The organism is Nocardioides maradonensis (genome assembly GCF_054777115.1).
The window spans coordinates 113,396-165,665 of sequence record NZ_BAAHAZ010000011.1 but is presented as its reverse complement, the minus strand read 5'-3'; the positions used below and the strand labels follow the sequence as shown (position 1 = coordinate 165,665).

Below are 52,270 nucleotides of genomic sequence, written 5' to 3'. Positions count from 1 at the left end.
AGGAACTAAAGCGCCGCATCCGACAGACTGCTGCCTGACCAACCGCGGTCAAGCAGTCAGAGACGTCGACCTGTCACCCCGACCCGTGATTCGGAAGGGCTAGGGCGCCGCCACTCCTGGTTTGTGGTGGGCGTGTCCGCTGCATGGATCGGTGACATCTCGACGTGCCCCATTGTGGGCGGAATGCTGCGCTGGTGTCCGCCATGCGCACCCTCTCGCTTTGGGCGCCGCCCAGTCCCGTGGGCCGCACTGGGCCGCAGAGCAACGAGAAACGGCCCCTGACACTGGAAGACGTTGGAAGGTGTCTTGGCAGGTCAGGGGCCGTCTTCAGGCACTCATCCGGTGGGCATCGCCCACGCGGGACTAGATGTCGTAGTAGAGCTCGAACTCGTGCGGGTGGGGCCGCAGCTGGACCGGGGCGATCTCGTGGGTGCGCTTGTAGTCGACCCAGGTCTCGATCAGGTCCGGGGTGAACACGTCGCCCTTGGTGAGGAAGTCGTGGTCGGCCTCGAGGGCCTCCAGGACGGCACCGAGGGACGTGGGCACCTGGGCGATCTCGGCCATCTCGTCCGGCGGGAGCTCGTAGATGTCCTTGTCGATCGGGGCAGCCGGCTCGATCTTGTTCTGTACGCCGTCGAGGCCGGCCAGCATGAGCGCGGAGAACGCCAGGTACGGGTTGGCCGACGGGTCGGGGAAGCGGGTCTCGATGCGCTTCGCCTTCGGGTTGGTGCCCGTGATCGGGATGCGGACCGAGGCCGAGCGGTTGCGCGAGGAGTAGACCAGCGAGATCGGGGCCTCGTAGCCCGGCACCAGGCGGTGGAAGGAGTTCACCGTCGGGTTGGTGAAGGCGAGGACCGCGGGCGCGTGGCGCAGGATGCCGCCGATGTACCAGCGGGCGGTGTCGGAGAGGCCGGCGTACCCGGTCTCGTCGTAGAACAGGGGAGCCCCGTCCTTCCACAGCGACTGGTGCACGTGCATGCCCGAGCCGTTGTCGCCGAAGATCGGCTTCGGCATGAAGGTGACCGACTTGCCCTGCTCCCACGCGGTGTTCTTGATGATGTACTTGAACTTCATGACATCGTCGGCGGCCTTGAGCAGCGTGTCGAAGCGGTAGTTGATCTCCGCCTGGCCGGCCGTGCCGACCTCGTGGTGGGCCCGCTCGACCTGCAGGCCGACGGCCTCGAGGTTGGCGCTCATGTCGGCGCGCAGGTCCGAGTAGTGGTCGTACGGCTCGACCGGGAAGTACCCGCCCTTGAACCGGGTCTTGTAGCCGAGGTTGTCGCCCTCGGCGCCCGAGTTCCACCAGCCCTCGATCGAGTCGATGTGGTAGTAGCCCTCGTTCGCGCCGGTCGAGTAGCGGACCTGGTCGAAGATGTAGAACTCCGCCTCGGGGGCGAAGAACGCGGTGTCCGCGATGCCGGTCGAGGCGAGGTAGGCCAGCGCCTTCTTGGCGATGTTGCGCGGGTCGCGCGAGTAGGCCTCACCGGTGATCGGGTCGTGGATGAAGAAGTTCATGTTCAGCGTCTTGCGCTTGCGGAACGGATCGACGTACGCCGTCGTCGGGTCCGGGAAGAGCGCCATGTCGGACTCGTTGATGGCCTGGAAGCCGCGGATCGAGGACCCGTCGAAGCCGAGGCCGTCGTCGAAGACGGACTGGTCGAAGGACGAGACCGGCACCGTGAAGTGCTGCATGATGCCGGGCAGGTCGCAGAAACGGACGTCGACCATCTCGACGCCCTCGTCCTTGATGAACTTCAGAAGTTCGTCGCTGTTGTTGAACATGGTGGGCACCCTACTCCCGCCCCGAACGGCCTCCGAGGGCGCCGTGAGACGCGTAACACACCTTTAACCTCGCGACGCGGACGAGGAAATCTGGCCGCCCTGGAATAGACGTGACCCGCCAACCCGGCGGGGCGCCCCTAGGGTTCCGCTGCTCCGGCAGGCCTGGTCCGAGAGGGGAGACGGGGAAGCACCTCGTTCCACGGCGGGACAAAAGCCCGGGAGGCCGAAGGGGCCCGCCGTGCGCTGCACCCGGGTCCTCCTCCGAGGAGGTACCACTCGTGAACGACCACTCCGCCCGGGCCACCACGGCCACCGCCGACCGCGTCAGCGACGCCGACCTCACCGCCCTGGGCTACCGCCCCGAGCTGGTACGCCGGGTCGGCTCGTACGCCTCCTTCGCCGCCGGCTTCTCCTTCGTCTCGATCATGACCACCGTCTTCCAGCTCTTCGGGCTCGGCTACTCCTTCGGCGGTACGGCGTTCTTCTGGACCTGGCCCGCCGTCTTCGCCGGCCAGCTGCTGGTCGCCCTCTGCTTCGCCGAGCTCGCAGCCCGCTACCCGCTGTCCGGCGCCATCTTCCAGTGGTCCCGCCGCTTGGGAGGTACGACGGTCGGCTGGTTCGCCGGCTGGACGATGGTGATCGCGCAGATCATCACCCTGGCCGCTGCCGCGATCGCGCTGCAGGTCGTGCTCCCCAGCGTGTGGAGCGGCTTCCAGCTCGTCGGCACCCAGACCTCGGTGGCGAGCAGCGACGGCGCCGCCAACGCGGTCGTCCTCGGCGTCGCGCTCCTGGTCGTCACGACCCTGCTCAACGCGCTGTCCGTCCGCGTCACCGCGATCGTCAACAGCGTCGGCGTCACCTGCGAGCTTGTCGGCATCGTGCTGCTCGTCGTGCTCCTGCTCGTCCACCACGAGCGCGGTCCGGGCGTCGTCCTGCACCACGTCGGCCTCGACCACTCGACCGGGTACGTCGTCCCGCTGCTCGTCTCCGCGCTGATGGCCGCCTACGTGCTGGTCGGCTTCGACTCCGCGGGCGAGCTGGCCGAGGAGACCCACAAGCCGCGCGCCACCACGCCTCGGACGATCATCCGCGCCGTGGTCCTGTCCGGCGTGGGCGGTGCGTTCGTCATCGTCGCCGCGCTGATGGCCGCACCGAGCCTGACCGACGGCAACCTCGGCGTTGGCGGCCTGCCCTACGTGATCACCAGCCAGCTCGGCACCTTCTGGGGCAAGCTGCTGCTGCTCGACGTCGCCGTCGCCGTGACCGTGTGCACCCTCGCGATCCAGACCGCCGCCGCTCGGATGATCTTCTCGATGGCCCGCGACCACGTGCTGCCGGCCTCGGACCAGCTGGCCAAGGTCTCGCCGCGCTTCGGCACCCCGCTGCTCGCGACGGTCGTCCCCGGCGTCGGGGCGGCGCTGTGCCTGGTGGTGAACATCGGCAACGCCGGCCTCTTCCTCGCGCTGACCAGCGTCTGCATCATGCTGCTCTACATCGCCTACCTGCTGGTGACGGTCCCGCTGCTGATCGCACGGATCGCCGGCCGTCTGCCCACCGGCGGCGCTGACGAGGACGGCAAGCCGCTGTTCAGCCTCGGCCGAGCCGGTCTCGCCGTGAACGCCGCCGCGGTGATCTTCCAGGTCCTGATGGCGGTCAACCTGGGCCTGCCGCGCGCCGAGGTCTACGACCCGTTCGGCGAGGGCTGGTTCGTCCACTACCTCCCGGTCATCGTCCTGGCGCTCACCTACGGCCTGGGCTACCTGGCCTACCGGTCGAAGCGCTCGGCGTACCGCACCGCGGTGGGGTTCGGCGCCATGGCGGGGGAGGCGGCATGACGCTGTTCTCCCACGAGGTCCCCGGGGGAGCGGCGTGGTCCACGCCGGTCCGCGCCCACCGCACAGTGACCCTGACCGCCCTCGGCGACGACGCCTGCTGCTCGGTGCTGATCTTCGCGGCCGACCGGATCGACCGGCTCAACGTCCCGGACACGCTCAAGGCCCAGATGTCCGCTCGCATCACGCCGCCGATGGTCCTGATGTCGGACCGCGGCCTCGCGCTCGCATCCGTCACCGGCTCCACCCTCGACTGGCACGACGCCCTCGGCGGCTTCGGCCACGACGCCCACCTCGCCCGCTTCGGCGGATCCACCTACCAGGACGACCGCAACGACTGGCGCCGCTCGGCACGCACCGGCCTGGTCAGCGAGCTCACCAAGCACGGCATGGACGAGCGCGATCTGCACGGACCGGTCAGCTTCTTCAGCCGGGTCGACGTCGCCGACGACAGCCGCGCCAGCCTCACGTACGCCGGCGGCCACTCGCGCGCCGGTGACACGGTCACCCTGCGCACCGAGGTCGACGTGCTGCTCGTACTCTCCACGGCGCCGCACCCGCTCGACCCGGGGGAGTACGCCCCGGCCGGCGTACGCATCGACGTGGCGCTCGCCGATCCACCCGACCCCGACGACGATCCGTCGTGGTCCTGGCGCGACGAGAGCGCCCGGGCGCTCGAGATGAGCCGGAGGGTCCTGGCATGAGCGCGACCCCCACCCCGACGTACGAGCTCGTCGTCGGGGCCGGCGATGGTGCCCTCGTGCGGGTCCCGGCCGGCGGCCGCCTGCGCATCGTCGACCTCGAGGGCAACCAGGCGGCGGACTCGCTGCTCTTCGACGCGGCCGACGTCCGCAACCGCTACTCCGCCTTCGACACCGTCCGCGAGCAGGGCGCGGTCTACTTGACCACCGGCTCGCGGCTGCTCTCCACGCGGCTCGACGAGCTGGCCGTCATCACCGATGACACGGTGGGCCGTCACGACACCATCGGTGGCGCGTGCGCGCAGGAGTCCAACGTCATCCGGTACGGCGAGCACACCCGCCACCAGCACGCCTGCCGCCAGACCTTCCTCGCGTACGGCGCCCAGGTCGGCATCGGGCCCCGCGAGCTCGGGCACAACATCAACTTCTTCATGAACGTGCCGGTCAGCCCGGACGGCGACCTGCACTTCGACGACGGGCTCTCCGCCCCGGGCCGGTACGTCGAGCTGACCGCCTCGCGCGACATCTGGTACCTGCTGTCCAACTGCCCGCAGCTCAACAACCCCTGCAACGGCTGGAACCCCACCCCGGTCAAGCTCGAGGGGTGGTGGGCATGACCGCGCTCGCCAGCGTCCCGATCGCGCCGCAGCTGAGGGCGACCGCCGCCATCACCGTCGTCGACCCGGGCGTCCAGACCACCGTCCAGGACGCCGAGGGCCGGCCCGGCTACTGGGGTGTGGGCGTCCCGCCCTCCGGTGCGTACGACGAGCTGACGTTCACCCTCGTCAGCGCGGCTGTCGGCAACCCGCACCTCGCCGCCGGGCTGGAGTGCGTGGTCCGCGGGCCGGTGCTGCGCTTCGACGCCGACCGCCTCGTCTGTCTCGGCGGCGGCATCACGTCGGCGACCGTCGACGGCCGTCCCCTCCCGGTCGGTGAGGTACGCCGGGTGCGGGCCGGCCAGGTCCTCGACGTGGGCCCGGTCGACGGCCCCGGCATGCGTGGGTACGTCGCGGTGCGCGGTGGGATCGACGTACCGCGGGTGCTCGGGTCGCGGGCGACCTTCGTGCTCGGTGAGTTCGGGGGAGTCGAGGGCCGTCCGCTGCGGGCGGGCGACGTCCTCGCGCTCGGCCGGGAGGAGAACCTGCTCGCCCCGACGTGCGTCGGCGGGCACCTGCCGGACCTGGTGACCGACTGGTCGCTCCGGGTGATCCCCGGGCCGCAGGGCGCGCCGGACTACCTCACCGAGGACGGCGTGGCGGAGCTGTTCGCCGCGACCTGGACCGTGGACCACCGTGCCGACCGCACCGGCATCCGGCTGCTCGGCCCGTCGCCGCGGTGGGCACGGACCGACGGCGGCGAGGCCGGCCTGCACCCGTCCAACCTGCACGACTCCGCCTACCCGGTGGGCGGGATCATGCTCTCCGGGGACACCCCCGTCATCGTCGGCAAGGACGGCCCGTCGCTGGGAGGCTTCGTCGTCGCGGCGGTCGTCATCGGCGCCGACCAGTGGCAGCTCGGTCAGCTCCGGCCCGGCGACACCGTGCGCCTCGTGCCCGTGACGCCGGAGGAGGCGGACGCGGCCATGGCGCAGCGACGCGACCTGCTGGCGTCGCTGCGGCCGGTGGCGGGGGCGAGCACCCCGCGCCCTCGCGCCACCGCCGGTACGGCGGCCCACGCAGCCGCCTCGTGCGCGCGACCGGAACCCCTGGCCTCCTGCGAGGCCCGGGGCGCGGCACCCGCGTTCACGATCCGCCGCTCCGGCGACCGGCACCTGCTCGTCGAGGCGGGACCCACCGAGCTCGACCTGACCATCCGGGTCTGGATCCACCTGCTCGCCGAGGCACTGCGCGGCGAGCACCTGGTCGGCGTCACCGAGGTCGTCGAGGGCGTGCGGTCGGTGCTCGTCCGCGTCGACGACGACGTCCTCGGGCTGACGGCGCTCGCGGAGCTCCTCGTCACCCTGGCCGACGGCCTCGCCGACCCGGCGACCGTCGAGCTCCCGGTGCGCGAGGTGTTCCTGCCGATCGCGTTCGACCACCCCGAGGCGCACGAGGCCATGCGGCGCTACCGCACGGTCAACCCGACCGCACCGTGGAACCCCGACAACGTCGAGTTCATCCGCCGGGTCAACGACCTCGCCGAGCGTGACGAGGTCTTCGACGTGGTCGCGCGGGCGACGTACCTCGTCGTGGGGCTGGGCGACGTCTACCTCGGCGCGCCCGTGGCCGTGCCGATCGACCCGCGGGACCGCCTGGTCACGACCAAGTACAACCCTGCGCGCACCTGGACCCCGCAGAACGCCGTCGGCATCGGCGGCATCTACCTGTGCGTCTACGGCATGGAGGGGCCGGGCGGCTACCAGCTCGTCGGCCGCACGGTGCCGATCTGGCGGCTGCTCGCTGACCAGCCCGACCGCGACCCGCAGCCCTGGCTGCTCCGGCCCTTCGACCGGCTCCGGTTCGTGCCGGTGACCGTCGAGGAGCTCGCCTTCCACCGCGCCGAGATGAAGGCCGGCCGCGCCGACCTCGTCACGCGCCCGGCGACCTTCGGCATCGCCGAGGTGCGGGCCATCGAGGCCGCGGCCGCCGACGAGATTGCAGCGGTCCGGTCGACCCGCAGGGCCGCGTTCGAGGCCGAGCGGAAGCGGTGGGGCGCATGAGCGCGGTGTGGATCAGCCGTGTCCCCGAGGACGTCGGTACGGCGCTCGCCGCGACCGACGGCCCGCTGACCGGGCTGCGCTTCGCGATCAAGGACAACATCGACCTGGTGGGGGTGCCGACCACGGCCGCCGACCCGCGGCGCACGACGCCCGCGACGACGTCGGCCACCGCGGTCGGCCTCCTGCTCGCCGCCGGTGCGGTGCCCGTGGGGAAGACCAACCTCGACCAGTACGCCACCGGCCTGGTCGGCACGCGCTCGCCGTACGGCGCCTGTACGTCGGTCTTCTCGCCGCTCCACGCGAGCGGCGGCTCCAGCTCGGGCAGCGGCGTGGCCGTCGCGCGCGGCGAGGTGGACTTCGCCCTCGGCACCGACACCGCCGGCAGCGGCCGGGTGCCGGCCGCGTTCAACGAGGTGATCGGCGTCAAGCCGTCCAAGGGCCTCGTCTCGACGACCGGCGTGGTGGCCGCCTGCCGCTCGCTGGACTGCGTGTCCGTCTTCGCCCGCGACCTCGGTACGGCGCGGCGGGTGCTCACCGTGCTCGCCCAGCCGGACCCGACCGACCCCTACAGCCGGTCCCTGGCGCAGAGGCCCACACCGGCCCGCCCCGTGGTGGGGGTCCCGGACGGTCCGCTCGACCTCGACCCGCAGCACGCGGCGGCCTGGGAGGAGGCACTGCTCCTCGCGGGCAAGCTCTACGACGTCGTCGAGGTCCCGGTCGACGCCTTCCTCCAGGCCGCCCGGCTGCTCTACGAGGGGCCCTGGGTGGCCGAGCGCCAGCTCGCCTTCGGGGACGCGCTCGACGAGGACCCCGCCGTCGACCCGACGGTGCGGGCGATCGTCGCCGGCGCCCGGTCCAGCGCGGTCGACGCCTTCGCCGGGTTCCACCGGCTCGCCGAGCTCGAGGCCCGGACGCGTCCGGTGTGGGAGGTCGCGGACGCGCTGCTGCTCCCCGTCACCCCGACCCACCCGACCCTCGCGGAGATCGCCGCGGACCCGGTCGGCGTCAACAGCAGGCTGGGCACGTTCACCAACATGACGAACCTGCTCGACCTGTGCGCGATCGCCGTGCCCGGGCCGCGCCGCGAGGACGGCCTGCCCTTCGGCGTCCAGCTGCTCGCACCCGCGGCGGGCGACCTGCTGCTGCTCGACCTCGCGGCCACGTGGCTCGGCGCACCGGTCCCCGAGCCGGGGGAGCGGCCCGGGTGGACCGTGCTCGCGGTGGCCGGAGCGCATCTGTCGGGGCAGCCGCTCAACGCCGACCTGGTGGCCCGTGGTGGGGTCCTCGTGGAGACCACGAGCACCGACCCGTCGTACCGCATGTACGTGGTCGAGGGACCCGTCCCACGCCCCGGCGTGACCCGCGTGCCCGATGGGTCGGACGGCCCCGGGCTCGAGGTCGAGCTCTGGGCCCTGCCGGACCCGGCCGTCGCCGGCTTCCTGGCCACCATCGCCCCGCCCCTGGGCCTCGGCCCGGTCCGGCTCGCCGACGGCCGGCAGGTGACGGGGTTCGTCGCGACGGCCGACGCCGTCGATCCAGAGCGCGACATCACCGCACACGGCGGCTGGCGCGCCTGGCTCGCCTCGCGCTGAGCGGGGGAGACGCAGCGAGGGCCGGGGGATCACCCCCGGCCCTCATCGCGTTCGGCTTGCGTCAGCGGATGAAGAGCATCTCCTGGTACGTCGGCAGCGGCCACAGGTCGTCGGCGATGAACGTCTCGATCTCGTCGGCCGCCTCGCGGATCTGCAGCATGGCGGGCAGCACCACGTCGCGGTAGTGCTTCGCCTCGTCCAGACCCTCGAGCTCGTGGGCGCTCGCCTTGGAGGCGTCCAGCGCGGCCACACCGGCACGCAGGGCGGTGATCATGCCGGTCACGGTGTGCAGGTCGGCGGTGTCGGGCTCGATGCCGGCGGCCTTGAGCGCGGCGGCGTTGGCGGCGAGCTCGGTCTGGTAGCGGAGCGCGGCCGGCAGGATCGTGGTCTTGGCGATCTCACCGGTCAGGTTCGCCTCGACGTTGATCGCCATCAGGTACTGCTCGAGGGCGACCTCGTAACGGGCCTCGAGCTCGGCCTCGTTGAAGACGCCGTACTTGCTGAAGAGCTCCTTGGCCTCCGGGGTCTGGTACTCCGGGAGCGCGTCGACCGTCGTGTCGAGCTTCTTCAGGCCACGGTTCACGGCCTCCTCGTGCCACTCGGTCGAGTAGCCGTTGCCGTTGAACACCGCGGCGCCGTGCTGCTCGATGACCTTCGCGAGAACGGCCTGGACGGCGGCGTTGAACTCGGTGCCGGCGGCGACGGCGGCCTCGATCTCGGTCGCCAGGTAGTCGAGCGCCTCGGCCATGATCGTGTTGATGATGACGAGCGGGGCGGCGACGGTCTGGGCCGAGCCGACGGCACGGAACTCGAAGCGGTTGCCCGTGAACGCCATCGGCGAGGTGCGGTTGCGGTCGCCGGCGTCCTGGGTGAGGACCGGGAGGCTGTCGACACCGACGGACAGCACACCCTTCTGCTTCGAGGAGGTCGCACCGCCCTTCGCGATCTGCTCGAAGACGTCCTGCAGCTGGTCGCCGAGGAAGATCGAGATGATGGCCGGCGGGGCCTCGTTGGCGCCGAGGCGGTGGTCGTTGCCGGCCGAGGCGATCGAGACGCGGAGCAGGCCGCCGTACAGGTGGACAGCGCGGATCACGGCGGCGCAGAACACCAGGAACTGCGCGTTGTCGTGCGGGTTGTCGCCGGGGTTGAGGAAGTTGCCCTGGTTGTTGTTGCCGAAGGAGAAGTTGACGTGCTTGCCGGAGCCGTTGACGCCCGCGAACGGCTTCTCGTGGAAGAGCGCCTCGAAGCCGTGACGCTTCGCGATCGCCTTGAACGTCGACATGATCAGCTGCTGGTGGTCGGCGGCCAGGTTGGCCTTCTCGAAGACCGGCGCGATCTCGAACTGGCCGGGCGCGACCTCGTTGTGACGGGTCTTCGCCGGGACGCCGAGCTTGAACAGCGCGCGCTCGGTGTCGAACATGAAGTTCTGGACGCGCTCCGGGATCGCACCGAAGTAGTGGTCGTCGAACTCCTGGCCCTTGGGCGGCTTGGCGCCGAACAGGGTGCGGCCCGCGTTGAGCAGGTCGGGGCGGGCGTTGACGAAGGAGGTGTCGACCAGGAAGTACTCCTGCTCCGGGCCGCAGTAGGACACGACGTTGTCGATGTCCTTGTGGCCGAAGAGGGCCAGGACGCGCTTGGCCTGGTCCGACATCGCGTTCTGCGAGCGCAGCAGCGGGGTCTTGTAGTCGAGGGCCTCACCGGTCATCGAGACGAAGATCGTCGGGATGCAGAGGGTGGAGCCGTTGGCGCTCTCGAGGATGTACGCCGGCGACTGGACGTCCCAGCCGGTGTAGCCGCGTGCCTCGAAGGTGGCGCGGATGCCGCCGTTGGGGAACGACGACGCGTCCGGCTCGCCCTGGACGAGGATCTTGCCCTGGAACTCCCAGATGGCCGTGCCGTCGCCGACCGGCTCCATGAAGGAGTCGTGCTTCTCGGCGGTCAGGCCGGTGAGCGGGTAGAAGACGTGCGCGTAGTGCGTCACGCCCTTCTCCATCGCCCAGTCCTTCATCGCGGCGGCGACGACGTCGGCGATGGCCGGGTCGAGCTTCTCGCCCTTCTCGATGGTGGCGGCGACCGACTTGTAGACCGACTTCGGGAGGCGCTTGGCCATGACCGGGAGCGAGAAGACGTTCTCGCCGAAGATCTCGGGCGAGTCGCCCTTGCCGTCGAAGAACGCGGCGGGCGCCTCGTTGGCCTCGATCTCGCGGATCGCACCCAGGCGGGTCGGGTTGGCGGTCATGTGCACTCCTCCAGGAACGCGCGCGTGCGCGTCCGGTCGACGGTGGGTTCGAGCCGGAGGCTACGAATCCCACGTTTCACGGAGTTGCTCGATTGTTTCGGGAATGTAAACAAGTCGCGGACCAGGGCCGACCGCTGGGTGACCTGGCTCACGGCCCTACCCTGATCCGGTGCCCGCGACGACTCCTGCTGCCGCCGTTCCCGACGCCCCGTGGATCCGGCGGATGCTGGCGTTGTTCGTCGACTGGCTGATCTGCACCCTCGTCGTGGCCGCGTTCGTGGGCCCCAGCGCGATCCCGTTCGTCACGCTGTTCACCCACGACAACCCCGACCCGAGCTCGACCAGCTGGGTCACCATCGCCTTCGTCTGCGAGTCGACGGTCATGACCTGGCTCGGCGGCGGCTCCCTCGGCAAGCTGCTGACCGGTCTCTGCGTGATCCCCGCGGACGGGCGGCTGCGTCGCCTGAACCCGGCCAAGATCATGCTGCGCCAGATCCTGATCCTGCTCGTCATCCCGCCGCTGGTGTTCCGCAACGACGGCCGCGGTCTGCACGACCTCGCGGCCGGTACGTCGACGGTCACCTTCGCCACGATGCGCAGCCTCATGGGTCCGCGCGGGCGATAGGACCAGCACGTAGGCTCGCGCACATGCGCGCATCCTCAGCCCTCGTCCGTCGTACCTCCGCGAGCGCCGTCGCCGCCCTCCTGGTCACGGGCCTCGCCGCCTGTGGCAGCGGCAACGACAGCCCGCTCGCGGCCGGCTCGAGCTCCACCACGTCGGCCACGTCGACGACGACGGCCGCCTCGTCGCCGGCCGGGGGCTCGAGCGCCCCCAGCGTCGCGACCGGCTCCACGCTCAGCGCGGCCGACATGGCCGCCATCATCAAGAGCGGCATGAGCTCGATCGGCACCGCCCACGAGACCCTGTCGATGAACACCACGGCAGCCGGCAGGACCATCCAGATGCACGCGGACGCCGACGTGCAGATGAGCCCGCTCGCGATGAGCATGACCATGACCATGGGCACGACCAAGATCGACGAGATGCTCGTCGACGGCGTGATGTACATGAAGGCTCCTCAGATGAGCCCGTCCGGCAAGTGGATCAAGCTCGACATCGCCCAGATGAGCCAGATGATGGGCGGCTCCGGCATGAGCGACGCCCTGACCAACCCGCTCGGCCTGATGGACAAGATGTCGTCGTACATCACCACGGCGACGTACGTCGGTCCCGACACCGTCAGCGGTGCGTCGGCGAAGCACTACCGGATGACCGTCGACCTCAAGGCCGCCATGGCGAAGATGTTCCCCAACCTGCCGAGCAGCGCGGCCGGGAACGTCCCGTCGAGCGCGAACGAGGACATCTGGGTCGACGACCAGGGCCGCGCGGTCAAGACGGTGGTCGACTTCGGCACCGGCTCGATGACGACGCTGCTGAGCGACTTCGGCAAGAAGGTCGACGTCCAGGCGCCGCCGGCCAGCCAGGTCACCACCGCTCCCGGCCTGGGCGGCTGAGGTAGCGCCGCACCGACTTAGCGAGATCTCCCGATGTCGGAGGCGGGGCCTTAGGGCGAACGTCGTCCTCAGTCAGCACCACTCACTGAGGAGCCCGCCATGCACGTCACCTTCGCCTCCGACATCGTCCGCACCACCACCCGGGACCGCATCCGTGCCGCCGAGCAGCACCGGCTGGCCAAGCTCGCTCGCGAGGCCCGCAAGGACGAGCGCGCCCGCGCGGTCGTCGCCCGCCAGGAGGCGGCCGTCCGCCGGCCCCGGCTCGCCGCGATCTTCGCGCACTGAGATCCGCGATGCCCGGCGCGGCCGTCCCCGTCGACGGCATACTCGGGGACATGCGTTCGCGAGCGCCGCTGGTGGGCCGCGCGCCTGAGCTCCAGGCGCTCGAGGACGCGCTCGCCGCCGCGACCGAGGGCCGGGTCGTCCTGGTCGCCGGCGAGGCGGGCGCCGGCAAGACCCGCCTGGTCTCCGAGCTCCTCGCCACGCACCCGGAGGCACCGGCGCTGGTCGGCGGCTGTGTCGAGCTCAGCCAGGCCGCCGTCCCCTTCCTCCCGCTCGCGGCGGCGCTGCGGCGCCTCGCCGCCGAGCGGGGCGACGACGCCACCGCCGAGCTGCTCGAGGGTCCGGCTGCGCCGTTGCTGGCCCTGGTGCCGCGGCTGAGCACGGCCGATCCCGGCGGGATCGCGCAGGACCCGCTCCGCCTGTTCGAGGCGGTACCCGCCTTGCTCGCGCGGCTCGCCCCCGACGGCCCGGCCGTCCTGGTGGTCGAGGACCTGCACTGGGCCGACGCCTCGACGCTCGACCTGGTCCGCTTCCTGGCGGTGGCGGCGCCCCCGCGCGTCCTGGTCGTGCTGACCCTGCGCAGCGACGAGATGCGCCGGGCGCACCCGCTCCGCCCGCTGCTCGCCGAGCTCGGACGGCTGCCGAACGTCGCCCGGGTCGACGTCCGGCCCCTGGGCGACGACGACGTGGCCGAGCTCGTCGCCTCGCTGGCCTCCGACGCGGCCTCCTCGCTCCCGCTGCACCAGATCGTCGACCGTGCTGAGGGGAACCCCTTCTTCGTCGAGGAGCTGGTGGCGGCGTACGCCGAGCAGGGCACCGCGCTGCCGGCAGCGCTCGACGACGTGCTGGGTGCACGGCTGGACCGGCTCCCGGCGCCGGCGTGGGCCGTGGTGGAGATCGTCGCGGCCATCGGCCGACGCGCGTCGCACGCGCTGGTGGAGCGCGTGGCGGACCTGTCACCCGCCGCCCTGTCCGGTGGGCTGCGGACCGCCGTCGAGGACGGCGCGCTGGTGGTCGACCCGCGGGGCTACTCGTTCCGCCACGCGCTGCTCCAGGAGGCGGCCTACGCCCGACTGCTGGCCGGCGACCGGATCGCGCTGCACCAGCGGATCGCCGAGGCTCTGGTGGCGGATCCCGGGCTGGCCGAGGGCGGGGCGCAGGCGGCAGCGGGGGAGATCGCGTTCCACGCCGAGCAGGCCGGCGACCTCGAGACGGCGTACGCCGCGTCGATCCGAGCCGCGCAGCGTGCCAGCGACAGCTACGCCATCATCGAGGCTCACGTCCACTACGAACGCGCGGTCAGCCTGGCGGACCGCGTGCGGGAGGGCGCCGACGGGCCGCTCGTCGCCGACCTGCTCGTCGACGCCGGGCTGGCCGCGACCCGGGTCGGTGCGAACGCGGTGGCCCGGGCGCACTACGACCGCGCCCTCGCGCTGATCGACCCGACCGACGTCGACCGGATGTCCCGTGCGACCCGGCTGCAGGCCGAGATGCTGTGGATCGTGGGTGAGGCCGAGGCCGGCCGGCGGCTCGTGGAGCGGGCACTCGGCCCCGGTGGCATCGGCGCCGAGCCGGGGCCCGATCGTGCCTGCCTGTTGGCCCAGCGGGCGATGAAGGCGGTCGTCATGGCCGACTACGACACTGCCGAGGCGTCCGGGCTCGAAGCACTGGCCATGGCGCGTCAGCACGGCTCGCGGTGGGGCGAGCGTCGCGCGCTCGAGGCCGCCGGTACGGCACTGGCGATCGGCGAGCGGGACGTCGAGCGCGGGCTCGCCTACTGCCGTGAGGCGCTCGATCTCGCGCTGGCCGACGGTGACCTCGACGCCTACCTGCACGCCGGCGCCAACCTCTCCACGGCACTCGAGTCCGTCGGCCGGATCACCGAGTCGGATCAGGTCTGCGTCGAGACCGTCGCCCTCTGCGAGGAGCGCGGCGTCGTCGGAGCGCTGCTCGACTTCCAGCGCCTCAACCTGTGCTGGATGCTCGTGCGCACCGGCGACTGGGACGGCGCCGCGGTCGTCCTGCGCCGCCTGCGCTTCAGCAGGCACGCCGGCATGATCCGCACCTTCCGCTGGGTCAACGAGGGGATCCTCGCGGGCCTGCGCGGTCGGTACGACGACGCACGGGCCTGCCTGGACGGGCTCGTCGCCTCCGGTGGCATCGTCGGCCCGATGTGGGAGGCGCCGATGGCCTGGATCGAGCTGATGGTCGGCATCGGCACCGACGACGACCAGCTGGTCAAGAAGGGTGTCGCGACCCTCGTCGACCTGCCGGCCGACGCCGTCACGGTGGTCCACTACCCGGTGGCGGCCCGGGCCCTGGCGGACCAGGCGCTCGCCGACCCCGCGGCAGCGGAGGGCGCGGCGGCCGGCATCGGCGAGCTGGCGTCCCGCCTCGTGGTGCCCGAGGACGGCCGACTGCTCGAGGCCGCACGCGCGGAGCGCGAGCGTCTGCTGCTGCTGGTGCGCGCCGAGGCCGCCCGCGCCGCCGGCGAGGACACTGCCGCGACCTGGCAGGCCGTGCTCGACGTACCCTGCGACTCGCCGCCGGCCGCCGACGGGCTCTACGTCGCCTGGCGGCTCGCCGCCGCGCTCCACGCCGAGGGCGCCGACCCGACCGAGGTGCTCGTGCCCGCCTGGGAGCGCGCCCGGTCGATCGGGTCGGTCCTCGCCGCGGACCTGGAGCGGTCAGCGCGACGTGCGCGGGTGCGGCTGCCCGGGATGGCCCGGGACCAGGTGGCCGGCGTGCTCGACCACGGGCTCACCGCGCGCGAGCGGGAGGTGCTGGCGCTCGTCGCCCGCGGCGCGACGAACCAGACCATCGCCGACGAGCTGTTCATCAGCGTCAAGACGGCGTCGGTGCACGTCTCGAACATCCTGGCCAAGCTGGGCGCGGCGAATCGCACCGAGGCGGGCGCGCTCGCCCGCGACCTGGGTCTGTGATTCGAGCCCGGCTCAGCGGCCGCGGAGGTTGCCTCGCTGGCCCTTCATCGAGGTGGGCACGGGGCCCTTCGGGATCGGCGCCTTGCCGCGCTGGGAGTCCAGCGCGCGCAGCCGGTTGAGCAGGTCGGTGATCTCGGCGGGCTTCACGTCACGGCCGAGCTTCTGGATGTGCCGGACCAGCTTCGGCAGCGGGACCTGGCCCTCCTCGTTGCCCACGATCACGTCGCGGACCGGGTAGTCGCCGGCGACCCGCTCGTGCTTCTTGTGCTCGCTGACCAGCACCGGCTTGATCCGGTTCGGGTTGCCCTCGGCGACCAGGACGATGCCGGGAGGGCCCACCACGCGGTGCACGAGGTCCTGCTGCTTGGTGAAGCCGACGACCTGCTCGACGTTCCAGCCCTTGCGCAGCATGGACAGGGCGCGTGCGGCCGCGCCGACCTGGCCCTCGAGCTGCAGGTAGACGGCCTTCTGCGCGCGACGGCTGAAGACGACCATCGTCAGCAGGAAGCCGAGCAGCAGGCCGGCGACGATGCCGAGGACGAGGCTGACCACGCTGTGGCCGCTCGGGAGGTAGATGACCGAGAAGCCGACGGCCGCGCCGACGACGAACGCGCCGAGCATCCACCAGGTGACCGCGGGGTCGACCTGGCGGGTCATCCGGAAGGTCTCGCGGACCTGCTGGCGACGGTTCATCTGGGTGGGGTCGACGGTCGACATCGGGTGAGGCTTCTCCTGTAGTTCAGTTGGCCGCGACCGAAACCGGTCCCTGAGCCTGTCGAAGGGCGGCTGCCTGACGGTACAGGCGCCCGGCACGGTACGACGAACGGACGAGCGGGCCGGACAACGCACCGGCGAAGCCGATCTCCTCGGCCTCGGCCTGCAGCTCCACGAACTCCTCCGGCTTCACCCACCGCTCCACCGGGTGGTGCCGCAGGCTCGGGCGCAGGTACTGGGTGATCGTGACGAGGTCACACCCCGCCTCGTGCAGGTCCCGCAACGCCTGCGAGACCTCCTCACGGGTCTCGCCCATGCCCAGGATCAGGTTCGACTTCGTCACCAGCCCGAACTCCCGCGCCGCCGTCAACACCCCCAGCGAGCGCTCGTAGCGGAACGCGGGCCGGATCCGCTTGAAGATCCGCGGCACCGTCTCCAGGTTGTGCGCCAGCACCTCCGGACGCGACTCGAACACCTCGGCCAGCAGGTCGGGGTCGCCGTTGAAGTCCGGCACCAGGTTCTCCACCCCCGTGCCCGGGTTGAGCTCGTGGATCGCCCGCACCGTCTCGGCGTACAACCACGCACCACCGTCGGGCAGGTCGTCGCGCGCGACACCGGTGATCGTGGCGTACCTCAGGCCCATCTTCTGCACGGACTCGGCCACCCGACGGGGCTCGTCGCGGTCCAGGGGCTGGGGCTTGCCGGTGTCGATCTGGCAGAAGTCGCAGCGCCGGGTGCACTGGTCACCGCCGATGAGGAAGGTGGCCTCGCGGTCCTCCCAGCACTCGAAGATGTTCGGGCAGCCCGCCTCCTGGCAGACCGTGTGCAGCCCCTCGGACTTCACCAGGTTGTGCAGGGCGGTGTACTCCGGACCCATCTTCGCGCGGGTCTTGATCCACGACGGCTTGCGTTCGATCGGGGTCTCCGCATTGCGCACCTCGAGTCGGAGAAGCTTCCTGCCGTCGGGGGAGGTGGTCACAGGAGGAAGTCTACTGACCGTCAGGGGACGTCGCGTCGGCGGAAGGCCGCGCCGCCCCCGAGCACCAGGCCGAGCCCGATCACGCCCCAGAACAGGAAGCCCTGAGCGGCGCCGATGGTGTGGGTCTCATAGGCCCGGAACCCGTCGCCGGAGCTCCAGCTCTGCGTCGAGTAGGTGATGTCGTCGAACAGCGTCGCCCCCGCGTTCAGGGCGGGGCTGAGCGCCTGCAGGTTGCCGGTGTCGAGCCCGTGGATGAACGCGGTGCTGACAGCCAGGACGGCCAACGTCGTCCCCAGCGCGGCGACCGTGTGCCGCACGAGGGTGGTGAGGGCGAAGGCCGTGACACCGATCAGGGCGGCGAACGCGGTGCCCTTGGCGGCGACGGCCAGGGCGTCGCCGGTCATCCCGGGCTCCCACGGCAGGTCACGGACCTGCGCGATGAGGGTGAACGCGATCCACCACACCGCCTGGACAAGGAGGCTCACCACCGCGCCGAGGGCGCCGATGGCGATCAGCTTGGCGGCGTACAGCTGCAGGCGTCGGGGGTTGAAGATCAGCTGGTTGCTGATCGAGCCGCTGGACCAGTCGGCGCCGGCGTACGTCATCGCGGCGAGCGCGATCGCGCCCACGACCAGCATGGCCGCGGCAGGCGCGAAGCCCGTGATGGCGTCCTGGGCCTTCATCTCGTTGTAGGGCAGGTACCAGTCGGGCCGGGGTGCCTGCTCCGCGATGCACTGCTCCCGGGTCGTGCCGGGGCCGATCCACTGATCGGCGACGCACCGGTCGATCTGGTGCTGGAAGCCGGGCGAGCTCATCTCCCGCTGGGCACGCGCCTCGGCCCTCGCCCAGGCCTGCGCGTCGTGCGGCTTCGTGTTGGCCGTCCAGATGACCAGCATGACCACCGGCATGAGCAGGGCGATCGGCACGAGGACCCGGACGGCGCGGCGCCAGCGGATGCGGTCGAGCTCGACGCGCACGAGGTGGCGCATCAGGCTGCTCCCTCCGCGGCGAGGTCCTGGCCTGCGGTGAGCTCCAGGTAGACCGACTCGAGGTCGCGGCGTAGCGGGGTCAGCTCGCGCAGCCACACGCCGGAGCCCGCCAGCAGCTCGCTGACCCGCTCCGCGGTCGTGCCGTCGACGACGAGGGCCGCGTCGTCGCGGCGTACCGACACCTGCGCGGCCTCCAGCACCGTCGTCGCCCGGTCCACGTCGGTCGGCACCAGGCGTACGCCGGTGGTCGGGGTCAGCAGGTCGCTCACCGGACCCGCCGCGAGGGTGCGCCCCCGCCCGAGGATCGTCACGGCCGTGCACACCTGCTGGACCTCGGCCAGCACGTGCGAGGACAGCAGCACGGTCACCCCGCGCTCGGCCAGCGACCTGATCATCTCGCGGTTCTCGCGGATGCCGGCGGGGTCGAGACCGTTGGACGGCTCGTCGAGGACGAGCAGCTCGGGGTCGCGCAGCAGGGTCGCGGCGACGGCGAGCCGCTGCTTCATGCCGAGCGAGTAGCCCTTGTACTTCTGCCGGGCCCGCTGGGTCAGCCCCACCGTCTCGAGGGCCTGGTCGACCGTCGAGTCGGCGATGCCGACCGAGCGCGACAGCAGCAACAGGTTGTGCCGCCCGGTCAGGCCGGGGGAGAACTTGGGCGACTCCACCACCGCGCCGATCCGGCCCATCACGGACGGCTGGCGCTGGGGCACGGGCTCGCCGAAGAGGGCCATGCTCCCGGACGTCGCGCGGGTCAGCCCCAGCAGCATCCGGATGGTCGAGGTCTTCCCGGACCCGTTCGGTCCGAGGAAGCCGTGCACGTCACCGCGCTCGACCCTCAGGTCGACGCCGTCGACCGCCCAGCGGACCACGCCACCCAGGGTCCGGTAGTGCTTGCGCAGGCGTTCGGCGTCGATGACCAGTTCCGGCATGCGCCGAGACTAGGCACCGGTGGGGCGCAATACCGGGATTCGCGGGATCTTGGCCGGGTCCGGGCGTGGCTCGTAGTCCGGGGTCGGCGTGTACTCGTTCCAGTCGAGCAGCTCGTCCAGGTGCCGTCGTACGACGGGAAGGACCTCGGCCACCGTGACGTCGCGCCCGAGCTCGCGGCTCAGCGAGGTCACACCCGCGTCGGCGATGCCGCAGGGCACGAACCGGTCGTACCAGGCCATGTCGACGTCGCAGTTGAGCGCGAAGCCGTGCATGGTCACACCCCGACTCACCCGGATGCCGAGCGCGGCGATCTTGCGCTCCGGGCCGTGCTCGTCGGCGCGCAGCCAGACGCCGCTGCGGCCCGGGACGCGCGCGGTCGTCACGCCGAGCTCGGCGCACGCCGCGATGAGCGCCTCCTCGACCCGACGCACGTAGTCGACGACGAGCACGTGCTGGGGGAGTGTGACGATCGGGTAGCCGACCAGCTGGCCGGGGCCGTGGAAGGTGATCTTGCCGCCGCGGTCGACGTCGATCACGTCGGCGCCGCCCGGATCGGCCGGTCGCTCCCACGGCTCGGTCCGCTTGCCGGCGGTGAACACGGGCGGGTGCTCGAGCAGGAGGACGGTGTCGGTGCGGGCTCCGTCCGCGACCTCGGTGTGGAGGGACCGCTGCAGGTCCCAGGCGGCCTGGTAGTCGACCTGGCCGAGCTCGACGTACTCCCTCACCCGAGTCAGGTTACCCGCGGCCTGTGGAGGAGCGGATGCGCGTCCGTGGCCGAGGGCGTAGGACTGGGGCATGCGGATCTCGGGCAGGAGCGCGGTCGCCACCGGCGCTGCGATCGCGGTGGTGCTCGTCGTCGGAGCCGTGCTGCTCGGGATGGGGCGGCAGGTGCCCGATCAGCGGCCCGTGGCCGAGGTGGCGCCGGCTGCGCGCGCGGCCGGTCCCGTGGCCGCGGTGCGCGCCCTGGTGGTGCTGCGCGACTGGGACCGCACCCGGGCCGCGGCGTGGGCGCACGGCGACGTCCCCGCCCTGCGTCGCCTGTACGCCGCCGGGTCGGCCGCCGGGCGCGACGACGTCGCCCTGCTCCGGCGCTGGTCGGCCCGGGGCCTGCGGGTCCGCGGGATGTCGATGCAGCTGCTCGGCGTACGGCTCGAGGTGCGGACGGCCCGGCGGATCGTGCTCGTGGTGACCGACCGGCTGGTCACGGCGTACGCCGTCGGCCACGGCCGCCGCTACGCCCTCCCGCGCGACAACGCATCGACCCGCCGGTTGGACTTCCGGCGGGTCGAGGGGCGTTGGGTGCTGCGGTCTTCTCTCGGGTCTCGATAAACGGCGTCGCGGCTTCGTTCCTCAGCCGCGGCCGCACTCGACCTCTTCCGCCACGGTGGTCGCGAGCAAGCTCGCGACCACCTGCGTCAGACCTCGAACTGACCGGCCTCGAGGCGCTTCTTGACCTCCTGCAGGAACCGGCCCGCGCCGGCGCCGTCGACCAGGCGGTGGTCGTAGGTCAGCGCGAAGTAGCACATGTGGCGCACGGCGATCGTCTCGCCGAGGTGCTCGTCGTCGATGACGACCGCCCGCTTGACGACCGCACCGGGACCGAGGATCGCGACCTGCGGCTGGTTGATGATCGGGGTGTCCCACAGGGCGCCGACCGAACCGAGGTTGGTGATCGTGAAGGTGCCGCCGGAGAGCTCGTCGGGGCCGATCTTGTTGTTGCGCGTGCGGGCCGCGACGTCGGCGATCTTCTTGGCCAGGCCGGACACGGACAGGTCGCCCGCGTCCTTGATGACCGGCGTGATCAGGCCCTTCTCGGTGTCGACCGCGATCGAGAGGTTCTCCCGGTCGAAGTAGGTCACCGTGCCGGCCTCGGTGTCGATCGCGGCGTTGAGCGTCGGGTGCGCCTTGAGCGCGTCGATCGCCGCCTTCGCGAAGAACGGCAGGTAGCTGAGCTTCACACCCTCGCGGGCCAGGAACTCGTCCTTGATGCTCTCGCGCAGCCGGGCCACGTTGGTCACATCGATCTCGACGACCTGGGTGAGCTGGGCCGAGGTCTGCAGCGACTCGTTCATCCGCTTCGCGATGATCGCGCGCAGCCGGCTGATCGGAACCGTCTGGCCGCGCAGCGGCGACGGCGTCGGAGCCGGTGCGCCGGCGGCGGGCGTCGTGGCGGGCGCGGCCGGGGCAGCCGCCGCCGGGGCCTTCTTCGCCTCGGCCGCGGCGATGACGTCCTGCTTGCGGATGCGGCCGCCGACACCGGAGCCGGTGACGGTGGCCAGGTCGACGCCGTGCTGGTTGGCCAGCTTGCGGACCAGCGGGGTCACGTAGCCGGGGCCGTCCGCGGACGGCTCGGCGGCGGGCGCCTCGGCGACCGGGGCGGGCTCGGGCGGGAGCTGGGCTGGGGCGACCGGGGCCGGGGCGGGCGCCTCCGGGGCGGGCTCGGGCTCCGGCTCGGCCGTCGGGGTCGGCTCCGGGGCGGCCGGGGCCGGCTCTGCCGGAGCGGCGGAGGCGGCGGGGGCGGCCGCGGGCGAGCCGCTGCCGATGATCGCGAGCTCGGCGCCGACCTCGACGGTCTCGTCCTCGGACGCCTTGATCTCGAGCAGGGTGCCGGCGACGGGCGAGGGGATCTCGGTGTCGACCTTGTCGGTGGAGACCTCGAGCAGCGGCTCGTCGACCGCGACGCTGTCGCCGACCTGCTTGAGCCAGCGGGTCACCGTGCCCTCGGTGACCGACTCGCCCAGGGCCGGCAGGGTCACGGCGGTGCCGGTGGCGCCGCCCGCGGCACCGTCGGGCGCCTCGGTCCCCGCGGTCGCGTCGGGCGATGCCGGGGCCGCGGGGGTGTCAGGAGCAGCGGGTGCGTCGGGCGTCTCGGCCGCGGCCTCGGGTTGAGGCTCGGCGTCCGCTGCGGAGGGCGCCTCGGGCTCGGCGGCGGGAGCCGGCGTACCACCCTCGTCGGCCGCACCGATCACGGCCAGCACCGCGCCGACCTCGACCGTGTCGTCCTCGGACGCCTTGATCTCGAGCAGGGTGCCGGCGACGGGCGAGGGGATCTCGGTGTCGACCTTGTCGGTGGAGACCTCGAGCAGCGGCTCGTCGACCGCGACGCTGTCGCCGACCTGCTTGAGCCACCGGGTCACGGTGCCTTCGGTGACGGACTCTCCGAGTGCCGGGAGGGGTACTTCAGTGGCCATGGTTCCTCGACTTCGTGGGTCGGTGTGCGACAGAAGCGCGCCTGACTGAGCTGCGGGCCCCATCCTTGCACCACGTGTGACACAGCCCGCAACGGCCCGGACCGACTCTCGAAACGGAGCTGACGACGAGGTCCGTCGGGCACACTTGGTGCATGGCGTTCTGGGATCGGTTCCGTCGCGGCGCGAAGATGAGCGGGCCGGCGCGGGATGCGGCGCGGACGGGCTCCACCCGGGTGCGCGCCGCCGACGCCGCCGACCAGGCGCACCTCGAGCAGTGGATCACCGCGCACCGCGGCGTCGAGGGCTTCATCGAGCCGCGCACGGCCGTCAGCGAGGTCACCCTCCTGCTCGTCGCGTACGACGGCGAGTGGACCCGCCGCCGCGTCCCCTCGGTCGAGTGGGCGCACAAGTTCTGCAACGCTCGCCAGGTGCCGTCGTACGACGCCGGCGTGGTGGGGATCCCGCAGCGGATGCGGGACTACAACCACCGCGTCACGCGGGCACGGAAGCAGCAGGAGCAGCAGGGGCACCAGCCGTAGCCCGGGCGGCCAGCCCGCGGGCCAGCTCGACGAGCGTGGCGAGCCCGTAGCCCGTCGCGCCCGACGGGAGGTGCCCGACCGGGCCGCCCCGGTTGAACGTGGGACCCGCGATGTCCAGGTGCGCCCACGGCAGGCCGCCGGTGAACTCCCGCAGGAACGCGGCCGCGAACAGCCCTCCACCCCAGCGGATCCAGTCGTGCTGCGCGAGGTCGGCGACCCGGCTGGTGTGGACCCGCTCCACGATGAAGTCCGGGATCGGCATCGGCCACGCGTCCTCGCCGGCGGCCTCGGCCGCTGCCAGCACCTCGGCGACGACCTCGTCGTCGCCCATGACACCGGCGATCCGGTCGCCCAGCGCCTGCACCATGTGGCCGGTCAACGTCGCGATGTCGACGACCAGGTCGGGCTTGCGCTCCACGGCGAGCCCGAGGCAGTCGGCGAGGACCAGACGGCCCTCGGCATCGGCGTTCTGCATCTCGACGGTGGTACCGCCGAAGATCGTCAGCACGTCGCCCGGGCGCATCGACGCGGGTCCGACCATGTTCTCGGCCAGGCCCACGAACGCGGAGACCTCGACGGGCAGCCCGAGCCGCGCGATGGCGAGCGTCGCCTGCACGACCGCGGCGGCGCCGGCCATGTCCTCCTTCATCGTCCCCATGCTCGAGCCCGGCTTGATGGTGAGGCCGCCGGAGTCGAAGGTGATCCCCTTGCCGACGAGCGCGAGGTGCACGACGGCGTCCTTCGGGCGGTAGCGCAGCTCGGCGATCCGCGGCGGCGCGGCCGAGCCGGCACCGACCGCGAGCGTGCCGCCGCAGCCGAGCTCGGCCAGCCGCTCCTCGTCGTACACGTCGACCTTGAGCTTGGTGGAGAGACCCTTGTTGGCGGCCTTCGCCGCGGCCACGATCGCGTCGGCGAAGGCCGGCGGGGTGAGGTCGGCGGCGGGGGTGTTCACCCAGTCCCGCATCACGCCGGTGGCGTCCGCGATCACCTGGGCGTCCTCGACGGCCCGCACGATCTCGGCCCGTCGGGCGGCGGGGGAGAGGAGCACGACCTCGGCAGGGGCAGTGGCCTCCGCCCCGCTCTTGTACGCCGTGAACGCGTACCCGCCGAGCCGGAAGCCCTCGACCACGGCGCGGGCCAGCTCGGGCGTGTCCGCCGGCAGCGCCAGGGCGATCGACGCGGCGGAGCCGGTGGCGCGCGCGGCGTTGCCCGCGGCCCGTCGTACGGCCTGGGGGTCGGTGGCGTCGCCGAGGCCCACCAGCACGAGGAGCGGCGACCCGATCACACCGTTGGTGGGCACCTTGGCGACCTCGCCCGGACGGCCCGTCAGCGACAGCGTCGCCAGCAGCCCCTTGAGCTTGCGCCCGTACGCCGCGGCGACGTCCTCGCCGCCCGGAGCGAGGGCCGGGCCGGGCACGACCCCGACCACCACGGCCTCGGCCTTGGTCTTGGCGGGGCTCGCGGTGCGCACGGCGTAGGTCGTCACGTCCCGCACGATATCTTCCGGGCTATGGCCGACGACCTCCTCCAGTCCCCGTTGCACGACCGCCACGTCGCCCTCGGGGCGAAGTTCGCCGAATTCGGTGGCTGGTCGATGCCGCTGCAGTACGCCGGGGTGGTGCCCGAGCACACGGCGGTACGCACCAGCGTGGGCATCTTCGACGTCAGCCACCTGGGCAAGGTCGTGGTCCGCGGGCCGGGTGCGGCGGCGTACGTGAACGAGCGGCTCAGCAACGACCTGGGTCGGATCGGCCCCGGCCGGGCGCAGTACACGCTCTGCCTCGACGACGCGACCGGCGGCATCGTCGACGACATCTTCAGCTACTACAAGGACGACGACCACGTGTTCCTGGTGCCGAACGCGGCCAACAACACCGAGGTGCACCGCCGTCTCGCCGAGGGCGCCCCGGACGGCCTCGAGGTGGTCAACCACCACGGCGACTACGCGGTCATCGCGGTCCAGGGCACGAGGTCCGACGAGACCCTCGAGGCGGCCGGCCTTCCGGTCGGTCACGAGTACCTCACCTTCATCGAGGCCGACTACGCCGGCGAGCCGGTCATCGTGTGCCGCACCGGCTACACCGGCGAGCGCGGCTACGAGCTGATCGCCCCCAACGCCGTCGCCGGCGAGCTGTGGGACGCGCTGATGAAGGCCGGCGAGCAGTTCGACATCGCCGCCTGCGGCCTGGGCGCGCGCGACACGCTGCGCACCGAGATGGGCTACCCGTTGCACGGCCAGGACATCTCCCCGTCGGTCACGCCGAACGAGGCGCGCCTCGGCTGGGCGGTGGGCTGGAAGAAGGATGCGTTCTGGGGCCGCGACGCGGTGGTCGCGGAGAGGGCGGCCGGCCCGAAGCGCAAGCTGGTCGGCCTGAAGTCCATCGGTCGCGCGATCCCGCGCCCGCACATGGGCGTCTCGATCGGCGCCGACTTCCGGGTCGGCGAGATCACCTCCGGCACGTTCTCCCCGACGCTCAAGCAGGGCATCGCCCTGGCGCTGGTGGGTACCAACGTGGCCGACGACGCCGAGGTCCTCGTCGACGTACGGGGCAAGCAGGAGGTCTTCGTGATCCACAAGCCACCGTTCGTCGACCCGTCGGTGCGGGAGTCCTGATGGCCGCCCTGCCCGAGGACCCGCCCACCTTCCGCGCACCGACCCCGGCCGACCGCCCCTGGTGGTGGCGGCTCGAGGACAGCTCCGGTGCTGTCGTCGCCGTCGAGGAGCACTCCGAGCAGCGCTTCCCGAGCCAGGCCGACGCCGAGTCCTGGATCGGGGAGACGTACGCCGAGCTCGCCGACGCCGGCGTCGCGCAGGTGACACTCTTCGAGAACGACCGCGAGGTCTACGGCCCGATGTCGCTGTCGGCCTGAGGGCATAGGCTCGGCGCGTGCGGCAATATCTCGACCTGGTCCAGCGCGTCCTCGACGAGGGGACCTCGAAGGGTGACCGCACCGGCACCGGCACGCTGAGCGTGTTCGGCCACCAGATGCGCTTCGACCTGTCCGCGGGCTTCCCGCTGGTGACGACGAAGAAGATCCACACCCGCTCGGTCTTCGGCGAGCTGCTGTGGTTCCTCCGCGGCGACACCAACGTGCGCTGGCTGCAGGAGCGCGGCATCACGATCTGGGACGAGTGGGCCGACGAGAACGGCGACCTCGGTCCGGTGTACGGCGCCCAGTGGCGCTCGTGGCCGGCGCCCGACGGCCGGCACATCGACCAGCTCGCCCAGGTCGTCGACCAGATCCGCACCAACCCGGACTCGCGCCGGCACATCGTCTCGGCGTGGAACCCGGCGCTCGTCGACGAGATGGCGCTGCCGCCGTGCCACTCGCTGTTCCAGTTCTACGTCGCCGACGGCCGGCTGAGCTGCCAGCTCTACCAGCGCTCCGCCGACATCTTCCTCGGCGTCCCGTTCAACATCGCGTCCTACGCGCTGCTCACCCACATGGTCGCCCAGGTGGCCGGCCTCGAGGTCGGCGACTTCGTGCACACCCTCGGTGACGCGCACCTCTACTCCAACCACCTCGAGCAGGCCCGGCTGCAGCTCACCCGGGAACCCCGGCCGCTGCCGCGCCTGGTGCTCAACCCGGAGATCAAGGAGATCGACGGCTTCGACCTCGACGACATCGCCGTCGAGGGCTACGACCCGCACCCCGGCATCAAGGCGCCGATCGCCGTATGACCACCCCAGCCGGCCGGCGGGTGACGATGGTCGCCGCCGTCGCCGAGAACGGTGTCATCGGCGCCGACAACGGCATCCCGTGGCACATCCCCGCCGACTTCGCCCACTTCAAGGCGACCACGCTGGGCAACGTCCTGGTGATCGGCCGCGCGACCCACGAGAGCATCGGCCGGCCGCTGCCCGGTCGCACGACCGTGGTGCTCACCCGTGACCCGTCGTGGAGCGCCGACGGGGTCCGCGTGGCCGCCTCGCTCCCCGAGGCGTTGGCGCTCGCCGACTCGGTCCTCGCCGACGAGCCGCCCGAGAAGCAGGTGATGATCGGCGGCGGCTCCTACGTCTTCGAGGCGGCGATGCCGTACGCCGACGTACAGCTCATCAGCGAGGTGCCGATGTCCCCGGCAGGGGACACCTTCTACCCGGAGTTCAACCGCTCCCGCTGGCACGAGGTCTCCCGCGAGCCGCGCGACGGCTTCACCCTCGTCACCTGGGAGCGCGTCTTCGCGTGCGGCTGAGGCCTCAGCGGCGGAAGCTGCGGACGTAGCCGTAGCCCACCATCACGGCCCCGCCGACGACGCCGAGACCGAACGACACCGGGAACGACAGGTCGGTGAGCAGCACGATGAAGAGGGTCAGGAACCCGACCCACGCCAGGTAGAAGAGCGTGGCCAGGACCCACCACCCCGGGGTACCGACGTCATAGGTCCGGGAGAAGGACGTGTTCCAGGACCTGCCGACGAAGAACGAGCGCTGGCCCCCGAAGATCCGCATGCGGCCATCTTGTCCCACTCGGCCGCAACCGAATCCCAGCGCCGCGCGTCAACAGGGCAGAACCCCCTTGACCGAGGAGCCCCCATGCTGCGCCGCATCGCCATCCTGACCGCGCTCGTCGTCCTCTGCTCGGCCGGCGCGTACGTCGTCGGGCTGGTCCACGCCGGCCGGATGCCCTGGCAGCAGGCCGATGCCGCGACCGCGCCTGCGACCGCGCCCGCGACCGCGACCGCGCCGGCCCCGCGGCCGAGCCGGACGCCGACGCCCACGCCCACCCCGGCGCCGGCTCTGCTCGCCCCCGGCGACGACGGGCCCCAGGTCAAGCAGCTGCAGGCCCGGCTGACCCAGATCGCCTGGTTCTCCGGGGCGCCGACCGGCCACTACGGCGACGCCACGGAGCAAGCCGTCCGCGGCTTCCAGGCCAAGCGTGGGATCCCCGTGACGGGCGAGGTGGACCGCCGCACGATGCGCCGGCTGCTGGCGATGACCACCGAGCCGACCAAGGCCCAGCTCGATGACGACCCGCTGAACAACAACACCCCGGGCGCCCTCGACCCCCGCTGCGAGACCGGTCGGGTGATCTGCGTCGACAAGACCTCCAGCACAGTCCGCTGGGTCGTCGACGGCGTGGTCCGCAGGACGCTCGACGCGCGGTTCGGGGCGTCGTACTCCCCGACCCGGGAGGGTCTCTTCCACGTCTACGCCAAGAGCCGCGACCACGTCTCGAGGCTGTACGGCTCCTCGATGCCGTACGCGATGTTCTTCTCCGGCGGGCAGGCCGTGCACTACTCCTCGGACTTCGCGGCGCGCGGGTACAGCGGGGCCTCGCACGGCTGCGTGAACATCCGCGACGAGGCCGGGGTGGCGTGGCTGTTCGACCAGGTCCGGGTCGGTGACGCGGTGGTCGTCTACCACTCCTGAGCGGCTGGTGCCCCTGGCTAGGGTCGGGGACATGGATCTCCGGGTGTTCACCGAGCCGCAGCAGGGCGCGACGTACGACGACCTCCTGCGGGTGGCGCAGCTGAGCGAGGAGCTCGGGTTCGACGCCTTCTTCCGCTCCGACCACTACCTGCACATGAGCGGGGACGGGCTGCCCGGTCCGACCGACGCGTGGACCACGCTCGCCGGGCTGGCCCGCGAGACCAGCTCGATCCGGCTCGGCACCCTGATGACCAGCGCGACCTTCCGCCAGCCGGGGGTCCTCGCGGTCCAGGTCGCGCAGGTCGACCAGATGTCGGGCGGCCGCGTGGAGCTCGGCCTCGGTGCGGGCTGGTTCACCCAGGAGCACACGGCGTACGGGATCCCGTTCCCCAGCACGTCCGAGCGCTTCGAGCGGTACGCCGAGCAGCTCGAGCTGATCACCGGGATGTGGTCGACGCCGGTCGGCGAGCGCTACGCCTTCGACGGGCAGCACTACCGGCTCGCCGACTGCCCGGCGCTGCCGAAGCCGGCGCAGCACGAAGGCCACCGTGGCGGCCCGCCGATCATCGTCGGCGGGCTCGGCGCGAAGCGGACACCGGCCCTGGCGGCGACGTTTGCCGATGAGTTCAACCTGCCGTTCGTCGACCTGGAGACGACCACCCTGCAGTTCGGCCGGGTGCGTGCGGCCGCCGAGCGGATCGGCCGCGACCCCGACGAGCTCGTCTACTCCAACGCGCTGGTGCTCTGCTGCGGCGAGGACGAGGCGACGATCTCCCGGCGGGCCGCCGCGATCGGTCGTGACGTCGACGAGCTGCGCGCCAACGGGCTCGCCGGCACTCCCGCGGAGGTCGTGGACAAGATCGAGCAGTACGCCGCACTCGGCTCGCAGCGCATCTACCTGCAGGTCCTCGACCTCGCCGATCTCGACCACGTACGCCTGGTCGCTGCCGAGGTCATGCCCGCACTAGGCTGATCCCATGACTTCGGCACCCTTCGGCACCCTCCTGACCGCCATGGTGACGCCGTTCCGCGAGGACGGCTCCGTCGACCTGGACGCGGTGCAGAAGGTCGCGAAGCACCTGGTCGACAACGGCAACGACGGCATCGTGGTGTCCGGAACGACCGGCGAGTCGCCGACGACGACCACGGCTGAGGACGGCGAGACGCTCGCGGCGGTCAAGGACGCGGTCGGCGACCGGGCCAAGATCGTCGCCGGAGTCGGCACCAACGACACCCGCCACTCCGTCGAGCTCGCCCGGCAGGCCGAGAAGGTCGGCGCGGACGGGCTGCTGCTCGTCACGCCGTACTACAACAAGCCCAGCCAGGCCGGCGTCCTCCACCACTTCCAGCAGGTCGTCAGCGCCACCGACGTCCCGGTGATGCTGTACGACGTCCCCGGCCGTACCGGCACGAAGATCGAGCTCGCCACCTACGCCGAGGCGAAGAAGTGGGAGCCGGTCATCTCGGTCAAGGAGGCCACCGGCGACATCGCGCGCACCGCGCAGCTGGTCGACCTCGGCTACTCGGTCTACTCCGGCGACGACGTGAACACCCTCGGCTACCTCGCCTACGGCGCGGTCGGGCTCGTCTCCGTCGTCGCCCACGCCGCCGGCAACGAGCTGCGCGCCATGATCGAGGCGTTCCAGCGCGGCGACAACGCGGAGGCGCTGCGGATCCACACCGGCCTGGTGCCGGCGTACGAGGCGGTGATGGGGGTGCCCAACTACGGCGCCACCACCGCCAAGGCCGCCATGCAGCTGCTCGGCGTCCTCGACAACCGCACCGTGCGCTCCCCGCTGATGGCCCTGGACGAGGCGGAAGTCGCGGCCCTCGCCGCGGGCCTGCGCGCGGCCGGGGTGCTCTCGTGAGCTTCGAGGGCCTCGCCAAGCTCGACGCTCCGCCGGCGCTCCCGGCCGGCGGCCTGCGGGTGATCCCGCTCGGCGGCCTCGGCGAGGTCGGCCGGAACATGACCGCCTTCGAGTACGACGGCCGCCTGCTCCTCGTCGACTGCGGAGTGCTCTTCCCCGAGGACCACCAGCCCGGTGTCGACCTGATCCTGCCCGACTTCGGGCCGATCCGGGACCGGCTCGGCGACGTCGAGGCGCTGGTGCTGACCCACGGGCACGAGGACCACATCGGCGCGACGCCGTATCTGCTGCGCGAGCGCCAGGACATCCCGCTCGTCGGCTCCGAGCTCACCCTCGCTCTGGTCAACTCCAAGATCCGCGAGCACCGGCTGCGCCAGACGTCCTTCACCACGGTCAAGGAGGGCGATCGGATCTCCTTCGGCCCGTTCGACCTGGAGTTCGTGGCGGTCAACCACTCGATCCCGGACGCCCTCGCGGTCGCGATCCGCACCCCCGCCGGGCTCGTCCTGCACACCGGCGACTTCAAGATGGACCAGCTGCCGCTGGACGGCCGGATCACCGACCTGCGCGCCTTCGCGCGGCTGGGGGAGGAGGGCGTGGACCTGTTCCTCACCGACTCCACCAACGCCGAGGTGCCCGGCTTCACCACGGCCGAGCGCAAGATCACGCCGGTCCTGGACCAGGTCTTCCGCGAGTCCGAGCAGCGCATCATCGTCGCCTGCTTCGCCTCGCACGTGCACCGCGTGCAACAGGTGCTCGACGCCGCCGTGGCGCACGGCCGCAAGGTCGCGTACGTCGGCCGCTCGATGGTCCGCAACATGGCGATCGCCCGCGACCTGGGCTATCTGACCGTCCCGCCGGGCGTCATGGTGGAGGCCAAGGAGCTCGCGCAGCTGCCGCCGGAGAAGCAGGTGCTGATCTCGACCGGCTCCCAGGGCGAGCCGATGTCGGCCCTGTCGCGGATCGCGAACCGCAGCCACAACTTCGTGCACCTCGAGCCGGGCGACACCGTCGTCCTGGCGTCGTCGCTGATCCCGGGCAACGAGAACTCGGTCTACCGGGTCATCAACGGACTGGCCAAGATCGGCGCCCGCGTCGTGCACAAGGGCAACGCCCTGGTCCACGTCTCCGGCCACGCCAGCGCCGGCGAGCTCCTCTACTGCTACAACATCGTCAAGCCGCGCAACGTCCTGCCGGTGCACGGCGAGATCCGGCACATGCTGGCCAACGGCGAGCTGGCTCAGCAGACCGGCGTGGAGAACGTCGTGTACGCCGAGGACGGCGTGGTCGTCGACCTCGTCGACGGTGTCGCGTCCGTGGTCGGCAAGGTCGAGGTCGGCCTGGTCTTCGTCGACGGCCAGACCGTCGGCGACGTCACAGAGACCGAGCTCAAGGACCGCCGGATCCTCGGCGAGGAGGGCTTCATCTCGGTCATCGTGGTCGTCGACTCGGTCGCCAAGAAGGTCAGCGCCGGCCCGGAGATCCACGCCCGCGGCCACGCCTGGGACGACTCGATGTTCGACGACATCAAGCAGCCCATCGTCGACGCGGTCAACTTCCAGCTCTCCGAGGGCAACACCGACACCTACCTGCTCCAGCAGACCGTCCGCCGGACGATCGGTCGGTGGGTCGGCAGCGTCCACAAGCGCCGCCCGATGATCGTGCCGGTGGTGGTCGAGGCCTGAGCCGGCCTCTCGCGGTGCAGGAATCACCGGTCGACCGGTGATTCCGACGCTTGTCGGGTGTTGCAACGGCCGACAAGTGCAGGAATCCCCGGTCGACCGGTGATTCCGACACCCCCAACCCTCAACCCCCACCTGACCCTTCAGCGTGTTGCACCTGTGACTCAAGTGCCCAGTGGGTAGGTTGTGAGCATGGCGACCCGTACGTCTTCCCCGACGGGTTCGCGCAGCCGCACGACCTCCTCGTCCCGCACCGCCAGCAAGTCCGGAACCTCCCGGGCGAGCAGCGCCAAGGGACGGGGGAGCAGCAGCTCGCGACCCCGTGGTACGACCAGCACCAAGAGCCGATCGCGCTCCACCGCGAAGCGGCCGGCTCCGCGTGCCGTGCGCAGCGGGCCGGGCCCGATCGCCACCTTCTTCACCGCGATCGCGCGGGCCATCGCCGCGGTCTGGCTGGGTATCGCCCACGGCGTCGGGGCGGTCGTCCGCAGCGTCGTCGGGGGAGCCCGTGACATCGAGCCCGAGCAGCGCCGCGACGGCGCTGGGCTGCTGCTCTTCGGCGTCGCGCTGATCGTCGCCGCCGCCGTCTGGTTCGAGGTGACCGGCGGCGTCATGGACTTCGTCCGCACTATCACCTCCGGCACGGTGGGCAAGATCGCGTGGCTGGTGCCGCTGATGGTGCTGCTCGCCGGCTGGCGCCTGATGCGCGACCCGATCACCAACGGCCCCGCCGGCCGCCAGGTCATCGGCTGGACCGCGCTGTCCTTCGGCATCCTCGGCATCGTCCACATCTCCGCCGGCAACCCGCAGCCGGTCAACGGCGACACCACGCCGCTGCGCGACGGCGGCGGCGCCGTCGGGTACGTCGTGTCCGCGCTGCTGCTCGACCTGCTGCGCAGCGACTACGTGGTCGTCCCCCTGCTCGCGCTGCTCGCCTTCTTCGGCGTCCTGGTCATCACCGCCACCCCGCTGCACCGCGTCCCCGACCGGCTCCGCGACCTGTCGCACCACCTGTTCGGCCACTACCCGGAGCCGAACGACCCCGACGCCACCCAGGCGATCCGCTTCGACGACACCTTCGAGCGCACCGGCGACCCGGCGTACGACACCCCGCTGCTGCGCGAGGACAAGCCCAAGCGCCGAGGCCGCACCAAGCCGGCCGACGCGACGCCGGAGGAGTCGATGGAGCTCCTCGAGCCGATCGACATCCCGCTCACCGACGGCACCGACGACGGTCCGACGCCGGCCGACATGGGGCCGCTGGAGAAGCGCGCCCTCGGCAAGCGCGGTGGCGCCGACCCCGAGACCGGTCTGCCGGCCGCGTTCGTGCCGCCGCCCGACGTGGTCGAGGAGGTCGTCCCGCCGCCGCACGCCGAGCTCCCGGTCCGCGCCGAGCAGCTCTCGCTGTCCGGCGACATCGTCTACACACTGCCCGACGCCCAGGTGCTCAAGCCCGGTGACGCGCACAAGACCCGCAGCGCGGCGAGCGATGACGTCGTACGCCGCCTGCAGAACGTGCTCGACGAGTTCAACGTCGACGCCCAGGTCACCGGCTACACCCGCGGTCCGACGGTCACCCGCTACGAGATCGAGCTCGGCGTGGGCGTCAAGGTCGAGAAGATCACGAACATCCAGAAGAACATCGCCTACACCGTCGGTACGTCGGACGTGATGATCCTCAGCCCGATCCCCGGCAAGTCCGCGGTCGGTGTCGAGATCCCGAACTCCGACAAGGAGACCGTCTCCCTCGGTGACGTGCTCCGCTCCAACGCCGCGCGCAGCGACCACCACCCGATGGTCGCCGGCCTCGGCAAGGACGTCGAGGGCGGCTTCGTCGTCGCCAACATGGCGAAGATGCCGCACCTCCTGGTCGCCGGTGCCACCGGCTCCGGAAAGTCCAGCTTCATCAACTCGCTGATCACCAGCATCCTCATGCGCGCCACGCCCGACGAGGTCCGGATGATCATGGTCGACCCCAAGCGCGTGGAGCTGAACAACTACGAGGGCGTCCCGCACCTGATCACCCCGATCATCACCAGCCCGAAGAAGGCCGCCGAGGCGCTCGAGTGGGTCTGCCGCGAGATGGACATGCGGTACGACGACCTCGCCAACTTCGGCTTCCGGCACATCAACGACTTCAACAAGGCCGTCCGCGAGGGCAAGGTCGAGGTCCCGCCGGGCAGCGAGCGCGAGCTGGCGCCGTACCCGTTCCTGCTGGTCATCGTCGACGAGCTCGCCGACCTGATGATGGTCGCTCCGCGCGACGTCGAGAGCTCGATCGTCCGGATCACCCAGCTGGCCCGTGCGGCCGGCATCCACCTGGTCCTGGCCACCCAGCGCCCGTCCGTCGACGTCGTCACCGGTCTGATCAAGGCCAACGTGCCGAGCCGGCTGGCGTTCGCGACCTCGAGCCTCGCCGACTCCCGCGTCATCCTGGACCAGCCGGGCGCGGAGAAGCTGGTCGGTCAGGGCGACGGCCTGTTCCTCCCCATGGGTGCGAGCAAGCCGATCCGCGTGCAGGGCTCGTGGGTGACCGAGAAGGAGATCCACTCGGTCGTCAAGCACTGCAAGGGCCAGCTCGAGCCGAGCTACCGCGAGGACGTCACGGCCCCGGCCGCGAGCAAGAAGGTCCTCGACGACGACATCGGCGACGACATGGACCTGGTCATCCAGGCCATCGAGCTGGTCGTGTCGACCCAGTTCGGCTCGACGTCGATGCTGCAGCGCAAGCTGCGGGTCGGCTTCGCGAAGGCGGGTCGCCTGATGGACATCCTCGAGAGCCGTGGCGTGGTCGGACCCAGCGAGGGTTCCAAGGCGCGCGACGTGCTGGTCAAGCCCGACGAGATCGATGCAGTGATCTTCACCATCCAGGGGGAGGCGTGAGCGCCATGACCGACACCACCACCGAGCAGCTCACCGGGCCGAGCGGCGCCACCAGCGTCGAGGTCCGTCGCAACGTCGCCCTGGCAGCGGCCGTCGGTACCCTCGCCGGCCTGCTGACCCTGGCGTTCGCCGTCCGCACCTTCGCCGGCCACGGGGGAGCCCTCGACTGGCTCGCCCTGGGCGTGATGGTGCTGGTCACCATCGCGTACGTCGGCACGCTGATCGACGCCCGCGCCCCGCTGATGATCGTCGACGACCGTGGCGTCCGGCTCCGCCAGGGCGCCCGCTGGAAGGGCATCGCCTGGCCCGAGATCGAGTGCCTCGAGCACCTGCCGCGCAAGGCCCCGTTCCGCGACGGCCACCTCCTGGTCGTCGGGTACGACGACCGGCAGCTCGTCGTCCCCCTCACCATGGCCACCCGGGTGGTCGGTGCTCCGCTCAGCTCGCTCAGCGACGTGCTCGCCGAGCTCGCACAGGGTCGCGCCGACGTGGTCGAGGTGGTGCCCGGGATCGACGCCGACGAGGACGTGGAGACCGAGCACGGGCCGGCCGAGGCACCGCAGGCGTCCTTCGCGCCGCCGGTCCCCCCGATCCCTCCGATCGCACCGTCCGCCGAGACCGAGGACACCACCGACCTCTCGCCGTACGTCCAGGTCATCGACGAGGACGACGAGACCGGCGAGATCGAGCCCGTGCCGGGCGAGGCCGAGGACGCCGAGGACGTCCAGGACTCACCGAACCGGGCCGAGGCCGCGGACCAGGAGAACACCGAGGAGATCGTCGCCGTCGAGCCGCCGGCCCCGGGGCGCACCACGATCCTCGCGGCCCGGGTCGACATGGCCGGTACCGACCGCCCGTCGACGCCGTACGTCGCTCCCGCGCTCGACGCGGTCGAGCACGAGGAGAGCACGGTCGTCCTCGAGGACCTCGCCGTCCACCCGGCCCCGATCCCGGTGATCGGCCCGCAGCTGGCCGTCGCCCGGCAGCGGCTCAAGCTCACCATCGACCAGCTCTCCGACCGCACCCGGATCCGTCCCCACGTCATCGAGGCCATCGAGGTCGACGACTTCGGGCCGTGTGGCGGCGACTTCTACGCCCGCGGCCACCTCCGCACGCTGTGCCGGGTGCTCGGCATCGACGCCGGCCCGCTCGTCACGATGTACGACGACACCTACGCCGACGCCCCGGTCGACCCGCGCCGGGTCTTCGAGTCCGAGCTGGCCACCGGTCACGGCGGCTCGATCCGCAGCACCCGCGGCGGTCGCAACTGGTCGGTCCTCATCTCCTCGGTGATGGCCGCGGTGCTGATCTGGTCGGTGGCGCAGCTCGTCCTCGGCGGACGCGCGCCGATCGAGAACGTCCCGCAGCTGAACCAGAGCGGCGGCATCACGCCGCCCGGGTCCTTGGCGAAGGCGCACCCGGTGAAGGTCGTCCTCAACGCCGCGGGCGGTGGCGCGAAGCTGATCGTCCGCGACGCGAACGGCCGGATCGTGCTGGACGGCCCGCTGGCCTACGGCCAGACCGCGAACCTCTCGGTCGTGCCGCCGGTGCGGATCTGGTCCTCGGACGGCTCGGTCACGGTGTCGATCGCCGGCAAGCCGGCCAAGGCCCTCGGGTCGACCGGCGAGCAGGCGTCGGGGACGTTCATCGCCCGCTGACGTTTCCCCGCATGACCGGGCCTACCGGCATACTCAGGACCAGTCATGACCACTTCACCGCCGCTCTCCGTCGCCCTGCTCACGCTGGGCTGTGCCCGCAACGACGTCGACTCCGAGGAGCTCGCCGGCCGGCTCGCCGCCGACGGCTTCCAGCTCGTCGACGACCCGGAGGACGCCGACACGGTCGTGGTGAACACCTGCGGCTTCGTGGACGCGGCCAAGAAGGACTCGATCGACACCCTGCTCGCCGCGGCCGACCTCAAGGAGACCGGGCGCCCACAGGCCGTCGTGGCCGTCGGCTGCATGGCGGAGCGGTACGGCGACCAGCTCGCCGACTCGCTCCCCGAGGCCGACGCCGTGCTGGGCTTCGACGACTACACCGACATCGGCGCCCGGCTGCGCTCGATCCTGGCCGGCGACAAGCCACACCCGCACACCCCGAAGGACCGGCGGCTGCTGCTGCCGATCACCCCGGCCGAGCGGCAGGGCAGCGACGTCGCGGTGGCCGGGTCGTCCGGCACCCGCACCCGGCTCGACTCCGGCCCGATGGCGCCGCTCAAGCTCGCCAACGGCTGCGACCGGCGCTGCACCTTCTGCGCGATCCCGATGTTCCGCGGCTCCTTCGTCAGCCGGCGGCCCAACGAGGTGCTCGACGAGGCGCGCTGGCTTGCGACCCAGGGCGTCAAGGAGCTCTTCCTCGTCTCGGAGAACAACACCTCCTACGGCAAGGACCTCGGCGACCTGCGGCTGCTCGAGACGATGCTGCCGGAGATCGCCGGCATCGACGGGATCGAGCGGGTCCGGGTCTCCTACCTGCAGCCCGCCGAGACCCGCCCGGGCCTGATCGAGGCCATCGCGGGCACGCCCGGCGTGGCACCGTACTTCGACCTCTCCTTCCAGCACGCCAGCAACCCCGTGTTGCGCCGGATGCGCCGCTTCGGCGATGCGGAGAGCTTCCTCGGCCTGCTCGACCAGGTGCGGACGCTCGCGCCGGCCGCCGGCGTGCGGTCGAACGTGATCGTCGGCTTCCCCGGCGAGACCGAGGAGGACCTGCAGGTGCTCACCGACTTCCTGATCGCCTCCCGGATGGACGTCACCGGCGTGTTCGGCTACTCCGACGAGGACGGCACCGAGGCCGAGGGCTTCGACGGCAAGCTGGACGAGGACGAGATCCGCGCCCGCGTGGAGCACGTCACGGACATCGTCACCGCGGTCAACGCCGAGCGGGCCGAGGACCGGATCGGCGAGGAGGTCGTGGTGCTCGTCGAGTCCCTGGAGTCCGACGAGCCCGACGGTGTGGACACGGTCGAGGGTCGCGCCGCGCACCAGGGCCCCGAGGTGGACGGCACGACCTACGTCTCCGGCCTCGCGTCGCCGCGCATCGGCGACCTGGTGCGCGCCCGGGTGGTGGGCAGCGACGGGGTGGACCTGGTCGCCGAAGCGCTGGGGGACCGGTGACCGAGCAGCCCGCGGTGGAGGCGAAGCCCTCCAACTGGAACATCCCCAACGCGCTGACCACGCTGCGCATCCTGCTGGTGCCGGTCTACGGCTGGGCGCTGCTGCACGACGGCGGAGCCGACATCGGCTGGCGGGTGGCGGCGTACGTCATCTTCTTCATCGCCATGGCGACCGACAAGATCGACGGCGACCTGGCGCGCGCCCGCAACCTGATCACCGACTTCGGCAAGATCGCCGACCCGATCGCCGACAAGGCGATCACCGGGATGGCCTTCATCGGCCTGTCGATCATCATGGACACCTGGTGGATGTGGGCGATCACGGTCGTGGTGCTGGTGCGCGAGTGGTCCGTGACGCTGCTGCGGCTGTCGATCATGAAGTCCGTGGTCATCGCCGCCGCGCGGAGCGGCAAGATCAAGACGCTGGCCCAGGGCCTCGCCCTCGGCGGGCTCACGTTGCCGTGCCTCGAGGCGACCGGCGCGTGGGACGTGCCGGGCAAGGTGATCTACGTGCTGTCGCTGGCGCTGCTCGCCGTCGCGGTCGTCCTGACCGTCACCTCGGGCTACGAGTTCTTCCGCGACGCGGCTCGCCAGCGGAACGCCGTACCTGAGAAGAACCTGAATTCGTAACCAACCCGTTACCGCCGGTTCGGGCCATTTCCATTGCCTGGTCCAGGCCGGCGTGATGGAGTCAGGGCACCCTCCGCCGGGCGAACTCGGGTGTTCCTGCGGATCTTTTTGTTCCCTCGAGCTCGGAGTCCTGCGGATCATGCGTCTCTCGGTACGTCGTGTCGCCATTTTTCTTGCACCCGCCCTGTCCCTGGCCGGCGTCGTCACGCTCGCGCCGACGGCCTCCGCGAACCCGGCGGGGACGGGGTTGGTCATCAACGAGGTCTACGTCAACGGCGGCTCGGCCGGCGCGACCTACGTGAACAAGTACGTCGAGCTCTACAACCCGAGCGCGTCGCCGGCGACCTTCACCGGGTCCATCCAGTACCGATCCGCGACGGGCACCGCCAACGCCTCGTCGAAGATCGACCTCGCCGGGATCACCGTCGCCGGTCACGGCCACTTCCTGGCGATGGGCGCGGCGAACTCGACGAACGGTGCGGCATTGCCGACCCCGGACGCGACGAACACGGGCTTCAGCCCCGGCGGCTCGTCGACGGGCGGCACGATCTTCCTCACCACGACCACGACGCTCGCGAACCCGACGACCGACGCCGGCGTCGTGGACAAGCTCGGCTACGGCACGAGCAACACCCCGGAGGGCACCGTCAAGGCGAGCGGGTACGACATCACCCACAGCCTGTCCCGGACGGCGGGCGCGGACACGGACAACAACGCGGCCGACTTCTCCTCGATCGCGCCCGATCCGCAGAACTCGGCCACGGGCGCCCCCGCGCCGCTCTCGCTGACCAACCCGGGCGACCAGAACGCCCAGGCCGGCGTCGCGACCACCATCAACCTGGCGAGCAAGGCCGCGGGCGGCACTCCGCCGTACACCTGGGGCGCGACCGGCCTCGACGCGGCGGGACTCGGCCTGTCCCTCAACACCACGACCGGCGCCATCACCGGCACGCCGTCGGCGGCCGGCAGCTACCCGGTGACCGTGACGCTCGACGACAGCGCGGGATCGACCCAGCAGACGGCGGGCTTCACCGTCAACGTGGCGGCCGCCGCGACCGTGACGCCGATCCACGTCCTGCAGGGCACCACCGGCCAGTCGACGTACGCGCCGGCCAGCGGCACGGCTCCGGGCACCCAGGTCGTGAGCACCGAGGGCGTCGTCACCGCGGTCTACACGCGGGGCTACAGCTCCACCGGTACGGCGACCTGCGGCTTCTGCGGCTACGTCATCCAGGACCCCAGCGGCGACCTCACCGACAACGCCTCCGACGCGATCTTCGTCTACGGGGGCTCCGGCTTCACCGGCAAGGACTCCACCGGCACCGACCTCGCGCTCGGCCAGTCGGTCCGTGTCACCGGCCGGATCAGCGAGTTCGGCGGCGCGACCGACACCGAGACGCTGACCGAGCTCAACCAGTCCGCGGCACCCGATCCGATCGCGTCGCTGGGCACGATCACCCCGCAGCCGACCGCGCCGACGACGTACGACGCCCGCGAGGCGCACGAGGAGGAGCTGTTCGCCCCGACCGACCTGGTGATCACCGACCACTACAACTTCGAGGGCTTCGGCGAGCTCGGCCTCGCGACCGGTGGCACCGTCCTGCAGCAGCCCGGCCAGATCTGCCGCGACCGTGACACCGCGTGCATCACGGCGGCGCAGGCCGACATCAAGAACCGCGGCTACTTCATGGAGGACGGCACCAACACGACCTTCCTCAGCGCCGCCCAGCACTACCGGCCGCAGGACAGCAAGAACTCCGACATCCCGCTGCCCTTCATCGACAAGACCCACACCGCCCGGGTCGGCGCGCACCTCACCTACCCCGAGGGTGCGGTCCTGCACTTCGCGAACAAGAAGTGGTACCTCGACCCGCCGCGCGCGGTCCTCGCCTCGCACGACGCGGCGGCGCCGGACCTCGGCACGGACGTGGTCCACATCGAGGACACCCGGCCGGCCAACCTCGCGCCGCGGCCGGCTCCGGCGGGCGCCAACATGCGCTTCGCGACGTACAACGTCGAGAACTTCTTCTCCGTCCCGATGGACGAGTTCGCCGCGGCCAACCCGTGGTACGCGTCGTCCGGCAAGGGCTGCGAGTACGACTACGACCGCGCCGGCAACGGCATCCTGGCCTACCAGTGCACCAACCCGACCGGCATCGCGTCCGCCTGGGACCCGGTGACCGGGGCGGTCACGGCGTACAAGCCCGGGCTGGCGAACGCGCCGCGCGGGGCCGGCCGGCAGCAGGACCTCGACCGGCAGACGAACAAGATCGTCACTGCCATCAACGAGCTCGGGGCGGACGTCGTCGCGCTCGAGGAGATCGGCAACCCGAACAAGCTCAAGATGGGTGTCACGAGCTCGCCGCTCAACCCCGACCTGAGCAACACCAAGGACCAGGGCCAGGGCACGGCCATCGAGTGGCGCGACGCGACGCTGTCCTACCTGGTCGAGCACCTCAACGCCGCGCTCCCGGACGGCGCCGACAAGTGGGCCTTCACCGCGTCTCCCGAGGAGACCACCGACGCGACGTCGGTCCCCGGGCTGTGCTCGACCGTCCAGCCCAACGGCACCCCGGTCCCCGGCCCGGCCAACCTGGCCGGCACCTGCTCGTACGCCTCGGGCCAGGACGTCATCCGCTCGGCCTTCATCTACAAGGTCTCGAAGGTCGTGCCGGTCGGGCCCGGAGACCTGGACCTGCCGGGCTACACGGTCAACGGCACGCCGGACCCGTGGGGCAACCACGTCTTCGCGCCCAACGCCTCGCCGTTCGACAACGCGCGCGAGCCGTTCGCGCAGTACTTCAAGCCCGTCGGTGCGGCGAACGACGAGGGCTTCGCGCTGATCGTCAACCACTTCAAGTCCAAGGGCGACGCCGACCCGCCGGCCGGCCCGGCGACCGGCGGCGACGCCAACGACCCGCTGCACGGTGCGTTCAACGCGAGCCGCGTGGCGCAGTCCCGGGAGCTGATGCGCTTCGCGAACGAGTTCGCGGGCAAGCACCACACCGACAAGGTCTTCCTGCTCGGCGACTTCAACGCGTACTCCGGTGAGGACCCGATCACCACGATCGAGGACGCCGACGACACCGTCGACCCGCTGGACTTCAAGGAGATCCACTCCGACGACCCGAAGGACACCAGCTACGTCTTCACGACGACGGTGGACGGCATCGGGTACGGCGGTGCGGGCTCGCTCGACCACATCTTCGCCAGCGCCGGCGCTCGGGCCCTCAGCCCCCGCACCGACATTTGGGAGATCAACGCCAACGAGCCGGACATCTACGACTACGGCCGGTACAACACCAACAAGACCGACTTCTTCGACGGCTCGACGCCCTGGCGCGGATCGGACCACAACCCCGAGGTGGTCGACCTCGACCTGCCGAGCGCCGGCGAGGCCCCGAAGGTCACCGACGTCCAGATCGTCGGCGTCAACGACTTCCACGGTCGCCTGATCGCCGACGCCGCGGACGGCGGCGCGTCGCCGCTGGCCAGCGCGGTGTCGTCGCTGCGCGGGACCTACGGCGCGGACCACACCGTGTTCGCCTCCGCCGGTGACAACGTGGGCGCGTCGATCTTCGAGTCCTTCACCCAGAAGGACAAGCCCACCCTCGACGCGCTCAACGCCATGGACCTGCAGGTCTCCGCGGTCGGCAACCACGAGTTCGACCACGGCGTGAGCGACCTGCTCGACCGGATCGAGCAGCCGAAGAGCGCCGGCAACCCCTACGGTGCGGACGACCCGCTGACCTGGGGCAGCTACCTCGCCGCCAACGTCGTGTGGTCGCGGACCGAGGACGGCCACACCGCCGGTGACCCGATCACGGCACCGACCCGGATGATCTCGGTCCCGAACAGCCTCAGCGGTACGCCGATCAGGATCGGCTTCATCGGTGCGGTCACCTCCGACCTGCCGTCGCTGCAGAGCCCCGCGAACCTCCAGGGCGTCTCGGTGCTCGACACCGGCGCCACCGTGGCCAAGATCAACGAGTACGCCGCGCAGCTGAAGGCCGCCGGCGCGAACCTGGTCGTGCTGCTCGACCACGAGGGCGCGGCGACGACCGACTGCAGCACCATGCAGTCCGCCGGTACGGCGTTCTCGTCGGTCATCAACGGCGTGAGCCCGGACGTCGACGCGATCCTGTCCGGCCACACGCACCTGGAGTACGCCTGCCAGTTCCCGGTCGACGCCTGGCAGGGCCGGCCCATCACGGCCCGTCCGGTCATGCAGGCGGCGTCCTACGGCACCGCCCTCGACCAGCTCGTCTACTCCTTCGATGCGAGCAACAACCCGGTCGACCTGATCGAGGACAACGTCGGCGTGAAGGGGCCGTCGGGCGCCCTGTTCAGCTTCGGCAGGAACGCCGCGGTACAGCCGATCGTCGACCAGGCGATCGCCGACTCGCAGGTCGCCGGTGCCCAGGTGCTCGGCCGGATGTCGGCGCCGATGTACCGCTCGAAGCTGAGCGACGGCACCGACAACCGCGGTGGTGAGTCCGTGCTCGGCAACCAGATCGCCGAGATCCAGCGCTGGGCCACGGCCGACGCGCAGCACGGCGACGCGCAGATCGCGTTCATGAACCCCGGCGGTCTGCGTGCCGACGCGCTCGGCACCGCGGACAACGGCGCGTACGACCTGACCTACCGTCAGGCCGCCGACGTCCAGCCGTTCGCGAACGAGCTCGTCAACATGCGGCTCACCGGCGCCCAGATCAAGAAGGTGCTGGAGGAGCAGTGGCAGCGCGACGCGCACGGGAACATCCCGGCGCGCCCGTTCCTGAAGCTCGGCACCAGCTTGGGGTTCAGCTACACCTACACCGAGGCGCAGGACCCGTCGAAGCCCACCGGCGCTCTGCTCGGCACGGTCACCGGCATGTGGCTGGACGGGCACCCGATCGACCCGGAGGCGACGTACTCGGTGACGGTGAACAGCTTCCTCGCCACCGGCGGTGACAACTTCTGGGAGCTGGCCAACGGCACCCAGAAGCAGGACACCGAGCTGACCGACCTGCAGGCACAGGTCGACTACATGGAGCAGCAGTACGCCGACACGCCGCTCCCCGTCGACTCCTCGCAGCGCGGCATCCGGGTGACGTTCCCGGCCGACGCGCCGGCGGACTACGGCCCGGGCGACACCGTCACCCTCGACCTGGGCTCGCTCGACATGAACGCCCCGTCGGCGGTCCAGGACGACACCGTCAGCATCAAGGTCGGCAGCGACGTGGTGGCGTCCGACATCGCCGTCACCCACGGCAACGGCACGACCCCGGACGACCACTGGGGCACCGCCCACGTGACGTTCGTGGTCCCCGCGGACGCGCCGAGGACAGCACGGGTCCACGTCGTCGGTACGACGACCGGAACCGACATCACGCTGCCCGTCAGCCTCCGCGGCCTGCCGCCGCTGACCACGGCCACGCCGACGATCGACAACACCAGCCCGCGGGCCGGTGACACCCTCACCGCCAGCCCGGGGAACTGGGGTCCGGGCACGGTCACCTTCGGCTACCAGTGGCTGGCCGACGGCGCGCCGATCGACGGCGCCACCGCGGCGGCGTACACCGTCGTGAGCGGCGACGTGGGCACGAAGATCGCGGTCGCGGTCACCGGCACCGAGGACGGCTACACGTCGTCGACCGTGACGTCGGCCGAGACTGCGGCGGTGACGCCGGCGCTCCCGACCGTGACGGGCAGCGACACCGTGCAGGTGTACGGCCAGGCGGGGTCGATGAGCGTGACCGTCAGCGGCGCCCTCGGCACGCCGACGGGCACGGTCACCCTCACCGCCGGTGGCGTCCAGCTCGGCAGCGCGCCTGTGGGCCCCGACGGCAGCGCCACGGTCCCGATCGCCGCGAAGAGCCTGGCCGCCAGCGGTACGCCGTACCAGGTGACGATCGGCTACGGCGGTGACGCGACGTACGCCGCCACCCCCGCCACCGCCTCGCTCACCGTCGGACGGGCGACCGCGACCGTGACCGGGACGCCGACGACCCAGAAGTACGGGAAGACGGCGACGATGAAGGTCACCGTGGCCGCGGACGGGGTCGTGCCCACCGGCACGGTCGCGCTGAGCTCGGGCTCGGTGCAGCTCGGCCGGGGCACGCTCGGTGCCGACGGCACGGTCGTCGTGACGGTGCCGGCGAAGACGCTCGCGCCGCGCACGACGCCGTACCCGGTGACGATCACGTACGCCGGTGACACCTCCGTGCAGGCCGGCACCGGCTCGGCCCCGCTCACGGTCGTCAAGGGGGCGGTGAAGGTCGGCGGGCACGCCACGACCAGCCGCGTGGTGGTCAAGCGGACGAAGGTCGGCATCGCGGTGACGGTGGTCAACACGGACGGTGTCGTCGCGACAGGCACTGTGTCGGTGTCCGGGCCCGGGGCGACCCGGGTGACCGGCACGCTGGCCGGGGGCCGGGCGACGCTGCGGCTGAAGCCCTTCGCCACGACCGGCACCAAGCGGCTGACGATCACCTACGCCGGCAGCAGCCTGCTGATCGGCGGCAGCGCGACCGTCATGCTCCAGGTGGTCAAGGGGTAACGTCCCGGCATGACGAATGCTGACGACCTGGTCAGGATCCTCGGTGGCGAGGGGCTCACCCTCGCCACCGCGGAGTCGCTCACCGGAGGGCAGCTGGCCGCGCTGCTGACCGGCGTACCCGGGTCCTCCCAGGTGTACGGCGGCGGCGTGGTCAGCTACGCCACCTCGGTCAAGATCGACGTCCTCGGCGTGCCCGAGGAGCTCGTCGCCGAGCACGGCGTCGTGTCGGCGGAGTGCGCCGCCGCGATGGCCGAGTCGGTCCGCGAGCTGCTGGGGTCCGACATCGGGCTCAGCACCACCGGCGTGGCCGGCCCCGAGCGCCAGGAGGACAAGCCCGTCGGAACGGTGTTCATCGGGGTCGCGTCGGAGGCCGGGACGAAGGTCGTGCCGTTGTCGCTGACCGGGGACCGGGCGTCGATCCAGCGGCAGGTCGTCGAGGCGGCCGTCGACGCCGCCGTCGCCCACCTCGGGTGAGTCCTGCTCAGGAACATCCGGGCCTCGGGTAGCGTTGGCAGCACAGCAGGTGTGCACACGGCACACAGGATGGTGAAGGACCGATCGGGTCGAGGGGAGACGACGATGGCGCTGTTCCGGGAACGGCTCGGTGACGTGCTGCGCGGCCGTCGCACCGAGCTCGGTCTGACGCTGCGCCAGCTGTCCGCCCTCGCGCGGGTCAGCCTCGGCTACATCTCCGAGATCGAGCGGGGACAGAAGGAGGCGAGCTCGGAGCTGCTCGCCTCGCTGTGCGACGCCCTCGACGTGCCGCTGTCGGTCGTCCTGCGCGACGTCGCGGACGCCGTGGCCGTGGAGGAGGCCGCTTCCGCGCCGACCCCGATCACGCCGCGGATCCCCGCAGCCGTGGTGGCGTCTGCCGCCTGATCGGTCGGTCCGCGCCGGGTGACCGGTGTCTCGGAACGATCCACCGGTCGTCGTACGTTCTCCGAACATGCACAGCCACTTCAACGGACTCAAGACCGCCGGCCTGCTCGCCGGGATCTTCGCGCTGCTGCTGGCGGTGGGTGGCGCGATCTCCGGTGCCACCGGCAACTCGGCGTTCATCTGGATCTTCGCGCTGATCGGCGTCGGCACCACGGCGTACGGCTACTGGAACTCCGACAAGATCGCGATCCGGGCGATGCGCGCCTACCCGGTCACCGAGGCGCAGCAGCCCGCGATGTACCGCATCGTCCGTGACCTGTCCGCGACCGCGGGCCAGCCGATGCCGGCGCTGTTCGTCTCGCCGACCCAGGCGCCGAACGCGTTCGCCACCGGTCGCAACCCGCAGCACGCCGCGGTCTGCTGCACCGAGGGCATCCTCGCGCTGCTCGACGAGCGCGAGCTGCGCGGTGTGCTCGGCCACGAGCTGATGCACGTCTACAACCGCGACATCCTCACCTCGTCGGTCGCGGCAGCGGTCGCCGGCGTGATCACCTCGGTCGCGCAGATGATGATGTTCGCCTCGATGTTCGGCGGCGGCAGCAGCAACGACGAGGACCGTCCGAATCCCTTCGTGCTGATCCTGATGTCCCTGCTCGCCCCGATCGCCGCCTCGGTGATCCAGATGGCGATCAGCCGGACCCGTGAGTACGACGCCGACGAGGACGGCTCGAAGCTCACCGGCGACCCGCTCGCCCTCGCGTCCGCGCTGCGCAAGCTCGAGTACGGCACTGCCCGGGCGCCGCTGGCCCCGACCCCGCAGCTGCAGAACGCCGCGCACATGATGATCGCCAACCCGTTCCGGGCCCAGGACGTCTCGCGGCTGTTCTCCACGCACCCGCCGACCGAGGACCGGATCGCGCGGTTGCAGCGGATGGCGGGGCAGGCTCGCTAGCTGCGCAGCCGCAGCCCGCGCGGGGTCGCGACGAACCCCGCCGCCCCCAACGCCTCGCGCAGCGGGGTGGAGCTGCCGAGCAGGGGAGCGCCGTCTGCCTTCTCGACGGTGAGTCGGCCCAGGTTGCCGCGGCGTACGGCGGTGGACAGCGCCTCCGCCGCCGGGGTGAGCTGGTCGGGCACATCCGACCAGGTGAGCAGGGTGCGGCCGCCGCGCTCGACGTACAGGACGAGCTCTCCGTCGACGAGGACCACGATGGCGCCGGCCTTGCGCCCGGGGCGGTGGCCACCCTCGCCGGTCTCCGGCCACGGCAGCGCCGCGCCGTAGGGGTTCGCCGGGTCCGTCGCGGCCAGCGCGACCGCGATCGGCTTGTCGCCGACGGCGGTGTGGGTGCGCAGCCGGTCGACGGCGCCGGGCGTGGCGAACTGGGCCGCCCCGAGACCCTCCACGAAGTAGCCGCGGCGGCACCGGCCCGAGTCCTCGAACGCGGTCAGCACCCGGTAGACCGCCGCGAACCCGCCGGCCACGCCCTCGCTCGTCACCGCGCCGCGGGTGACCACGCCGTGCCGGTCCAGCAGCCGCTCGGCCGTCGCGTGGGCGCGCCGGGTCGGGTCGGCGTCGATCGCCGGCAGCAGCGACCAGCGCCCGGCGGTCTCGGGCGGCCCGGTCCGGCTGACCCGGCCGGGGCGCCCTGCCGAGGCCCGCGACCGGTGCGTCGCCGACCCGTTGCGGGTCAGCGCGCGCAAGGGCGTGAGCGTGTCGTTGGTGACGTGACCCGCCCAGACCAGCGACCAGAGAGCCGCGCTGAGCGTGGCGTCGTCGGGCGCGTCTTCGCCCGCGGCACGCGAGGCGACGGCCACCTGGTCGCTGAGCTGCCGGAAGAACCAGGCGCCGCCGGGCGCCAGGGCGTCGAGGATCCGCTGCTCCAACGGCCCGTCGACCGGGCCGGGCTCGGGCAGGGTGAGCGTCGCCTGGTCGGCCAGGTGCAGCGAGACCCAGCCGTCGGCGCCGGCGAGGGCACCGTGCCCGGCCCACACCACCTCACCCGTCGCCGTCAGCTCGTCGAGGTACGCCGGTTCGAAGTCCCGCACCCGCGCCCCGAGGACGAGCGACTCCAGCGCGCTGGCCGGCACCGGTACGCCGGCCAGCTGCTCGACCGCGGCCACGACCCCGTCGATGCCGCGCAGAGCGCCCTTCGTGGTCGAGATCCGCTGCCAGGAGAGCGCGAACCGCGCGAGCGTGGCCGGCGGCACCGGCTCGATCTCCTGCCGCAGCCGGGCCAGGGAGCGGCGTCGAAGCCGGCGCAGCACCTCGGCGTCGCACCACTCCAGGCTGTCGGACGACGCGGTCGGCCGGAACTCGCCGGACACGACGCGGCCCTGGCCCTCGAGCCGCTGCAGGGTGTGCCGCACGACCGCGACGCCCAGCCCGAGCCGAGCGGCCACCTCGCCGACCAGGAAGGGGCCATGGGTGCGGGCGTAGCGCCCGATCAGGTCGGCGAGCGGGTCGTCGACGGGCTCGGTGAACGCTGCTGGCACGCCCGGCGGCACCGGCACGCCGAGGCCGTCCCGCAAGCGGGCGACGTCCTCGACGACGGCCCAGGCCTCGCCGTATGGCATCCGCACGGGCACGACCCGCCGGGCGTCGGCCAGGCCGTCGAGCAGGTCGAGGTCCAGGCCCTCGACGACCCGGGCCGCGATCTCATCGGTCGTCAGCGGGCCGAGGAGCCGGAGCAGGTCCACGACCCCCTCGGCGTCCCGCGCTCGGCGCTCCGGCGCGGTGCGTTGCAGCTCGGCCTCGACCTCGTCGAGCACCGTGGGGTCGAGCAGCTCGCGCAGCTCCGCGCGACCGAGCAGCTCGGCCAGCAGGCCCTGGTCGAGGGTGAGCGCGGCGGCCCGCCGCTCGGCGATGGGGGAGTCGCCCTCGTAGAGGTACTGGGCGACGTACCCGAACAGCAGCGTCCGTGCGTACGGCGACGGCTGCACCGTCTCGACCTCGGCCACGCTGATCTCGCGCGACTCGATCCGGCGCAGCAGGGTGGTCAGCCCGGGCAGGTCGTAGACGTCGTTGAGGCACTCCCGCACCGTCTCGAGCAGGATCGGGAAGGCCGGGTAGCGCGCGGCGACCTGGAGCAGCGCGGCGGCCCGCTGCCGCTGCTGCCACAGCGGTGAGCGGCGACCGGGGTCGCGCCGGGGCAGCAGCAGCGCTCGCGCTGCGCTCTCCCGGAAGCGCGAGGCGAACAGCGCTGAACCGCCCACCTCGCGGGTGACGATCTCCGCGATCTCGTCGGCGTCGAACACGACCAGGTCGGCACCCGGCGGCGCCGCGTCGGTATCGGGGATGCGGATCACGATGCCGTCGTCGGCGGCGAGCGCCTGACCGTCGACCCCGTAGCGCTCGTGCAGCCGCGCGTTGATCGCGAGCGCCCACGGGCCGTGCACGGCCTGCCCGTACGGCGAGTGCACGACCAGCCGCCAGTCGCCGAGCTCGTCGCGGAACCGCTCGACGACGAGTGTCGTGTCGGTGGGCAGCTGCCGGGTCGCGTCGGCCTGCTCGCGGAGATAGGCGACCAGGTTGGCCGCGGCGTACTCGTCGAGGCCCTCGGCCCGCACCCTCTCGATCGCCGCGGGATCGGGCAGCGCCCCGAGCTCGCGGGTGAAGCCGCCGATCGCCTCGCCGAGCTCCGCCGGGCGGCCGGGGTTGTCGCCCTTCCAGAACGGCAACCGGGCCGGTACGCCGGGAGCCGGCGTGACGATGACCCGGTCGTGGGTGATGTCCTCGATCCGCCAGCTGGTCGCACCCAGCGCGAACACGTCGCCGACCCGGCTCTCGTAGACCATCTCCTCGTCCAGCTCGCCCACCCGGCGCCCGACCCCCTCGCCGGCGATGAAGACGCCGAACAGGCCGCGGTCGGGGATCGTGCCGCCGCTGGTCACCGCGAGCCGCTGCGCTCCCGGCCGCCCGGTGATCCGGCCGGTGACGCGGTCCCAGGTGATGCGCGGGCGCAGCTCGGCGAACTCATCGCTCGGGTAGCGCCCGGCCAGCAGGTCCAGCACGGCCTCGTACGCCGAGCGGGGGAGCGTGGCGTACGGAGCGGACCGCCGGACCGTCTCGAAGAGCTCCTCGACGTCCCACTCGTCGACGGCCGTCGCCGCCACGACCTGCTGGGCCAGCACGTCGAGCGGGTTGGCAGGGATCCGCAGCGACTCGATGTCGCCGGTGCGCATCCGGCTCACTGACACCGCCGCAGGCACCAGGTCGCCGCGGTGCTGCGGGAAGAACACGCCGCGGGAGACCTCGCCGACCTGGTGGCCCGCCCGGCCGACGCGCTGCAGGGCGCTGGCCACGCTCGGCGGCGACGCGATCTGCACGACCCGGTCGACGGCGCCCATGTCGATGCCGAGCTCGAGGCTGCTGGTCGCGACCACGGCCGGCAACCGGCCGGACTTCAGGTCGTCCTCGACGAGGGCGCGCTGCTCCTTGGAGACCGAGCCGTGGTGGGTGCGGGCGAGCAGCGGCGCCGACCCGACCGAGGCGCCGGACTGCGCCATCACCTGGGCGGGTGGCGGCAGCCCGACGGCACTCTCCCCGGCGGCGATCTCGTTGAGGCGCGCGGTCAGCCGCTCCGCCGTACGACGCCCGTTGGTGAACACGATCGTGGACCGGCTCTCGCCGATCAGGTCGGCCACCCGCTGCTCGACGTGCGGCCAGATGCTCGGGCGCTGGGCCGGCCCGTCCAGCTCCTCCTCGATCGCGCTCTGCTGGGGGAGCGCGGTCATGTCCTCGACGGGGACCTCGACGCGGAGGTCCCACTGCTTGTTCGCCGGCGGCGCGACGATCTCGACCGGCTCGGGGCCGCCGAGGAAGCGGGCGACCTCCTCGGTCGGCCGGACCGTCGCCGAGAGCCCGATCCGCTGGGCCGGGGTCGGGAGCAGGGCGTCGAGCCGGGCGAGGCTGAGCGCCAGGTGGGCGCCGCGCTTGGTGCCGGCCACCGCGTGCACCTCGTCGACGATGACCGCCTCGACGCCGCGCAGCGTCTCGCGCGCCTGGCTGGTGAGCATCAGGAACAGCGACTCGGGCGTGGTGATCAGGATGTCGGGCGGCTTCGTGGCCAGCGCCCGGCGCTCGTTGGCGGGCGTGTCGCCGGAGCGCACGCCGACGGTGAGCTCGGGCAGGTCGGGCAGCCCGAGGCGGGCGGCGGTCTGGCGGATCCCCGCCAACGGGGCGCGCAGGTTGCGCTCGACGTCGACGGCGAGCGCCTTGAGCGGGCTGACGTAGAGGACCCGGGTGCGGTGCTTCCGGTCGGCGGGCGGCGCGGTGGTCAGCAGCCGGTCGATGCTCGCCAGGAACGCGCTCAGCGTCTTGCCGGACCCGGTGGGAGCGACGACGAGGGTGTGCCGGTCCTGGGCGATGGCGTGCCAGGCGCCGGCCTGGGCAGGCGTCGGCTCCGCGAACGCCGCGCGGAACCACGCGCGGGTCGCCTCGCTGAAGCCCGCCAGGGCGTCCTCCTCGACCACCCGCCCATCCTCCCGCACAGCACCGACAGGCCGTTCCGCAGTTGCCCGCACTGAGGCCGCCGAGGACACTGCGGTCATGGAGTCGCCGGCGAATCCCACTGCGAGGGAGCAGCGGCTGCGCATCCTTCGCCAGGGGTTGGTCGCGATCGGGCTGATCCTCGTGGGTTCCTTCGTCGGGTGGCTCCTCCGCCCACAGCCCTCACTCCCGCCGCCGACCCAGACGTATGGCCAGTACGTCCCGATCACGCCCGACGGGGTCTGCGCCGGTCCGCGGCTGCGGCCGTTCGTGCCGACCTCGATCCGGGTCGTCGGACGCACGCAGCGCGTCTACCCGGTGCCCCGCACCGCCGACGGCGTGATGGGCGTGCTTTCCCACACCGACAAGACGGACTTCGCGACCGACCAGGACGGCGTCGAGGCGGGCGCACGTCACGGCCGGGTCCTGCTCAACACCCACACCTGGCCGGACGGCAGCGCGATGGGCAACCGCCTGCTCGCGCACCTGCACGTCGGCGACCGGATCGTCCTGCGCGGCCGTGGGCAGGTCGCCTGCTACCGCGTGACCTCCCGCGAGCAGGTCCTCGCGAGCAACGGCTACCCCGGGTGGGACCGCACGACAGGCCGGCCCCAGGTCGTCATCGTGGTCTGCTCGGGCACGCGGCTGGGCCCGGGGGACTGGACCCACCGGACCCTCTGGTTCGCGGACCGCTACTTCGGCGGCAGCGAGCCGGCGTAGCCGACACCCCGCTTCACCCACTCCTCGAGCACGGCGTCGTCGGCGACGACGTCGTCGGCGACCCGAAGCCAGCCGGTCATGGTCCGGCCGCGCATCTCCATCGGCTCGGCCGGCGTCGTCTGGATCAGCTCGTCGCCCTCGTCGGGGTCGACGCGCACCATCAGGCCGCCCTGACCGCTCGCCGCGACGGCCATGTTCCCGCCGATCAG

Annotated in this window: 40 protein-coding genes and 1 riboswitch (1 of these 41 only partly in view); of the genes, 28 read left to right on the top strand and 12 right to left on the bottom strand. The window is 71.9% G+C overall.

Going from position 1 to position 52,270, the window contains the following annotated elements:
• Window positions 1-363: 363 nt before the first annotated feature.
• Complete coding sequence (glnA, locus tag ACYVAQ_RS14815) at window positions 364-1,782, bottom strand: type I glutamate--ammonia ligase (RefSeq protein ID WP_460790914.1); 1,419 nt, start codon at window positions 1,780-1,782, stop codon at window positions 364-366.
• A gap of 126 nt (window positions 1,783-1,908) precedes the next feature.
• Window positions 1,909-2,006: riboswitch (guanidine-I (ykkC/yxkD leader) on the top strand.
• 54 nt (window positions 2,007-2,060) lie between these two features.
• Here glnA and ACYVAQ_RS14810 point away from each other — a divergent pair.
• From ACYVAQ_RS14810 to atzF, 5 genes are read left to right on the top strand one after another with little or no spacing between them, the layout of a single operon-like run.
• The gene (locus ACYVAQ_RS14810) at window positions 2,061-3,617 is read left to right on the top strand and encodes an APC family permease (protein ID WP_460790912.1); all 1,557 of its coding nucleotides are present in this window, start codon (window positions 2,061-2,063) and stop codon (window positions 3,615-3,617) included.
• Window positions 3,614-4,318, top strand: a complete 705-nt coding sequence (locus ACYVAQ_RS14805; RefSeq protein WP_460790910.1) for a DUF1989 domain-containing protein — start codon at window positions 3,614-3,616, stop codon at window positions 4,316-4,318. Before ACYVAQ_RS14810 ends, ACYVAQ_RS14805 begins: the two co-directional genes overlap by 4 nt.
• On the top strand, window positions 4,315-4,932 hold the full coding sequence (locus ACYVAQ_RS14800; protein WP_460790908.1) for a DUF1989 domain-containing protein: 618 nt from the start codon (window positions 4,315-4,317) through the stop codon (window positions 4,930-4,932). Before ACYVAQ_RS14805 ends, ACYVAQ_RS14800 begins: the two co-directional genes overlap by 4 nt.
• Entirely contained in the window at window positions 4,929-6,974 is a 2,046-nt protein-coding gene (locus tag ACYVAQ_RS14795) for a 5-oxoprolinase/urea amidolyase family protein (protein ID WP_460790905.1), read from the top strand. The genes ACYVAQ_RS14800 and ACYVAQ_RS14795 overlap by 4 nt, the downstream gene beginning before the upstream one ends.
• Window positions 6,971-8,566: an allophanate hydrolase gene (gene atzF, locus ACYVAQ_RS14790; RefSeq protein WP_460790903.1), complete on the top strand. Its 1,596-nt coding sequence runs from the start codon at window positions 6,971-6,973 to the stop codon at window positions 8,564-8,566. Before ACYVAQ_RS14795 ends, atzF begins: the two co-directional genes overlap by 4 nt.
• A 61-nt stretch (window positions 8,567-8,627) precedes the next feature.
• Here atzF and ACYVAQ_RS14785 read toward each other — a convergent pair whose 3' ends face one another.
• A complete protein-coding gene (locus ACYVAQ_RS14785) occupies window positions 8,628-10,805 on the bottom strand; it encodes a glutamine synthetase III family protein (RefSeq protein ID WP_460790900.1) in 2,178 nt (725 codons plus the stop codon).
• A gap of 169 nt (window positions 10,806-10,974) precedes the next feature.
• On the opposite strand from ACYVAQ_RS14785, the gene ACYVAQ_RS14780 reads away from it, so the two are divergent.
• From ACYVAQ_RS14780 to ACYVAQ_RS14765, 4 genes are all read left to right on the top strand, one after another.
• Window positions 10,975-11,430 (top strand): RDD family protein, encoded by a 456-nt coding sequence (locus ACYVAQ_RS14780; protein ID WP_460790898.1) that lies wholly within the window; start codon window positions 10,975-10,977, stop codon window positions 11,428-11,430.
• 23 nt (window positions 11,431-11,453) lie between these two features.
• A complete protein-coding gene (locus ACYVAQ_RS14775; protein ID WP_460790896.1) occupies window positions 11,454-12,320 on the top strand; it encodes a DUF6612 family protein in 867 nt (288 codons plus the stop codon).
• 99 nt (window positions 12,321-12,419) lie between these two features.
• The gene (locus ACYVAQ_RS14770; RefSeq protein ID WP_460790894.1) at window positions 12,420-12,605 is read left to right on the top strand and encodes a hypothetical protein; all 186 of its coding nucleotides are present in this window, start codon (window positions 12,420-12,422) and stop codon (window positions 12,603-12,605) included.
• 50 nt (window positions 12,606-12,655) lie between these two features.
• On the top strand, window positions 12,656-15,544 hold the full coding sequence (locus ACYVAQ_RS14765; RefSeq protein WP_460790892.1) for a helix-turn-helix transcriptional regulator: 2,889 nt from the start codon (window positions 12,656-12,658) through the stop codon (window positions 15,542-15,544).
• A gap of 12 nt (window positions 15,545-15,556) precedes the next feature.
• Here the strand turns inward: ACYVAQ_RS14765 and ACYVAQ_RS14760 are convergent, their stop codons facing one another.
• Genes ACYVAQ_RS14760 through lipB form a run of 5 tightly spaced genes read right to left on the bottom strand, consistent with a single transcriptional unit; the run spans window position 15,557 to window position 19,890 of the window.
• Window positions 15,557-16,261 (bottom strand): DUF4191 domain-containing protein, encoded by a 705-nt coding sequence (locus tag ACYVAQ_RS14760; protein ID WP_460790888.1) that lies wholly within the window; start codon window positions 16,259-16,261, stop codon window positions 15,557-15,559.
• Between the two features lie 22 nt (window positions 16,262-16,283).
• The gene (lipA, locus tag ACYVAQ_RS14755) at window positions 16,284-17,237 is read right to left on the bottom strand and encodes a lipoyl synthase (protein ID WP_460790885.1); all 954 of its coding nucleotides are present in this window, start codon (window positions 17,235-17,237) and stop codon (window positions 16,284-16,286) included.
• Window positions 17,238-17,257: 20 nt separating this feature from the next.
• Window positions 17,258-18,226 carry a hypothetical protein gene (locus ACYVAQ_RS14750; protein ID WP_460790883.1) on the bottom strand — a complete coding sequence of 323 codons (969 nt, stop codon included), beginning with the start codon at window positions 18,224-18,226 and terminating at the stop codon, window positions 17,258-17,260.
• A complete protein-coding gene (locus tag ACYVAQ_RS14745; RefSeq protein WP_460790881.1) occupies window positions 18,226-19,155 on the bottom strand; it encodes an ABC transporter ATP-binding protein in 930 nt (309 codons plus the stop codon). Before ACYVAQ_RS14745 ends, ACYVAQ_RS14750 begins: the two co-directional genes overlap by 1 nt.
• Before the next feature lie 9 nt (window positions 19,156-19,164).
• Entirely contained in the window at window positions 19,165-19,890 is a 726-nt protein-coding gene (gene lipB, locus ACYVAQ_RS14740; RefSeq protein WP_460790924.1) for a lipoyl(octanoyl) transferase LipB, read from the bottom strand.
• Window positions 19,891-19,951: 61 nt separating this feature from the next.
• Here lipB and ACYVAQ_RS14735 point away from each other — a divergent pair, with 61 nt between their 5' ends.
• A complete protein-coding gene (locus ACYVAQ_RS14735) occupies window positions 19,952-20,485 on the top strand; it encodes a hypothetical protein (protein WP_460790877.1) in 534 nt (177 codons plus the stop codon).
• 86 nt (window positions 20,486-20,571) lie between these two features.
• On the opposite strand, the gene sucB is transcribed toward ACYVAQ_RS14735, so the two are convergent.
• Window positions 20,572-22,347, bottom strand: a complete 1,776-nt coding sequence (gene sucB / locus ACYVAQ_RS14730) for a 2-oxoglutarate dehydrogenase, E2 component, dihydrolipoamide succinyltransferase (RefSeq protein WP_460790875.1) — start codon at window positions 22,345-22,347, stop codon at window positions 20,572-20,574.
• Between the two features lie 152 nt (window positions 22,348-22,499).
• On the opposite strand from sucB, the gene ACYVAQ_RS14725 reads away from it, so the two are divergent.
• Complete coding sequence (locus tag ACYVAQ_RS14725; RefSeq protein ID WP_460790873.1) at window positions 22,500-22,886, top strand: hypothetical protein; 387 nt, start codon at window positions 22,500-22,502, stop codon at window positions 22,884-22,886.
• On the opposite strand, the gene ACYVAQ_RS14720 is transcribed toward ACYVAQ_RS14725, so the two are convergent.
• A complete protein-coding gene (locus tag ACYVAQ_RS14720; RefSeq protein WP_460790870.1) occupies window positions 22,840-24,372 on the bottom strand; it encodes a leucyl aminopeptidase in 1,533 nt (510 codons plus the stop codon). The two genes, ACYVAQ_RS14725 and ACYVAQ_RS14720, sit on opposite strands and share 47 nt — an antisense overlap.
• A gap of 24 nt (window positions 24,373-24,396) precedes the next feature.
• Here ACYVAQ_RS14720 and gcvT point away from each other — a divergent pair, with 24 nt between their 5' ends.
• From gcvT to ACYVAQ_RS14700, 4 genes are read left to right on the top strand one after another with little or no spacing between them, the layout of a single operon-like run.
• Entirely contained in the window at window positions 24,397-25,500 is a 1,104-nt protein-coding gene (gene gcvT / locus ACYVAQ_RS14715; protein ID WP_460790867.1) for a glycine cleavage system aminomethyltransferase GcvT, read from the top strand.
• Window positions 25,500-25,757, top strand: a complete 258-nt coding sequence (locus tag ACYVAQ_RS14710) for a hypothetical protein (protein ID WP_460790864.1) — start codon at window positions 25,500-25,502, stop codon at window positions 25,755-25,757. Before gcvT ends, ACYVAQ_RS14710 begins: the two co-directional genes overlap by 1 nt.
• A 17-nt stretch (window positions 25,758-25,774) precedes the next feature.
• Window positions 25,775-26,569 (top strand): thymidylate synthase, encoded by a 795-nt coding sequence (locus tag ACYVAQ_RS14705; RefSeq protein WP_460790863.1) that lies wholly within the window; start codon window positions 25,775-25,777, stop codon window positions 26,567-26,569.
• Window positions 26,566-27,081, top strand: a complete 516-nt coding sequence (locus ACYVAQ_RS14700; protein ID WP_460790860.1) for a dihydrofolate reductase — start codon at window positions 26,566-26,568, stop codon at window positions 27,079-27,081. Before ACYVAQ_RS14705 ends, ACYVAQ_RS14700 begins: the two co-directional genes overlap by 4 nt.
• Before the next feature lie 4 nt (window positions 27,082-27,085).
• Here the strand turns inward: ACYVAQ_RS14700 and ACYVAQ_RS14695 are convergent, their stop codons facing one another.
• Window positions 27,086-27,337: a hypothetical protein gene (locus tag ACYVAQ_RS14695; RefSeq protein ID WP_460790858.1), complete on the bottom strand. Its 252-nt coding sequence runs from the start codon at window positions 27,335-27,337 to the stop codon at window positions 27,086-27,088.
• 84 nt (window positions 27,338-27,421) lie between these two features.
• On the opposite strand from ACYVAQ_RS14695, the gene ACYVAQ_RS14690 reads away from it, so the two are divergent.
• From ACYVAQ_RS14690 to htpX, 12 genes are all read left to right on the top strand, one after another.
• Window positions 27,422-28,258: a L,D-transpeptidase family protein gene (locus ACYVAQ_RS14690; RefSeq protein WP_460790855.1), complete on the top strand. Its 837-nt coding sequence runs from the start codon at window positions 27,422-27,424 to the stop codon at window positions 28,256-28,258.
• 31 nt (window positions 28,259-28,289) lie between these two features.
• The gene (locus ACYVAQ_RS14685) at window positions 28,290-29,231 is read left to right on the top strand and encodes an LLM class F420-dependent oxidoreductase (protein ID WP_460790852.1); all 942 of its coding nucleotides are present in this window, start codon (window positions 28,290-28,292) and stop codon (window positions 29,229-29,231) included.
• Window positions 29,232-29,235: 4 nt separating this feature from the next.
• Window positions 29,236-30,126 carry a 4-hydroxy-tetrahydrodipicolinate synthase gene (dapA, locus tag ACYVAQ_RS14680; protein ID WP_460790850.1) on the top strand — a complete coding sequence of 297 codons (891 nt, stop codon included), beginning with the start codon at window positions 29,236-29,238 and terminating at the stop codon, window positions 30,124-30,126.
• Window positions 30,123-31,811, top strand: coding sequence for a ribonuclease J (locus ACYVAQ_RS14675; protein WP_460790847.1), 1,689 nt, complete (start codon window positions 30,123-30,125; stop codon window positions 31,809-31,811). The genes dapA and ACYVAQ_RS14675 overlap by 4 nt, the downstream gene beginning before the upstream one ends.
• Window positions 31,812-32,000: 189 nt before the next feature.
• Window positions 32,001-34,691: a DNA translocase FtsK 4TM domain-containing protein gene (locus ACYVAQ_RS14670; protein WP_460790845.1), complete on the top strand. Its 2,691-nt coding sequence runs from the start codon at window positions 32,001-32,003 to the stop codon at window positions 34,689-34,691.
• A 5-nt stretch (window positions 34,692-34,696) separates the two neighbouring features.
• Window positions 34,697-36,349, top strand: coding sequence for a helix-turn-helix domain-containing protein (locus ACYVAQ_RS14665; protein ID WP_460790842.1), 1,653 nt, complete (start codon window positions 34,697-34,699; stop codon window positions 36,347-36,349).
• A 45-nt stretch (window positions 36,350-36,394) separates the two neighbouring features.
• A complete protein-coding gene (rimO, locus tag ACYVAQ_RS14660; protein WP_460790840.1) occupies window positions 36,395-37,807 on the top strand; it encodes a 30S ribosomal protein S12 methylthiotransferase RimO in 1,413 nt (470 codons plus the stop codon).
• Complete coding sequence (locus ACYVAQ_RS14655) at window positions 37,804-38,436, top strand: CDP-alcohol phosphatidyltransferase family protein (protein WP_460790837.1); 633 nt, start codon at window positions 37,804-37,806, stop codon at window positions 38,434-38,436. Before rimO ends, ACYVAQ_RS14655 begins: the two co-directional genes overlap by 4 nt.
• Before the next feature lie 139 nt (window positions 38,437-38,575).
• On the top strand, window positions 38,576-44,977 hold the full coding sequence (locus tag ACYVAQ_RS14650) for an ExeM/NucH family extracellular endonuclease (protein ID WP_460790835.1): 6,402 nt from the start codon (window positions 38,576-38,578) through the stop codon (window positions 44,975-44,977).
• A 9-nt stretch (window positions 44,978-44,986) separates the two neighbouring features.
• Window positions 44,987-45,451, top strand: a complete 465-nt coding sequence (locus ACYVAQ_RS14645) for a CinA family protein (protein ID WP_460790831.1) — start codon at window positions 44,987-44,989, stop codon at window positions 45,449-45,451.
• Between the two features lie 105 nt (window positions 45,452-45,556).
• On the top strand, window positions 45,557-45,856 hold the full coding sequence (locus ACYVAQ_RS14640) for a helix-turn-helix domain-containing protein (RefSeq protein ID WP_460790829.1): 300 nt from the start codon (window positions 45,557-45,559) through the stop codon (window positions 45,854-45,856).
• 67 nt (window positions 45,857-45,923) lie between these two features.
• On the top strand, window positions 45,924-46,808 hold the full coding sequence (htpX, locus tag ACYVAQ_RS14635; RefSeq protein ID WP_460790827.1) for a zinc metalloprotease HtpX: 885 nt from the start codon (window positions 45,924-45,926) through the stop codon (window positions 46,806-46,808).
• On the opposite strand, the gene ACYVAQ_RS14630 is transcribed toward htpX, so the two are convergent.
• A complete protein-coding gene (locus tag ACYVAQ_RS14630) occupies window positions 46,805-51,403 on the bottom strand; it encodes an ATP-dependent helicase (protein ID WP_460790825.1) in 4,599 nt (1,532 codons plus the stop codon). The genes htpX and ACYVAQ_RS14630 overlap by 4 nt on opposite strands.
• On the opposite strand from ACYVAQ_RS14630, the gene ACYVAQ_RS14625 reads away from it, so the two are divergent.
• Window positions 51,402-52,061, top strand: coding sequence for a class F sortase (locus tag ACYVAQ_RS14625; protein ID WP_460790822.1), 660 nt, complete (start codon window positions 51,402-51,404; stop codon window positions 52,059-52,061). The two genes, ACYVAQ_RS14630 and ACYVAQ_RS14625, sit on opposite strands and share 2 nt — an antisense overlap.
• On the opposite strand, the gene ACYVAQ_RS14620 is transcribed toward ACYVAQ_RS14625, so the two are convergent.
• Window positions 52,034-52,270 carry the 3' portion of a TfoX/Sxy family protein gene (locus ACYVAQ_RS14620; RefSeq protein WP_460790819.1) on the bottom strand. It continues 96 nt past the right edge of the window, so the window shows 237 of its 333 coding nt (coding positions 97-333); its start codon lies beyond the right edge, outside the window — the gene reads right to left on this strand; its stop codon occupies window positions 52,034-52,036. The genes ACYVAQ_RS14625 and ACYVAQ_RS14620 overlap by 28 nt on opposite strands.

Coding starts and splice junctions, on each gene's coding strand:
- ACYVAQ_RS14770 (WP_460790894.1), top strand. CDS start 12,420: ATGCACGTCACCTTCGCCTCCGACATCGTCCGCACCACCACCCGGGAC.
- sucB (WP_460790875.1), bottom strand. CDS start 22,347: ATGGCCACTGAAGTACCCCTCCCGGCACTCGGAGAGTCCGTCACCGAA.
- htpX (WP_460790827.1), top strand. CDS start 45,924: ATGCACAGCCACTTCAACGGACTCAAGACCGCCGGCCTGCTCGCCGGG.
- ACYVAQ_RS14760 (WP_460790888.1), bottom strand. CDS start 16,261: ATGTCGACCGTCGACCCCACCCAGATGAACCGTCGCCAGCAGGTCCGC.
- ACYVAQ_RS14735 (WP_460790877.1), top strand. CDS start 19,952: ATGCGGATCTCGGGCAGGAGCGCGGTCGCCACCGGCGCTGCGATCGCG.
- atzF (WP_460790903.1), top strand. CDS start 6,971: ATGAGCGCGGTGTGGATCAGCCGTGTCCCCGAGGACGTCGGTACGGCG.
- ACYVAQ_RS14640 (WP_460790829.1), top strand. CDS start 45,557: ATGGCGCTGTTCCGGGAACGGCTCGGTGACGTGCTGCGCGGCCGTCGC.
- ACYVAQ_RS14765 (WP_460790892.1), top strand. CDS start 12,656: ATGCGTTCGCGAGCGCCGCTGGTGGGCCGCGCGCCTGAGCTCCAGGCG.
- ACYVAQ_RS14645 (WP_460790831.1), top strand. CDS start 44,987: ATGACGAATGCTGACGACCTGGTCAGGATCCTCGGTGGCGAGGGGCTC.
- ACYVAQ_RS14670 (WP_460790845.1), top strand. CDS start 32,001: ATGGCGACCCGTACGTCTTCCCCGACGGGTTCGCGCAGCCGCACGACC.
- ACYVAQ_RS14795 (WP_460790905.1), top strand. CDS start 4,929: ATGACCGCGCTCGCCAGCGTCCCGATCGCGCCGCAGCTGAGGGCGACC.
- ACYVAQ_RS14710 (WP_460790864.1), top strand. CDS start 25,500: ATGGCCGCCCTGCCCGAGGACCCGCCCACCTTCCGCGCACCGACCCCG.
- ACYVAQ_RS14630 (WP_460790825.1), bottom strand. CDS start 51,403: ATGACCGCAGTGTCCTCGGCGGCCTCAGTGCGGGCAACTGCGGAACGG.
- rimO (WP_460790840.1), top strand. CDS start 36,395: ATGACCACTTCACCGCCGCTCTCCGTCGCCCTGCTCACGCTGGGCTGT.
- ACYVAQ_RS14625 (WP_460790822.1), top strand. CDS start 51,402: ATGGAGTCGCCGGCGAATCCCACTGCGAGGGAGCAGCGGCTGCGCATC.
- ACYVAQ_RS14775 (WP_460790896.1), top strand. CDS start 11,454: ATGCGCGCATCCTCAGCCCTCGTCCGTCGTACCTCCGCGAGCGCCGTC.
- dapA (WP_460790850.1), top strand. CDS start 29,236: ATGACTTCGGCACCCTTCGGCACCCTCCTGACCGCCATGGTGACGCCG.
- ACYVAQ_RS14700 (WP_460790860.1), top strand. CDS start 26,566: ATGACCACCCCAGCCGGCCGGCGGGTGACGATGGTCGCCGCCGTCGCC.
- glnA (WP_460790914.1), bottom strand. CDS start 1,782: ATGTTCAACAACAGCGACGAACTTCTGAAGTTCATCAAGGACGAGGGC.
- gcvT (WP_460790867.1), top strand. CDS start 24,397: ATGGCCGACGACCTCCTCCAGTCCCCGTTGCACGACCGCCACGTCGCC.
- ACYVAQ_RS14785 (WP_460790900.1), bottom strand. CDS start 10,805: ATGACCGCCAACCCGACCCGCCTGGGTGCGATCCGCGAGATCGAGGCC.
- ACYVAQ_RS14685 (WP_460790852.1), top strand. CDS start 28,290: ATGGATCTCCGGGTGTTCACCGAGCCGCAGCAGGGCGCGACGTACGAC.
- ACYVAQ_RS14690 (WP_460790855.1), top strand. CDS start 27,422: ATGCTGCGCCGCATCGCCATCCTGACCGCGCTCGTCGTCCTCTGCTCG.
- ACYVAQ_RS14750 (WP_460790883.1), bottom strand. CDS start 18,226: ATGCGCCACCTCGTGCGCGTCGAGCTCGACCGCATCCGCTGGCGCCGC.
- ACYVAQ_RS14695 (WP_460790858.1), bottom strand. CDS start 27,337: ATGCGGATCTTCGGGGGCCAGCGCTCGTTCTTCGTCGGCAGGTCCTGG.
- ACYVAQ_RS14805 (WP_460790910.1), top strand. CDS start 3,614: ATGACGCTGTTCTCCCACGAGGTCCCCGGGGGAGCGGCGTGGTCCACG.
- ACYVAQ_RS14665 (WP_460790842.1), top strand. CDS start 34,697: ATGACCGACACCACCACCGAGCAGCTCACCGGGCCGAGCGGCGCCACC.
- ACYVAQ_RS14650 (WP_460790835.1), top strand. CDS start 38,576: ATGCGTCTCTCGGTACGTCGTGTCGCCATTTTTCTTGCACCCGCCCTG.
- ACYVAQ_RS14745 (WP_460790881.1), bottom strand. CDS start 19,155: ATGCCGGAACTGGTCATCGACGCCGAACGCCTGCGCAAGCACTACCGG.
- ACYVAQ_RS14800 (WP_460790908.1), top strand. CDS start 4,315: ATGAGCGCGACCCCCACCCCGACGTACGAGCTCGTCGTCGGGGCCGGC.
- ACYVAQ_RS14725 (WP_460790873.1), top strand. CDS start 22,500: ATGGCGTTCTGGGATCGGTTCCGTCGCGGCGCGAAGATGAGCGGGCCG.